46 protein-coding genes and 4 pseudogenes (1 of these 50 running past the window's edge) are annotated in these 57671 nt (G+C 67.7%); 30 read left to right on the forward strand and 20 right to left on the reverse strand.

The features are described 5' to 3' along the window. Positions 1-730 (reverse strand): HAMP domain-containing protein (locus NGB36_RS26560; protein WP_255923120.1); only part of this gene is annotated, 730 nt, incomplete at its 3' end. A gap of 224 nt (positions 731-954) precedes the next feature. On the opposite strand from NGB36_RS26560, the gene NGB36_RS26565 reads away from it, so the two are divergent. Next, the gene (locus NGB36_RS26565; protein WP_255923064.1) at positions 955-2334 is read left to right on the forward strand and encodes a PP2C family protein-serine/threonine phosphatase; all 1380 of its coding nucleotides are present in this window, start codon (positions 955-957) and stop codon (positions 2332-2334) included. Between the two features lie 219 nt (positions 2335-2553). On the opposite strand, the pseudogene NGB36_RS26570 reads toward NGB36_RS26565, so the two are convergent. Next, positions 2554-2754: pseudogene (locus NGB36_RS26570) on the reverse strand (glycerol kinase); the annotation flags it as partial. 301 nt (positions 2755-3055) lie between these two features. Here NGB36_RS26570 and NGB36_RS26575 point away from each other — a divergent pair. Next, entirely contained in the window at positions 3056-3262 is a 207-nt protein-coding gene (locus NGB36_RS26575) for a hypothetical protein (protein WP_255923065.1), read from the forward strand. A gap of 550 nt (positions 3263-3812) precedes the next feature. Beyond that, entirely contained in the window at positions 3813-5291 is a 1479-nt protein-coding gene (locus NGB36_RS26580) for an AAA family ATPase (protein ID WP_255923066.1), read from the forward strand. A 664-nt stretch (positions 5292-5955) separates the two neighbouring features. On the opposite strand, the gene NGB36_RS26585 is transcribed toward NGB36_RS26580, so the two are convergent. Beyond that, entirely contained in the window at positions 5956-6795 is an 840-nt protein-coding gene (locus tag NGB36_RS26585) for a sulfurtransferase (RefSeq protein WP_255923068.1), read from the reverse strand. A 399-nt stretch (positions 6796-7194) separates the two neighbouring features. Beyond that, entirely contained in the window at positions 7195-7590 is a 396-nt protein-coding gene (locus NGB36_RS26590) for a hypothetical protein (RefSeq protein ID WP_255923069.1), read from the reverse strand. Positions 7591-7686: 96 nt separating this feature from the next. Between NGB36_RS26590 and NGB36_RS26595 the strand changes: the two genes are divergently transcribed. The 4 genes from NGB36_RS26595 (at position 7687) to NGB36_RS26610 (ending at position 11233) form a co-directional block, all read left to right on the forward strand. Then, complete coding sequence (locus tag NGB36_RS26595; RefSeq protein WP_255923070.1) at positions 7687-7872, forward strand: hypothetical protein; 186 nt, start codon at positions 7687-7689, stop codon at positions 7870-7872. Between the two features lie 614 nt (positions 7873-8486). Beyond that, positions 8487-9143: a YeeE/YedE family protein gene (locus NGB36_RS26600; RefSeq protein WP_255923071.1), complete on the forward strand. Its 657-nt coding sequence runs from the start codon at positions 8487-8489 to the stop codon at positions 9141-9143. Continuing rightward, entirely contained in the window at positions 9143-9559 is a 417-nt protein-coding gene (locus tag NGB36_RS26605; protein ID WP_255923072.1) for a YeeE/YedE thiosulfate transporter family protein, read from the forward strand. Before NGB36_RS26600 ends, NGB36_RS26605 begins: the two co-directional genes overlap by 1 nt. Before the next feature lie 882 nt (positions 9560-10441). Continuing rightward, a complete protein-coding gene (locus NGB36_RS26610) occupies positions 10442-11233 on the forward strand; it encodes an SCO2400 family protein (RefSeq protein WP_255923073.1) in 792 nt (263 codons plus the stop codon). Positions 11234-11519: 286 nt separating this feature from the next. Here NGB36_RS26610 and NGB36_RS26615 read toward each other — a convergent pair whose 3' ends face one another. The 3 genes from NGB36_RS26615 to NGB36_RS26625 all read right to left on the reverse strand — a co-directional run bounded on the left by NGB36_RS26615 (position 11520) and on the right by NGB36_RS26625 (position 13490). Next, positions 11520-12089, reverse strand: coding sequence for a tyrosine-type recombinase/integrase (locus NGB36_RS26615; RefSeq protein WP_255923074.1), 570 nt, complete (start codon positions 12087-12089; stop codon positions 11520-11522). 335 nt (positions 12090-12424) lie between these two features. Then, the gene (locus NGB36_RS26620; protein WP_255923075.1) at positions 12425-12631 is read right to left on the reverse strand and encodes a hypothetical protein; all 207 of its coding nucleotides are present in this window, start codon (positions 12629-12631) and stop codon (positions 12425-12427) included. A gap of 253 nt (positions 12632-12884) precedes the next feature. Then, entirely contained in the window at positions 12885-13490 is a 606-nt protein-coding gene (locus tag NGB36_RS26625) for a TetR/AcrR family transcriptional regulator (RefSeq protein ID WP_255923076.1), read from the reverse strand. A gap of 156 nt (positions 13491-13646) precedes the next feature. Between NGB36_RS26625 and NGB36_RS26630 the strand changes: the two genes are divergently transcribed. The 6 genes and pseudogenes from NGB36_RS26630 to NGB36_RS26660 form a co-directional block, all read left to right on the forward strand. After that, positions 13647-14876 carry a cytochrome P450 gene (locus tag NGB36_RS26630; protein WP_255923077.1) on the forward strand — a complete coding sequence of 410 codons (1230 nt, stop codon included), beginning with the start codon at positions 13647-13649 and terminating at the stop codon, positions 14874-14876. Positions 14877-14878: 2 nt separating this feature from the next. Then, positions 14879-15103 (forward strand): ferredoxin, encoded by a 225-nt coding sequence (locus NGB36_RS26635; protein WP_255922420.1) that lies wholly within the window; start codon positions 14879-14881, stop codon positions 15101-15103. A 403-nt stretch (positions 15104-15506) separates the two neighbouring features. Next, positions 15507-15737: a hypothetical protein gene (locus NGB36_RS26640; RefSeq protein ID WP_255923126.1), complete on the forward strand. Its 231-nt coding sequence runs from the start codon at positions 15507-15509 to the stop codon at positions 15735-15737. A gap of 848 nt (positions 15738-16585) precedes the next feature. After that, positions 16586-18415, forward strand: a complete 1830-nt coding sequence (locus NGB36_RS26650; RefSeq protein WP_255923078.1) for a putative Ig domain-containing protein — start codon at positions 16586-16588, stop codon at positions 18413-18415. A 93-nt stretch (positions 18416-18508) separates the two neighbouring features. Further along, on the forward strand, positions 18509-19021 hold the full coding sequence (locus NGB36_RS26655; RefSeq protein WP_255923079.1) for a hypothetical protein: 513 nt from the start codon (positions 18509-18511) through the stop codon (positions 19019-19021). A 183-nt stretch (positions 19022-19204) separates the two neighbouring features. Further along, a pseudogene (locus tag NGB36_RS26660) lies at positions 19205-19312 on the forward strand (integrase); the annotation flags it as partial. 170 nt (positions 19313-19482) lie between these two features. Here the strand turns inward: NGB36_RS26660 and NGB36_RS26665 are convergent. Next, positions 19483-20463 carry an AraC family transcriptional regulator gene (locus NGB36_RS26665; RefSeq protein ID WP_255923080.1) on the reverse strand — a complete coding sequence of 327 codons (981 nt, stop codon included), beginning with the start codon at positions 20461-20463 and terminating at the stop codon, positions 19483-19485. Between the two features lie 351 nt (positions 20464-20814). Between NGB36_RS26665 and NGB36_RS26670 the strand changes: the two genes are divergently transcribed. Further along, positions 20815-22038, forward strand: coding sequence for a styrene monooxygenase/indole monooxygenase family protein (locus NGB36_RS26670; protein WP_255923081.1), 1224 nt, complete (start codon positions 20815-20817; stop codon positions 22036-22038). 19 nt (positions 22039-22057) lie between these two features. After that, entirely contained in the window at positions 22058-22633 is a 576-nt protein-coding gene (locus NGB36_RS26675; RefSeq protein ID WP_255923082.1) for a flavin reductase family protein, read from the forward strand. Between the two features lie 632 nt (positions 22634-23265). Here the strand turns inward: NGB36_RS26675 and NGB36_RS26680 are convergent. From NGB36_RS26680 to NGB36_RS26690, 3 genes are all read right to left on the reverse strand, one after another. Then, a complete protein-coding gene (locus tag NGB36_RS26680) occupies positions 23266-24207 on the reverse strand; it encodes a sigma-70 family RNA polymerase sigma factor (RefSeq protein WP_255923083.1) in 942 nt (313 codons plus the stop codon). 578 nt (positions 24208-24785) lie between these two features. Then, positions 24786-25046, reverse strand: a complete 261-nt coding sequence (locus NGB36_RS26685; protein ID WP_255923084.1) for a hypothetical protein — start codon at positions 25044-25046, stop codon at positions 24786-24788. Positions 25047-25732: 686 nt separating this feature from the next. Beyond that, positions 25733-26851, reverse strand: a complete 1119-nt coding sequence (locus NGB36_RS26690; protein ID WP_255923085.1) for a hypothetical protein — start codon at positions 26849-26851, stop codon at positions 25733-25735. 1032 nt (positions 26852-27883) lie between these two features. On the opposite strand from NGB36_RS26690, the gene NGB36_RS26695 reads away from it, so the two are divergent. From NGB36_RS26695 to NGB36_RS26745, 11 genes are all read left to right on the forward strand, one after another. Next, positions 27884-28843, forward strand: coding sequence for an ABC transporter ATP-binding protein (locus NGB36_RS26695; protein ID WP_255923086.1), 960 nt, complete (start codon positions 27884-27886; stop codon positions 28841-28843). Then, a complete protein-coding gene (locus NGB36_RS26700; protein WP_255923087.1) occupies positions 28840-29610 on the forward strand; it encodes an MlaE family ABC transporter permease in 771 nt (256 codons plus the stop codon). Before NGB36_RS26695 ends, NGB36_RS26700 begins: the two co-directional genes overlap by 4 nt. A 2-nt stretch (positions 29611-29612) precedes the next feature. Beyond that, positions 29613-30440 carry an MlaE family ABC transporter permease gene (locus tag NGB36_RS26705; protein ID WP_255923088.1) on the forward strand — a complete coding sequence of 276 codons (828 nt, stop codon included), beginning with the start codon at positions 29613-29615 and terminating at the stop codon, positions 30438-30440. Positions 30441-30533: 93 nt separating this feature from the next. Continuing rightward, the gene (locus NGB36_RS26710; RefSeq protein ID WP_255923089.1) at positions 30534-31796 is read left to right on the forward strand and encodes an MCE family protein; all 1263 of its coding nucleotides are present in this window, start codon (positions 30534-30536) and stop codon (positions 31794-31796) included. Next, the gene (locus NGB36_RS26715) at positions 31793-32821 is read left to right on the forward strand and encodes an MCE family protein (protein ID WP_255923090.1); all 1029 of its coding nucleotides are present in this window, start codon (positions 31793-31795) and stop codon (positions 32819-32821) included. Before NGB36_RS26710 ends, NGB36_RS26715 begins: the two co-directional genes overlap by 4 nt. Then, a complete protein-coding gene (locus NGB36_RS26720; RefSeq protein ID WP_255923121.1) occupies positions 32818-33801 on the forward strand; it encodes an MCE family protein in 984 nt (327 codons plus the stop codon). Before NGB36_RS26715 ends, NGB36_RS26720 begins: the two co-directional genes overlap by 4 nt. Before the next feature lie 44 nt (positions 33802-33845). Continuing rightward, entirely contained in the window at positions 33846-34964 is a 1119-nt protein-coding gene (locus NGB36_RS26725) for an MCE family protein (protein ID WP_372509537.1), read from the forward strand. After that, positions 34961-36292: an MCE family protein gene (locus tag NGB36_RS26730; RefSeq protein WP_255923091.1), complete on the forward strand. Its 1332-nt coding sequence runs from the start codon at positions 34961-34963 to the stop codon at positions 36290-36292. Before NGB36_RS26725 ends, NGB36_RS26730 begins: the two co-directional genes overlap by 4 nt. Continuing rightward, a complete protein-coding gene (locus tag NGB36_RS26735; RefSeq protein ID WP_255923092.1) occupies positions 36289-37569 on the forward strand; it encodes an MCE family protein in 1281 nt (426 codons plus the stop codon). The genes NGB36_RS26730 and NGB36_RS26735 overlap by 4 nt, the downstream gene beginning before the upstream one ends. After that, complete coding sequence (locus NGB36_RS26740) at positions 37542-38117, forward strand: Rv1363c family protein (RefSeq protein ID WP_308288931.1); 576 nt, start codon at positions 37542-37544, stop codon at positions 38115-38117. The genes NGB36_RS26735 and NGB36_RS26740 overlap by 28 nt, the downstream gene beginning before the upstream one ends. Positions 38118-38168: 51 nt before the next feature. After that, positions 38169-38993 (forward strand): Rv1363c family protein, encoded by an 825-nt coding sequence (locus tag NGB36_RS26745; protein WP_255923094.1) that lies wholly within the window; start codon positions 38169-38171, stop codon positions 38991-38993. Between the two features lie 767 nt (positions 38994-39760). Here the strand turns inward: NGB36_RS26745 and NGB36_RS26750 are convergent. The 3 genes and pseudogenes from NGB36_RS26750 to NGB36_RS26760 form a co-directional block, all read right to left on the reverse strand. Then, positions 39761-40924, reverse strand: a complete 1164-nt coding sequence (locus NGB36_RS26750) for a glutathione-independent formaldehyde dehydrogenase (protein ID WP_255923095.1) — start codon at positions 40922-40924, stop codon at positions 39761-39763. A 279-nt stretch (positions 40925-41203) separates the two neighbouring features. Next, positions 41204-41455, reverse strand: a pseudogene (locus tag NGB36_RS26755) (IS110 family transposase); the annotation flags it as partial. 64 nt (positions 41456-41519) lie between these two features. Next, positions 41520-42301 (reverse strand): annotated as a pseudogene (locus NGB36_RS26760) (transposase); the annotation flags it as partial. Between the two features lie 352 nt (positions 42302-42653). Between NGB36_RS26760 and NGB36_RS26770 the strand changes: the two are divergent. Beyond that, positions 42654-43082 carry an SH3 domain-containing protein gene (locus NGB36_RS26770; RefSeq protein ID WP_255923096.1) on the forward strand — a complete coding sequence of 143 codons (429 nt, stop codon included), beginning with the start codon at positions 42654-42656 and terminating at the stop codon, positions 43080-43082. A gap of 586 nt (positions 43083-43668) precedes the next feature. Continuing rightward, positions 43669-44529: a GDSL-type esterase/lipase family protein gene (locus NGB36_RS26775; protein ID WP_255923097.1), complete on the forward strand. Its 861-nt coding sequence runs from the start codon at positions 43669-43671 to the stop codon at positions 44527-44529. A 54-nt stretch (positions 44530-44583) separates the two neighbouring features. On the opposite strand, the gene NGB36_RS26780 is transcribed toward NGB36_RS26775, so the two are convergent. The 3 genes from NGB36_RS26780 to NGB36_RS26795 form a co-directional block, all read right to left on the reverse strand. After that, a complete protein-coding gene (locus NGB36_RS26780; protein WP_255923098.1) occupies positions 44584-45333 on the reverse strand; it encodes a dienelactone hydrolase family protein in 750 nt (249 codons plus the stop codon). A gap of 715 nt (positions 45334-46048) precedes the next feature. Continuing rightward, positions 46049-47650 carry an MFS transporter gene (locus tag NGB36_RS26790; RefSeq protein ID WP_255923099.1) on the reverse strand — a complete coding sequence of 534 codons (1602 nt, stop codon included), beginning with the start codon at positions 47648-47650 and terminating at the stop codon, positions 46049-46051. A gap of 22 nt (positions 47651-47672) precedes the next feature. Next, complete coding sequence (locus NGB36_RS26795) at positions 47673-49091, reverse strand: sugar porter family MFS transporter (RefSeq protein ID WP_255923100.1); 1419 nt, start codon at positions 49089-49091, stop codon at positions 47673-47675. A 737-nt stretch (positions 49092-49828) separates the two neighbouring features. Here NGB36_RS26795 and NGB36_RS26800 point away from each other — a divergent pair. Further along, the gene (locus tag NGB36_RS26800; protein ID WP_255923101.1) at positions 49829-52285 is read left to right on the forward strand and encodes an FUSC family protein; all 2457 of its coding nucleotides are present in this window, start codon (positions 49829-49831) and stop codon (positions 52283-52285) included. Between the two features lie 103 nt (positions 52286-52388). On the opposite strand, the gene trxB is transcribed toward NGB36_RS26800, so the two are convergent. The 3 genes from trxB to NGB36_RS26815 all read right to left on the reverse strand — a co-directional run bounded on the left by trxB (position 52389) and on the right by NGB36_RS26815 (position 57338). Beyond that, positions 52389-53369, reverse strand: coding sequence for a thioredoxin-disulfide reductase (gene trxB / locus NGB36_RS26805; protein ID WP_255923102.1), 981 nt, complete (start codon positions 53367-53369; stop codon positions 52389-52391). A gap of 411 nt (positions 53370-53780) precedes the next feature. Beyond that, entirely contained in the window at positions 53781-55484 is a 1704-nt protein-coding gene (locus NGB36_RS26810; RefSeq protein WP_255923103.1) for a glycoside hydrolase family 13 protein, read from the reverse strand. Positions 55485-55535: 51 nt separating this feature from the next. After that, entirely contained in the window at positions 55536-57338 is a 1803-nt protein-coding gene (locus tag NGB36_RS26815; RefSeq protein ID WP_255923104.1) for a glycoside hydrolase family 13 protein, read from the reverse strand. A gap of 139 nt (positions 57339-57477) precedes the next feature. On the opposite strand from NGB36_RS26815, the gene NGB36_RS26820 reads away from it, so the two are divergent. Continuing rightward, positions 57478-57671 carry the 5' portion of a LacI family DNA-binding transcriptional regulator gene (locus tag NGB36_RS26820; protein WP_255923105.1) on the forward strand. 823 nt of this gene lie beyond the right edge of the window, so 194 of the gene's 1017 nt are visible here — the first part of the coding sequence; its start codon is at positions 57478-57480; its stop codon lies beyond the right edge, outside the window.

The raw sequence follows: 57671 nt of genomic DNA on the forward strand, positions 1-57671 counted from the left end.
CTTCGGTGCCGACTTCGCGGGCGACGCGCGTGACTTCGTCGGCGAACGCCGACAGTTGCTCCACCATCGTGTTCACGGTGAGCTTCAGCTCCAGCAGCTCACCGGTCGCCTCCACCGTCACCTGCTGGGTCAGATCACCGCGCGCCACCGCCGTAGTGACCACCGCGATATCGCGCACCTGCGCCGTCAATCGAGCCGCCATCGTGTTGACGGCCTCAGTGACGGAACGCCAATCACCTGACAAACCCTGCAGCTTGGCCCGTCCACCGAGGCGTCCCTCGGTGCCCACCTCTCGGGCGATCCGGGTCAACTCGCCGGTGAACAGGGCGAGTTCATCCACCATCCGGTTCACCCCGCGGCCCAGTCGCCTCAGATCGCCACGGAGCTGCCGACTGCCGTCGCGCATGTCGACCCGCTGCGTCAGATCGCCCGCCGCGACCGCGTCCAGGACACGGGTCGCGTTGGCAACCGGCACGACCAGCGCGTCGAGCAGCGTATTGGCCGCATCGACAGTGGTCGTCCACGCCCCCTGCCCCGGACTCGACGTGATCCGTTCGTCCAGCCGGCCCTGCCGTACGACATCGGCGCGCACCCGCTGGAACTCGGCGGCGAGGTGCGCATTGCGCGCGACGATCTGCTGGAAGACCCCGGCCAGCTCGGCGGTGACACCTTCCGGTACGTCCTCCATGCGTACGGTGAAATCTCCGTCACGCAGTGAATTCATGGCCATGAGCAGCGGCCGCAGATCGTTGGCGCGTACCCATCCGTCCACTGCCGGGCTCGGTGCGTCCGGGCGATCGGGAAAATCTCCCGGTTGGGCCACAGGGGAAACGGATTCGCGTTCCGCAGGGTCGATTGCCATGAGTAGCCCAATTCCAATAATAAGTTGATATGATGCTCTGTATAGGTAGGTTAACCCTGGGCGGCTGACCGCCGGAAGCCAAGGAGTGGCCCATGGCGCCGCTGCCTTCTCGTTCTCACCGCGGCGACAATCCCGACTGGGTCGACCGCTCGGGGGCGTCTTTTCTTGCCGAGGCGAGCGAGCTCCTCGCCGGCCAGCTCGACGAAAACCTGGTCGCCGCCCTCGCCGGTCAGCTCTTGGTTCCCACACTCGGCGACTGGTGCGCCGTATGGCTCAGCACCGAAGCCGGCGCACTGCGGCTGGCCAGCGTGTGGCACGCGGACGAGCGGCGCATCGGCGTGCTCACCGCGGTGCTGGAGCGCGATGCGCCGCCTGCCGGACTCGGCACCGCCGGTATCCCGTGGCCGTGGCCCGAGAGCGCCGACTCCACGGGCACCGGCGGCTCAGCGATCGCCTTCCCCCTTGTCACCGGCGAACGGTGTCACGGGGTGCTGCTGCTCGGCCACGCCGGGTCGCAGCAGATGACCGAGGGCGCGGTGCGCCTCGCGCAGGACGTGGCCAGGCGTGTCGCCCAGGCGGTGGTCACGGCCCGCAAGTACACCCGGCAGACCACCATCACCCAGGCGCTCCAGCGCCGGCAGCTCCCCAGATTTGTCGCCGCCGTCCCCGGCGTCGACACCGCCATCGTCTACGAACCGCACGGTCCGGGGCTGACCGTCGGCGGTGACTTCTACGACCTGTTCCGGGTAGCGGACCACCGCTGGTGCTTCCTGCTGGGCGACGTATGCGGCAGCGATCCGGAGGCCATGGCGATGACGGGACTCGCCCGCCATCTGGTGCGTCTGCTCGCACGCGAGGGCCACGGCGTCGAGTCGGTGCTCGGCCTGCTGAACTTCGCCATCGCAGAGGAGAACGCGGAGGCGGTCGCCGCCTACGGCGACGCGGCGCGGCCACGCTTTCTCAGCCTTGTCTATGGGGAGTTGGAGACCGACGACGCCACCGGCTGCGTCGAGTGCACGCTGGCCAGCGCCGGCCACCCACTGCCGCTGCGACTGAGCGGTGACGGATCGGCCGCCCCCGTAGCCGACCCTCAAATGCTGCTCGGAATTGACAAGGACACAGAATTTCACTCCAACACCACCCGACTCGCACCGGGCGAAATCCTGCTCTGCGTAACCGATGGCGTAACCGAACGCCGCAGCGGCTCGAGGCAATTGGACGATGACGACGGGCTCTGCCAACTTCTGCGGGAATGCTCAGGACTTGGAGCCAAGGCCGTGGCGGAGCGCGTTCGCTGTGCGGTCCACGACTTCGATCCGGAACCGCTCGATGACGATCTCGCCGTGCTGGTGATCGAAGCGACCCCGATTTTCGGACAAGTCCCTGGACCGAGGGGCGGTACAGCACCCGAGGGGAAAGAACAGGAGGGACAGCAGGAGGACAAAGAGGAGAGGAAGGACGAGGCACCATAGCCGCGGCGGTTCGCCGGATGACGCTGGACGAAGGGAGCGCAGCAAAGCAGTGCTCTGCGGAGCACGCTGTCGACTACATGGATGTGTTGAGACGACGGCTCGGTGCGCTCCGGACGGGCCCGGACTTCGACGGAAATTGCTACCTGGCGTCGCCGCATTCACTGCGCCTTCGTCGCCGAGCGCTACCGCGTGGCGAAAGCCGCCGGCGGGCCATTGTGCTTAAGAACACTTCTGGCCTTCGACCCATCCGAATGTTCGCCGCACAGCGCGTTGCCAGTTGTCGTACTCCTCCTCTCGTCGCTGCGGGTCCGTCCTTGGCGGCCATTGGGTGGCCCGGTGCCAGTTGCGACGGAGGCCTTCCAGGTCCGGTCAGTATCCGGTGGCCAGCCCAGCCGCGTAGGCGGCTCCGAGAGAGACGGTCGTGTTGTCGGCGCGACCGAAGGTAAAGAAAGTGATGCCGGCCCTCTGGCTGCTCCGCCGGCCAGAGGGTCCATCGACCCCGGCAGCCGCAGGCGGCCACGCCCGTGTTGATCCTGCGGGCTCGCAGCTCAACGCATCGAGGGCCGCCCCCCAACTGGAGACCCTTATAGCAGAGCTGACACCAGCACTTGCGGAAGCACGCGAGAGGTTCCGGCACCAACAGCGCGGCGGCGAGCGCCTCCGAGCCCCCGGAGCGGGAGCCAAACCCAAGCTCTCCACGTCGGACCGGATCCTGGCCACAGTGCTCTACCTGTTGGCCGAGGAGTTCTTGGGTGCCGAGTTTGAAACGATCACGAAAGCGGTCGGCGAAGTCCGACCCCTGCTGGAGCAGCACGGCCACCACATCACCGCCTCAACAGCCCGCTTCCACACCCCCGCAGACGTGATCGCCTTCCTCGTACCGGTAACGCCCAACCCCCACCAAACGAAGATCAAATCAGCGTGTTGATTCTCCACGAGCCCTTAATCGGCACCCGCAGACTTCCACAACGGGCACCGGCCCCACCGAGCCCTGAATCAAGCCGCCCCGCTCCGACCACTACCCGGACCGATCACCGAAGCAGAGGAGACCGGGAACCTGCAGGTCTGTTGCCGCGAGCGACTCGGCGGGACGCTATACGAGTACGAATGTGCCGCTTGACCAGGCCGGATGATTTATCGGCACCCGCAAGGCCCGTCAGCTCCAGCGACCTGCGCGCCACGAGATAGATCCATGACCACCGCATGGACTCGATCATCCTCGGGTCGAGACCGCTCCCGCAGAGGAACGGTCCAGCTCAGCAACAGAACCGCGGACCCGTACCCGTACGCTCCATCGTCCTGGCCGCGGGTGCCGAAAAATCATCCGGTCTGGCGTGATCAGTGATCTTCTGCGGCAGTCGGATCCAGTGGGGGAGTGCCCGCAGCGCCGCTTCGCGCACTGACCGGATCGCCCTAATGATGAGTGTATGTATAATAGGTTTGCTAATCATTGTCGGTGTACTTGGTGGAGGTGTGTGGTGGGCAAGCCGACGGGGATGTTCGACCGGGACTTTGAGTGGGGGGAGCTGGTGCGGTTCGCCTCCTATGCGGGGGCGGAGGCGACGCTTGGGGTGGTCTCGGGTCGGCGACGTCAGGGCAAGACGTTCCTGCTGGACGGGCTGTGCCGAGCGGAGGGAGGTTTCTTCTTCGCGGCGAGCGAGGCGACCGAGGCAGAGTCGCTGCGCCAGTTCGGGGCGGCACTGGCGCGGTTCGAGGGGCGCCGGACGCCCTATCGATTCGCGCACTGGGAGGAGGCGGTCTCCGAACTGATGGGCTTGACGGCACCTGGCGGTGCGCCACTGGTAGTGGTGCTGGACGAGTTCCCCTTCCTAGCGAAGACTTCGCCGGAGCTGCCCTCGCTGCTGCAGCGAGCCCTGGGGCCGCAGGCTCGGCACGAGAGCGGGCCGGTGCGCCTGCTACTGTGCGGATCGGCCCTGTCGTTCATGGGGAACCTGCTCGCCGGCACTGCCCCATTGCGCGGCCGCGCCAGCCTGGAACTGGTGGTGCCGACCCTGGACTTTCGCCTGGCCGCCCGCTTCTGGGATCTGACTGACGATCCGCAGCTGGCGCTGCTGGTCAACTCCGTGGTTGGCGGCACCCCCGCCTACCGGCGTGAGTTCGTCCTCGGCGACACTCCAGCCAGCCTGGACGACTTCGGCCCGTGGGTCCTTCGCAACGTCCTCAACCCGGGGCGCCCGCTGTTCCGTGAGGGCCGCTTCCTTCTGGCTGAGGAGCCCGACTTGCGGGACACCGCCCTCTACCACGGGGTGCTCGCGGCCATCGCTCAGGGCAACCACACTCGCGGCGGCATCGCCGGCTTTCTGGAGCGAAAGTCCACGGACCTCAGCCACGCGCTGACAGTGCTGGAGGACACCGGCATGATTGTTCGCGAGCCGGATGCCTTCCACGGCAAACGCTCTGCCTACCGTATCGCCGAGCCGATCTTGACCTTCTATCACGCGCTGATGCGCCCGGAGTGGAGTGACCTGGAGCGTCCCGGCCAGGCACTCGCCGTTTGGGAACGCTCGCAGGCTACTTTCCGCAGCAAGATCATCGGGCCCCACTTCGAACAGGTCTGCCGCACCTGGACCCGTTGGTACGCCAGCCCCGACACCCTCGGTGGGCAACGCACCCGCGTGGAATCCGGCACCGTCCCGGACCCGGCCGCCAAGACCAGCCATGAAGTCGACCTAGCCACCTTCGGCCGTGACGAGGACGGCCGCGAGGTCCTGCTCGCCATCGGCGAAGCCAAGTGGAACGAGACGATGGGCCTAGGCCACCTGCAACGCCTCGACCGCATCCGCACCCTGCTGCGCGCCCGGGGCGGTGTGCACGCCGAGCGGACCCGGCTGCTGTGCTTCAGCGGTGCCGGCTTCACCGATGACCTGCGCGACCTCGCCCATCGTGATCCCACAGTCCAGCTCGTCGACCTGGACCGCCTCTACACCGGAGACTGAGCGCCGCCTTCCGTGGCGTGTAGGAGGGTGCTCGACGGCGGTCGAAGGCCGGTGATTCGCGGACACTCGCCTGCCAGCGCTGGTCGAAAACTCGGCCACCCGGCTTGACCTGCGTCTTCTGCCTCGACATGATCCGTGCCCGTGCTTGTCTCCCTGGCCTACCGACTATTCGTCACCGTGCTGTCCTGGCTGGCTTTGTTGGCCCGGTCCTCGGCGTCCAAGGACGCGGAGATACTCGCGCTGCGGCGCGAGATCGCCGAGCCGTCCTCTCCGGCCTTACCAACGAGTACCAGCGCACCGCATAAAATCCCTGGTCACGCCCGAAGGCCGAGTTTTCGACCAGCACAGGCGTCCGGAGCGCGGCGTGCTGTTGCCATCCTGTCGGAGGAAGGCGCGTCACTCGGCGTTTTCCGGCGAGGTGCCTGCAACTTTCGCACCTACCGCAGATCATCCTCATTTGCACGAGCAACCCACTGGGAGAAGGTCTCCCTGTCTCTGCGTGCGCTGTCGAAACGCCGTACCAGGCGTTCAACGTAGTCGGGGAGCTCGTCGGCAGTCACCTTTGCGATGTTCCTTTGCTCTCCGCTCGGCGAGCGCAGTAAGCGGTCGGACGAGTGTGTGTTCCGGCCCGGCGGGCGCCACGCGATCGGAACCGCGCGTGCGGTCAGGCGGCGATGGGCAGGGTGATCGGTACGCCCACCATTGAGCCGTACTCTGCCCAGGAGCCGTCGTAGTTCTTCACGCTCTCGTGACCGAGGAGCTCGTGCAGGACGAACCAGGTATGCGCGCTGCGCTCGCCGATGCGGCAGTACACGATGGTCTCCCGCTCAGTGTCGACGCCGGCACCGGCGTAGAGTGCGGCGAGTTCCTCGTCAGACTTGAAGGTTCCATCGTCGTTGGCGGCCTTGGACCATGGGACGTTGACCGCGGTGGTGACGTGGCCACGTTGCATGGCCGCTTCCTGCGGCAGGTGCGCCGGGGCGAGGAGGGCTCCGGAGAACTCTTCCGGGGAGCGTACGTCGACCAGGTTCCGGGTCCCGATCGCGGCCAGGACATCATCACGCAGGGCGCGGATGGCCTTGTCGGGCTCGGAGGCGACGTACCGGGTAGTGGGCCGGACGACCTTCGCCGTGACCAGCGCGCGGCCGTCCAGTTCCCACTTCTTGCGGCCGCCGTCGAGCAGCTTCACGTCCTGGTGACCGTAGAGCTTGAAGTACCAGTAGGCGAACGCGGCGAACCAATTGTTGTTGCCGCCGTAGAGAACGACTGTGTCGTCGTTGGCGATGCCCTTCTCGGACAGCAGTGCCTCGAAGCCGGCCTGGTCGACAAAGTCGCGGCGAACGGGGTCTTGCAGATCATTGCGCCAGTCGATCCGCACCGCGCCGGCAATGTGGTTCTTGTCGTAGGCCGCGCTGTCCTCGTCGACCTCGACCACGACGACCTTGGGATCATCCAGGTGTGCCTGGACCCAGTCAGCGTCGACGAGCACCTCTGAACGGCTCATGATGAATATCCCTCCGAAAGCCCGCGCCGGGCGCGGATCTGTGGAATTGCTGATTGCCTGCTGATACATGCCGGTCGTGCCGTAGGCGCGGGCGAGTCGAACAGCATTGGGGCGACGGCTGCGCCGCCCTGTTTCGAGACGGACTGGTACGCGGTTGACAGGACTTCGAACAGTGCGTGGCCGAAATCGACGGCGAGGCGCCTTGGAGACAGAATCCCCGGCGTCAAAGTTCGTGCACCGATTGAAGCCAACATGTGCCTTCTAGGCAAGTTTCTTGCCTAGAAGGCAAAGAGGGTCAACGCTGTCGACGGCTGCCTGCCGGACAGACATCGAGCCGCGACGCTCGCAGCACAGCGTAAAGAGTGGTTCCCCGAGATCCAAGAAGGGCTGCTTTGGCACCTAAAGGATGTCCCGGTGCTTGGCAAGGACCAACTGCGCAACGACTACGGCGAACCGGGGCTCATCGGCTCCGTGTTGGTCGCGCGGATCGCGGTCCAGCTCGCCCGGGGCAAGAGCACGGCGAATATCAGTGAGATGCTCGCCTCCAGTCCAATCTTCGCCGCGCCTGGCCCTGACGTTGACCAGCTCACCGAGCTCATCGCCAAGGTCCAGTTCGGGTTCGAGCAGGACGGGCAACCGGATCGCCGCGGCCGGCGACGGGTCCGCCGAGGGCGCGCAGACCGTCCACAGCGTACGGCCGGTCCGCGTCGACGAGCGCACGGTCTGCGTGCCGCGCTGGGTCTGCTCACGCCCGCTGATGGCCGTGTCCCAGGCCGCCAAGTACGCCGCGAACAATGGCGACTCCCGCACCGTGTAGCACGCCCTCGATCGCATCTTCGAGCTCGGCCTGGTGATCGGGGCCGACCCGACAGCAACACCGCGGACATTGCCGTGGGCATTCTGGACGAAGCCGCCCAGTTTATCGAGCACGTCGCCGACCGGATCGAGAACAGCGGCTGGAGTCTGTGCCCGTGCGGCGAGGACCACGGGCAGGCCCGCCTCGATGCCGAAGTCCCCAGCGTCCTGCGTAGTGATGCCGAATTCGCCCCGAAGATGCGGGCCACGGCCGACGGGTAGCAGGCCGACCCGGCTTCCGCTCTCACTTCTCCTGTGGCCCGGGGCTCACCTGTCCTGGCGGGACGTCTGAAATGATTGCGTCGCGCATTGGTGCGTTGACAGGTAGTAACATACGCTTGCTTACCTCCTCCGAGCTTTGAGAGGGTCAACCGGGCGAAGGACAAGAACCGAGACCGGCGACCCTGCCCCGGATGGGATGTGCCCCGGTCAGAAGGGAGCAGCATGGGTTGCTCGCACGCCGTAACATGTCCCCTTTTCCCCTTCCTCAGGTCGAGTCTTCAGGGTTGGCGGGACTACTACTGCGACAGCGAGGATCGGTGGCGCGAGTGTGCGCGCTACAAGGTGTCACATACCGGCGGGCGCGTGCCGATCAGCCTGCTGCCCAACGGACACCACGCGCGATACCTCAAATACGAAGCCGAGTCGGAACGATCCGGTGTGACCAACCCAACACAGGCACCTGGGCAGGCCCCGCCGGCTCCGGCCGGGCATCACCAGCCGTCGCCCAGTCAGATTCCCCAGCGGCCAGACCCACACACCCTACGCACGCGGCAAGCGCGCAGCTCGGAGGGCGGTTGGCGGGCTCGGCTCGTCGATTGGATGAAAGGTCCCAAATGAGTACCTACTGGCCCTGGTGGGCGGGCGCTATCGGGCTCGCTCTGGTCACCATCGCCTACACCCTCGCCACCGATCGATCTTTCGGGGTGTCGTCGGCGTGGGATCGTGTGGTGCACTGGCGCAGCGAACGCCGTCTCGAGCGGTTGGAGGAGGAGTTCACCGACGAGTATGCGCTCGCCGAGGCACTCGCCGCAGCCACCGCCGAGCACTTCGGAACCAGCCCCGGGGGGCCAACCTCACCGCAGATTCCGCATGGAGAGACCCAGCCGCTGGAGCCGGACGTCGAGCCGACGGCGGGTGTCAGCCCCTCGGCCGCGAGCCTGCGCCCGGTCCCGGTAGTCACCCAGGCCGCCCTGCTGGTGTCGATCTTCCTCGGTGGATGGATCGCTGCGGTCACTTCCGGGCGATTCCAGCTCCGTTTCGATATGGGCCCGGGCTTTCGGAATGTGGTCACCGCCAATCCGCTCGCTATGATCGCCCTGTTGTTCGCGGGAGGCGTACTGGTCGGCTTCGGCACTCGACTGGCCGGCGGATGCAGCTCTGGCCATGGGCTCAGCGGTTGCGGTCGGCTAAGCCCGGTAAGCATCGTCGCGACCACCGTGTTCTTCGGCACTGCCGTCGCGGTGTCGTTCCTGTTGTGGAAGGTGATCTGATGCGTACCCGTGGCGCAGTTCTGCTGGCCAACATCATCACCGGATTGGCCCTCGGCTACACCGTCGCCAACATCGGCTTCGGCGACTACGCCGAACTGAACCGCATGTTCACCTTCCAGGACCTGCGCATGCTGCTCGCCTTCGCCGGCGCCGTCGTGATCATCGTGTGCGTGTTCGCTCTGCTGCGGGTCCGTCGCACACCAGGGCGCATCCACGCCGGTGTGATCCCCGGCGCGGCGTTGTTCGGTACCGGCTGGGCGATCTCGGGTGGATGCCCGGCAATCCCCATCGTCCAGGTCGCAAGCGGGTACTTGCCCGCCGTGGTCACCATCGCGGGCGTCGTTGTCGGTATGCGGCTGTGCCGTTGGGCCAACGCCCGGTACTTCCAACTCGACAGGGGCTCGTGCGGGCTGTAACCACGAGCGCCCGTCGAACTGCCCTTAACTTAAGGGCGATTTGACGACCTTCCGGGCGGGTGTGCCGGTCGGCGGTTGCTGTTGATCACCATCTCGGCGTGGCGTCGGGCACAAGGTAGCTGCTGGTTGGACATGGGTGTCCAGTTTCATGGTCGCCGTGACAGCAGCAGCACTCGGCCTGTCCACGGCGCTTGGCAGCACGGGCACCCGTGCGCCGCAACCGAGCACCGCCCCGCCGACACTCGCACCGGACAAGACGGTTGTCGTCACCGCTACCACCGCACCTGCCGAAACCACGGCGCAGCCCGCCACGGACCACAACCCGAAACCCGCAGCCAAGAAGGCCCAACCAGCATCAGCACCTCCGCCAGCCAAGCCAGCCAAGCCAGCCAAGAAGGCTACCCCGGCACCTCCACCAGCCAAGAAGTTAGCCGCAGGACCTCCTGCTCCGTGACCCCGCCGAAGAACGATGGCCGCGTTTGAGGCTTTTAGGGAAAATGGTTCGGTCGAACCGTTTGAGAGCCGGAGGCCCCTTCCCGCCACAACAGTGCAGGTCCTCGACCAATGGTTACCACGTCCAGGGCCTGCTGCTGGTAGTGCAAGAGCACCGTGCCTACAAGGACGCATCGCCCTCATGCGGGCCTCCCGATCGGGTTCCTCCGCGATGTCGGAGAAGACCGGCTCGCCGAACTCAAGATCCTGTGGGCCTGATTGCCGGCAAGCAGCGGAGGAAGGTGCTGGGGTCTGGGAAGGGCCGGCGCTCCGGATCTTGGTGCGCTTCGACCTGGTGACAGCGGCTGTGACGTTCGTCATGTACCGGCTAACTCTTGACGAGTAGCGTGGCGGACTGCCCAATCTCGCGTGAGAATCTGGACTTCGCTGATGGATTACTGCTCCTCGTGCCGTCGATACCTCAATGGGGCGCTGATGTGCCCCGGGTGCGGCGCATACGCCCCGGATATCGCCCCGCCCACGCAGCAGCTCCCCAGCTCGGCGGCGATGGTGGCGCTTCCTGAGGTCTACCGCACGACGGAGATTTCGCAGGCGGCGGAGCCGTACCCGGCAGGCGGTCCGGCCCCCGCTCCCGTCGCGCCAGCGGCGGGAGGGCGTGCGGCGCGGCGTAAGCGTCTGGCGCGCCTGAAGAAGTACCGGCGTCGGGCCGCTGCCGCGACCGCGGTCGCGCTCGTCGGCGGCGGTGCGACCATTGCCACGCTGCCGGGGAGTTCGTCCGCCGGTCACGTCAACGCGGTCGCCGAGCCGCAGACGGTGAACCCGGTCGCAGCCCCGACGCAGGTCACCAGCCCGACACCTACGTCAACGGCAGAGCAGGCCCCGCCGCGGCCTGCTGCGGCCCCGGCAGCGCAGGCAGGACCGCAGACGCATGTGCCCGCGCAGGCACCGACCCCGACCGGGACAGCGACGCAGCTGACCGCCGCCACTGCGTACCCGATGCCCGCAAGCACGCCCCATACCACCGCGGCCTACCAGTCCGACGTCACCCACACCAACTCGGCGCCGCAGGCGTCCACACCCAGCTCCGCCACCAGGCCTGCGTCCACGCCGACGACGACGGCGCCGGCCGCACCTTCCGGAACAGCCGCATCCACCGCGCGCCCCACACCGAGCACGGCATCGCCGGTACAGGTCTGCCTGCTCGGGGTCTGCGTCGGCTAACCGTCGCCTTCCCGCGGGAGAAACCGCACCCCCGACGCAGACTCTGTCCACACACTCGCAGCGAGACGGGCAAGCTGCCGAGGCTGAGAAAAGGGGGATCGAGGTGACCACCGCCGAACCGATCTACCCCCGGCTCGTGCAAGAATGCGGCGACACCCCACGCGAAGTACGCCAGAGCGCGAAGAAGGCCGGGCGCGAGGCCAGCGACAAGACGCGTGACGCCCTGGCGGAACTCGGCTTCACCGGCGAGATCGCACGCGCGGCCTCCTCTTCGTGTCGTCGGCAGTCAGTCGATCACCGAATCGATAGCCCCGGCAATGGATGCGGCGAGGTCGTATCCGGGGCTGTCATCGAGCAGGCTCCTTGCGGCGGTTGTACCGCTGCGTGGTCCGGGAGTCCTATGGTCGGCCCACTGCTGGATCTTGTCGATCCGCGCGATGGGCCGCCCCAGCGCGTGGGTGATCGCCCCGTGTTTCATCACGTGCGGATGGATCGAGTCGACCTGGGGCAGCCCAGCGCGTTTCGCCACCGAGCGGATCAGTCGCCACACCGCTGGCGTGTCCAACTGTCGGCCGGAGGCGGTGCAGAACAAGAACCCCTCGGTGCGGCCGTTGAGGCAGACGATCAGCGCGTAGTACACGTACGGCGGGACCGGCTTGGGCTTGCGGGCGCCGCCCTTGAGACGGACGTCGAGGTCACGGTGGCCCTTTTCGTAGCCGAGGTCATCAACCCCTGCGGCGAGCAATGAGTCAACGCACAGGCAGAGCGCGTACAGCACGAGCAGCAGCGCGTACGCCCGCGGCCAGTAGGCGGCTGGCTGGTGGTGGTCCCGGGCGGTGCGCAGCAGCAGTGCCATCTGCTCCTCGGTAAGCCCTCGGTCGCCGAGTAGTCCGGATCGATCACCGGGCGCAGGACCGCACCGAACGGGTTCTTCACCGCCTCGTCGCTGACCTTGTCGACGTAGTCGAAGAACGACGACGCCGACGACAGGATGTTCGCCCTCGACGCGTCCGAGTACGGTCCGCTGGTCTGCGCCATCTCGCCACGCGCACCTCCCTTGACCCGCACCCAGGTGGGCGCGGTGGTCAGGTACTCGGCGAAAGTATCGGCGATCATGAACGTCACTCGCAGCGGGCGCACCCCGTGCTCCCGGGCGTACTCCTAGACCTTCAAGCCCCGCACGTATGCCTTCTACGTGTTGGCCGAGCGCTGGTGCGCGACCCAGCCAGCCGCCACGGTCGGCAGCGGGTCATCCTCGCCGTAGAGCGCGGCCAGGTGGTCGAACAGCTTCTTCGCGTGTGGCGGCCACTGCTTGCGCGGATCGCGGTGCACGCATGGGGCGTGGCACGGTTCCTGTCGAGCGCCGGCGAGCAGCAGCGGCCGGTTACCTGGCTGCATTGACGGTGACGGCATGCTCGCCCCGGGCGCCTCCCGATCTGGTGGTCCTCGCCGGTCGTCCGGATCTCGGCTGGGTGACGTCACGGGCGCTCGGTCTGCTGCCCGACGGATCGACCGCGGGCTTCGGCCAGGAGCCCCGCGAGGGTGTCGTCAAGCGGGGGACGGTGCTGGGGCACTGGGCGGCGCACGACTCTTGGGCGCCGGTCCATCCGACGATGCTTTCGTCCGCGGGTAACCCACCCGCTGGGATCTCCTACTGTGCCTGACGGCACGTCTTGCCGTCAGACGTGGCGATCCCCTCAAGGAGTGTGCGGGCGGCAGGTAGGACGAGGGCGCAGATGGAGTCGGGGTCGGCGTCGGCGAGCGGTGCCTTGCGGACGACGACCCGCATCAGACCGACCCCGAGTAGCCATGCCAGGACCAGGTCGGCCCGCAGCGGCGCATCGGGCGCATCGCTGAGTGACTCCAGCACCCGGGCGTACTCGTTGCCGAGGAGACGGCCCGCGGCATCGATCTCATCGCTGCTGCCGGTCGAGCGCAGAAACGCCTCCAGTGCCTGGTGGCCACTGCTGTCGGCGCCGGCGGGCAGCATGCCGCGTAGCGCCATCTCCAGCAGCCGTTCGGGTTGCGTAGTCAGCAGCTGCCGATGGCCGCTGCGTTCGACCACCTCGCCGAAGAGTGCTCGTTTTGAGCCGAAGTAGCGGAAGAGCAGTGCCTGGTTGACCCCTGCGCGGGCGGCGATGGCGCGTACGGTGGTGCGGTCGTAGCCGCGTTCGGTGAACAGCGCCGCTGCCGCGTCGAGCAGCGCTTGCCTGGTGGCCTCGGCGTCCCGCCGCCGCCCCTGGCGGTCCTCGCCCATCTCGCGCCCTTCTGCCCGCCGGAAAACCCGAAGGATAACCGTGCGCGAGCCGCCGCGCCTGCGCGCCGGCGTCCCGCACTCCGCGCCTGGGGCCTGCGACCCGGTTGGCGGAACTTCCCGTTGACCGTCCCGCGGGCTGCGTCTACCGTTGTAAGCATGCGCTTACAAGCAGAAGCAGGGGAGCCCTCGGCGGCGCCCCGACCGGCCTGCGAACCCATGCCCTATCCGTTCAACGAAGCGGCTGGTCTAGCCCTCTCCGATGCCTACGAGCAGGCCCGCGACCAGCACGGCCTGCTGCGGGTGCGACTGGCCTATGGCGAGCCCGCCTGGCTGGTCACCCGGTATGCGGACGCGCGTCTCGTCCTCGGTGACCGTAGGTTCAGCCGGGCCGCAGGTGCGGAGCACGACGAGCCGCGCCAGTCCGAAGCGCGGCGCACCAACGGCATCCTGAGCATGGACCCGCCCGACCACACCCGGCTGCGCACCCTGGTGGCGAAGGGCTTCACTGTTCACCAGGTGGAGAAGCTGCGCCCCGGAATCCGGGATCTGGCCTGCGCACTGATCGACGAGCTGATGGCCGCCGGGCCCCCCGCTGACCTGGTGGACCGGTTCGCGCTTCCGCTTCCCGTCGCCGTGATCTGCCGTCTGCTCGGTGTGCCAGAGCGGGACCGGCCGCGCTTTCGGGTGTGGAGCGATGCGGCGCTGTCGACGAGTTCGCTGACGGCCGAGGAGTTCGAGGCAAGCCGTGAGGCGCTGCGTGCATATATGCGGCAGTTGATCGACGAGCACCGGCGCAGCCCGCAGGATGACCTGATGACCGGGCTGATCGATGCGCGGGATTGCGACGACGGCCGCCTCACCGAACTCGAGTTGGTCGACCTTTGTGTGGGCATTCTCGTCGCTGGCCACGAGACGACGGCGACCCAGATCCCTAACTTTGTGCTCACCCTCCTTGCCCACCCCGACCAGCTTGTCCGGCTGCGTGATGACCCGTCCTTGATCCCGGGCGCCGTTGAGGAGTTGCTGCGCTTCGTACCGCTGGGCAGCGGGGCGGGCTTCCCGCGGTACGCCACGGAGGACATCGAGGTCGGCGGCACCGTGGTGCGCGCTGGGGAGCCGGTCCTGGTAGCGGTGGGTGCGGCGAACCGGGATGCGCTGCGTTTCGAGGCCCCGGAGCGGTTGGACATCGAGCGCCAGGGCAATCAGCACCTCGGCTTCGGTCATGGTGTCCATCACTGCCTGGGCGCGCCGCTGGCACGCGTGGAACTCCAGGAAGCTCTGCGGGCGTTGCGGCTGCGGCTGCCCGGACTGCACCTGGCCGGAGATGTCGTGTGGAAGACACAGATGCTGGTGCGCGGTCCGCGCTCGCTTCCGGTGGGGTGGTGACGATGGCCTGGCAGGTGGAGGTCGACGGCAGGCGGTGCATGGCCTCCGGGATGTGCGCCGGGATGGCCCCTGAGCTGTTCGTCCTCGCCGGTGAGCATGCCCGGCCGGTGCATGGCGAGATCGATCCGGGTAAGGTGGGCGGGACGGTCTTGGACGCGGCCGACTCCTGCCCGGCCGGAGCGATCACGGTCAGGGACGCAGAGAAGGTGATCGGCCCTCGCCCCTGAGTGCTCCGAGACCCTGAGCTCCCTAAGCGTGCCCCCAACCGTCAACCTTGGCTTGAAACACCCAGGCCGACGACACCGCGGTGGCGGACAACACTCAGGGCACCCCTCATCCGGGCCACCGGCAAGGCCGGCGGTTCGCCATGCACGAACGACACGTTCACGCGAGAGCCGGAGTGGGAACCACCCCTGATCCTGGGTGCTGGCTCGGCGCCTCGAGTTCTGCGGTGTACGTGTACCAACAACGGCCCGCCGATGGCGGGCGGCATCGTGCAGGGTCGCCACGGCCAAAAAGGTGCAGGCCGCCCTTTCTCGACGGCCTGGCCGTCACTCGGGTGGCACCACGACCATGCGGCATACCGCCTGACCTCGCCGGTCTGGGTCATCCACCGTCCGATACTCAACGATGCCCCGCTCAACCATCCCTGCACGCGACACGATCCAGGTGCGCACCGCGGCCACGCCCTCGGCCGGCCCCCGGATCTCCACCACCACTTCCCTCGGATCCCCCGTCACCGGCAGAGCCTCCGTAGCGGCTGCCACCCCGACCGCCCTGCCGTGGATTCGCACCCGGCGCCGCCAGATGCCCACACCGCCGCTTCGGGTCGGCATCGCGGTGGATGTGTCCGGTCGATGAGCGCAGCCGCCGCACAGCGGATCGTGGGACGCCTGGCCTGACGGCTACGGAACCACGGACACCGACACCCTCTCCCAGGCCATCACCATCCCGAGCGGTTGCTCCGGCTACAAGTTGAGCTTCTGGCTGCACATCGACACGGCCGAAACCAGCACCACCTCGGTCTACGACACCCTGAGTGTGCAGATCCTGAACAGCTCCGGCGCGGAGCTCGGCACGCTGGCCACCTACTCGAACCTTGACCACATCACCGGGTATGCCCATCACACCTTCGATCTGTCGGACTATGCCCGGTCAGAACGTGACGATGAGATTCACGGGCAGCGAGGACTACGAGTTGCAGACCTCGTTCGTCATCGACGACACGGCCATCAACGTCAGCTGAGAGTTCCGGCCACAGCTGTGATCGAACAGCTCCCCATCTCGACTGCGAGGTGCGGAGCTTCGCCGCGAGATGGACGAAAGCGCAGCGGGCGGGCGTCCGCTGCTCGATCACTGCTCGGAATGCGCACGGGAAGGAGTGCCGCTTCTCTTGTGGCGTGGCGAGCACGCCGCTATCTTCTGGACACCGGACACCACTCTCGGTGGTGGCAACTATGTCATGCCCCTGACAGCCCGCAGCCCAAGCGCCCTTCCCATGCCGGTGGCTGGCCCGGCTGAGCAGGCGACAGCACGTGCGTGAGTTCTCCCCCACCCAGCGCGGCACGCCCCTCGGCTCCCCATGAAGGCAGGCCGAGAGCTGCCCGCCAATCGCCCAGGAGGGCCGCCCGTTGCACACCCCATCTCTCACCACACCCCGGCGAAGATTCAGAAGGGCCGCCGCAGCGGCCGTCTCCGTCACCACACTCATGGCGGGGGCTCTCGGCGCCGCCTCCCAGGCAGCAGCCGCACCGGCCGTTACGCACGGCAGCGCGGTCACCAACCCCTACAGCCCCGCGTATCATCACGCGTACCGGCACGGCGTGCTGCCGACCATCCAGCAGAACGCCAAGATGAAGGCCTGGGCGTCCGACCAGGCGTCCCCGAATGTCGCGACCGGGCCGGAGACGCTGTCCTACGGCGGCGGCACCAACGGCGTCGGTGTCAACGACGGCCACGCCCAGGTCTACCTGGTCTTCTACGGAAGCCAGTGGGGCACGCAGAGCACCAACAGCAACGGCGACGCCACCTTCTCGGGCGACCCGGACGGCGCCGCATCCGTCGCCCAGGAGATGTTCAAGGGCATCGGCACCGGCAACGAACTGTGGTCCGCCGACCTGACCCAGTGGTGCGACGGCCCGAACGTGTCGGCCGGTGCGACCAGCTGCCCGTCGAACGCCAGCTTCGTTCCCTATCAGAGCGGCGGTGTCCTGTCCGGTGTCTGGTACGACAACTCCGCCCCGTCGCCGAGCGCCGCGAGTGGCAACCAGCTCGGCCAGGAGGCGGTCAACGCGGCCGCGCACTTCGGCAACACCACGGCGGCGTCGAACCGGCACACGTACTACGTGATCCTCTCACCCACCGGCACCAACCCGGACAACTACCAGGGCCAGTACTGCGCCTGGCACGACTACACCGGAGACAGCTCCCTGACCGGTGGTGCGGTGAACTCACCCTATGGGGACCTCGCGTTCAGCAACCAGCCGTACAACATGGACTCGGGCGCCGGCTGCGGTGTCGGTTTCCTCAACTCACCTGGCACCCTTGACGGCTGGACCATGACGCTGGGCCACGAGTGGCATGAGATGATGTCGGACCAGTTCCCGGCCGGCGGTTGGACCAACAACACCGGAAGTTCCTACCAGGGCCAGGAGAACTCCGACGAGTGCGCCTGGATCTCGCCGGGTACCGCGGGCGGAGCTGCGAACGTGACCATGGGCACCGGCACGTTCGCGGAGCAGGCCAGCTGGTCGAACGACACCAACGCGTGCGCCATCTCGCACCCGATCGTGGGTGGCGGCAGCACGGGTAACACGGTCAGTGTGAACAACCCTGGCAACCAGAGCACCGCGGTCGGCACTGCCGTTTCCCTGCAGATGTCGGGCTCCGACTCGGCCTCGGGCCAGACCCTCACCTACACCGCGACCGGGCTGCCGGCCGGGCTGAGCATCTCCTCCAGCGGTCTGATCAGCGGCACGCCGACAACGGCCGGCACCTCCTCCGTCAGCGTCACCGCCAAGGACAGCACAGGAGCATCCGGCAGTACCTCGTTCAGTTGGACCGTCACCAGCACCAGCGGCTGCGCCAGCGCAGGGCAGAAGCTCGGCAACCCCGGCTTCGAGACAGGCACGGCGTCCCCGTGGACAGCCACCAGCGGTGTGATCAACAATTCCAGCAGCGAGCCGCCCCATTCCGGCAACTGGGATGCGTGGCTCGACGGCTACGGCACCACGCACACGGACACGCTCTCCCAGTCGGTCACCATCCCGGCCGGGTGCAGCGCGAGCTTCTCCTTCTACCTGCACATCGACACCGCTGAGACCACCAAGACCACGGCCTACGACAAGCTGACCGTCCAGGTCGGCAGCACCACCCTGACCACCTACTCCAACCTCAACGCGGCGAGCGGCTATGTGCTCAAGTCCTTCAACCTGTCCAGCTACGCCGGGCAGACGGTGACCTTGAAGTTCACCGGCACCGAGGACTCCAGCCTGCAGACCTCGTTCGTCATCGACGACACCTCTCTGAACCTCTCCTGACGTCATCTCACTTGCAGAGCTGTGGGGGCGGCCCGGACGGGTCGGCCCCCACAGCCGCACGAGAGGGGAGTACTCCGGCTTACAGGAGAAGCCATGCTTCCTCGATCAGTCCGTAGGCATACCCCGCCCGCCTTCGACCTCCTGCTCACCATTTCCCTGGTCACCGGCAGCATCAGTGCCTGCTCAGCGGCCGCCGGCCTCCACTCGCCGAGCCCCCGGTCACCGGCGACGACAGGGAGCACAGCGACAGCCACGGAATCGGCGCCGGGTACGGCGACGCCCGGCCTGATCGCCCTCGACGAGCACGCCGATGCAACCACCGTGCAGGTTCGCATCGGCGAGGCCGTTGTTGTCCGGCTGCACAGCGCCTACTGGTCAACCCCCGCCAGCTCCGACCCGCGGGTACTCTCGCCCGACGCCAAGGGCGGTAGCAGCCACAACGGGACCTGCCCGCCCGGGGGCGGCTGCGGCGTATCCTCAGCACACTTCACGGCGCGGCGGCCTGGCATCGCGCATGTCACCGCCTCCCGGAGCTCCTGCGGCGAGGCGATGCGGTGCTCACCGGGCCAAGGCAGCTACGACGTCACATTGAGCGTCAGCGGATGAAGCCGACCCTGCGGGACTCTGTCGCCCGATTCGGGGTCAGTCACCGCGACCTGCGCCTTCCTGCGATCTTGTCCGCGTCGGTCGGCGGGTTTCTGCAGGTGCGCCGAATCGGGCGACAGAGTCCTGCGGGTGCCGATAAATCATCCGTCCAGGTCGCGGCCTTGATCGCCACTCTCCGGCCCTCGCCCGAACCGGCCGGGCCGACCGCCCACCGTCCGCAGCATCCAAGACCTTGTCCTGCGCCTGGCCCGGGAGAACCCCAACTGGGGCTACCGGCAAATCCACCGCGAACCTGGCCGCCCTGACGATCACCGTTTGTTCCCTCCGCCCTACGAGCCGCTGGATCAACCCGCCCAACAACATGAGGCAGCCTGACCTCGGTGGATGATGGTTTCGGCAGGGGCACCGTTGAGAGCCCAAGTCGGGCGCGTGCGGCCTGATCTGGGGTGCGGGCGTGAAAGTCAGCGGCGAAGTGTCTGCGACGGGGACTCGCCGAAGCGCTCTCGGTAGGCGATGGAGAACCGGCCGGCGTGGAAGAAGCCCCAGCGGCACGCGATATCGGTGATGGTTGTGCTGCCCGGGTCGGAGGCGGACAGGTCGGCCCGCACCCGCGCCAGGCGCACATCGCGCAGATAACGCAGCGGTGTCGTATCGACATGGCGCCGGAAGCCCTCCTGGAGCGCGCGCACGCTCACCCCCACCGCCTCGGCGATGTCCTCCACGGTGAGTGGTTCGGCGGCGTGTGCCTCGATGAGTTCCATGGCCTGTCGGACAGCGAGCGGGGCAATCCGAGGCTGCTCTCCGAGAAGCGCTGCGGTGTAGTTGCTCGGGTGCGCCAGCAGCAGCTGCGTCATTAGCAACCCTTCGAACTGCCGGACGGCCGGCGGTTGGCTCAGCATCCCGCCGCCGTTGTCCGCCTCCTGCCGGAGCAGGTTGACGATCCCCAGCCAGGAACGGGAGGCGGGCAGGGTCAGATCCATGCCGAGCGAGAAGGTGATCGGCCTGCTGGGCTGACGAGCCAGCAGCTGGCCCAGATGGGCTTCGAGGGCGAAGCGGTCGATCCATACGATGAGCTGCGGGTTTCCCGCTGCCCAGTGCATGGACAGATGCTCGGTCGGCGCTGGTACGGAGGCAAGCTCGGGTGTGGATACGATGCGCTCGCGCCCGCAGGCGATATCGGCGGCACCGGCCAGCGGTATCTGGACGAGGAAGAAGCTTTCCAGTTCCCCGGGGTTGATGCGAACCTCGGCCCCATAGTCGAGGTAGTACAGGCCGGTCCGCTCCAGGGCCGCCGCATGTAGTCGGGCATCGAGCTGCGCCCCGCGTTCCACCAGATGCAGTTCGTGCGGACAGAAGGCATCCCCGACCTCGGTGCGGGCCTCATCGAGATCGTGCGTATGGAAACGCTCGTGACCTGCGAGCGGCAGCGCTCGAGCGGGCACATCCACCTCCAGCAGCGGTCTGCGCGATCCGGACAGGGAACCGCGTCACGCGGATAGCGAGGCTGTGCCGCCGGACCTATGTTCTCCTCACGTTCCGTTGATCCAAGGAGACAACATGCAGGGTTCGACAGGCAAGTTGTCCCACGTGATTGACCCCACCGACACCCGCAGTCGGGGCGGCGAAACGCAGGCGGCGCCCTCGCCGTGGCCCTTGGCCGCTACGACTACGCGGCCTTGGTGACCAGCGCCGACTGAGCCGTCGACGGCTGCGGTTATGCTGCCGACCCGGCGCGAACCGTACACGCGATCCCTCAATTGTCCCTGTACTCAACGACCGGAGGCCGTCCAACCATGCGCAAGATCACCATCATCGGAGCAGGCCAGGCCGGCCTGCAGATCGGTATCGGCCTGCTCGGCGCGGGATATGACGTGACGGTGGTGTCCGATCGCACGGGGCAGCAGATTCACGACGGCAAGGTCATGTCCAGCCAGTGCATGTTCGGCACGGCTCTGGCCCACGAACGGACGCTGAACCTCAACTTCTGGGAGGTGACGTGCCCGGTGGTCGAAGGCATCGGCTTCACCGTGCCGGACGGCAGTGGCGGCAAGGCGATCGACTGGGCCTCGCGCCTGGACGCCGTGGGGCGCTCGGTCGACCAGCGGGTCAAGATGCCGGTCTGGATGGAGGAGTTCCAGCGGCGTGGTGGCACGATCGTGCTGCACAAGGCAACGGTCGGCGACCTGGAGGTGTACGCCCGCGAATCGGACCTGGTGATCGTCGCGGCGGGCAAGGGCGAGATCGCGGGACTCTTCGAGCGCGACGCACGACGATCGGTCTACGACAGCCCCCAGCGCGCCCTGGCCCTCACCTACGTCACGGGGATGACCCCGCGGCCGGAGCATTCCGCCGTCGACTTCAACCTCGTCCCGGGTGTGGGTGAGTACTTCACTTTCCCCGCCCTCACCACCACCGGCCCCTGCGACATCATGGTCTTCGAAGGCGTCCCGGGCGGCCCGATGGACTGCTGGGACGACGACATCACACCCGAGCAACACCTGGAGCGCTCCCTGCGGATCCTCGCGGACCACCTGCCCTGGGAAGCCGAGCGCTGCAAGGACATCCAGCTCACCGACGCAGGAGGAGTTCTCGCCGGCCGCTTCGCACCCACCGTGCGCAAGGCCGTCGCAGCGCTGCCCTCAGGCGCGCTCGTGCTCGGCGCCGCCGACGTGGTCGTACTCAACGACCCGATCACCGGCCAGGGTTCCAACAATGCGAGCAAGTGCGCAGCCTCGTACGTCGCCAGCATCCTGGAGCACGGGGACCGACCCTTCGACCAGGCCTTCATGCAGGAGACGTTCGAGCGGTACTGGGACTACGCACAGTACGTCTCGGCCTGGACCAACGCCCTATTGGCGCCCCCGCCGCCGCACGTTCTTCAGCTCCTGGGTGCGGCCGGCGGCCATTCGCGCATCGCACACCGATTCACCAACGGCTTCGACGACCCGCGCGACTTCTTCCACTGGTTCATGGACCCTGCGAGCGCTGAGGCGTACCTCGCCGCGGTGACCACCTGAGCGCGAAAGGCCCCCCGCCATGAGACTCCTTGTCCGGACCGGGGCGCGCCATTTCGGTGTCCGACTCGCCGAACGCTTCACCGCAGGAAGCCGCCGCAAGCGGCATACCCCCTTCGAGCGGCGGGACTTTCGGCGCGCGCTCGGCCAGTACGCTACCGGCGTCACGGTGGTCACGGCGCGCACCACCGATGGCCGCCCGGTCGGGATGACCGCGAACTCCTTCGCCTCGGTCTCCCTCAACCCACCCATCGTCCTGTGGTGCCTGAGCAAGAACGCCCCCAGCCTGCCGCACTTCACCGCCGCCTCGCACTTCGCGATCAACGTCCTCGCCGCCGACCAGCACCACCTCTCCCGACAGTTCGCCACCCCGGCCACAGACAAGTTCGCCCGCGCGCCGGTCACCGTAGGCACCGCCGGAACGCCCCTGCTGGACGGCGCCGTCGCCCGGTTCCAGTGCCGCACAGTGCAGCACATCGACGCCGGCGACCACGTGATCGTGCTCGGTGAGGTGGAGCAGTACGAGGCGCCCGGAGGCGAACCACTGGTCTTCCACTCCGGCTCCTACCACATGACCACACGACACCCCGACCTGTGACGGCGGTAGGACGGCGCGCGGCCCCCTTGGCGACCCCAAGCGGGCAATCGAGCGGCTGACGCCTTCAGCGATACGTACGAGCCCGACCTCGGCGCCTGCAGGCCTTCGCGGACCGCAATCAACCGCAGCGAGCGGCCCGCGCTGGTCTTTCCCGTGCGCAAACACGGCATCAACCCTGTGGGCCGCCGAGGCCGCCCGGACCTCCCCGTCGCGGCGGGGCCAGAGTCAAGGACGTGACCTTGCCGGATGATTTATCGGCACCCGCAATGCTGCCACCCGATGAACCGCCACCGCTGCACCTGCGACGGCGGAGGCGAACCGGGCGTACGGGCCGGAAGGAGTAGATGAGGACCGCACACCCGGCGGCGACGGCCGCCCCCGCGCGCCGGCCGCGCACGGCGGCAGCTGCGACCGCGCCGGTGCGCCGGGCACGCGCGGAAACGGCGCCGACAGGAGTGCCCTCGGCATTCATCACGTCGGGAACCACCGGCTGACCACCCCTTCCCGCAGAGCACGTCCGTCATGTGCTCTACGGGGACGGAGGTCTCGTCCGTCGCCGGGATCTCAAGAATTTTTCGGCGACGCCAAGGCACGTCAGCGACCCCCGGGTGGAGTCACCGGACCAGGCGGCCTCAGCCGCGCGGTACTGGCACGCCGCGGACCACCGACGACACGGCGCCATGCCCGGAAGGGGCAGGCGGATGCGGGACCGCCGGGAACGAGGGCGCCGACGGCACAAACGGGACCGTAGAGACCCGCGGCGCCGTCGGGACCCGTGGCACCGCGTCAAGGGGCTGCGAGGGGAGCGTCGGCAGCGGCAGTCGCACCACCTCCGGCGCGGCGGGCATCGGTTGCCGGACTCTCGCAGGTGTCGTCGTCCCCGCCGCCGTGGCACCGACGTGACCGGGGGCAGCAGGGCGGCCCCCGCCGTGGTGCGGTGCGGCGGTGCTGTACGAGGACGAGGACTGTGGCGCCGGCAGTTGTGCCGCCTCGTGATGGGAGTGCGAGGCGACCAGCACGAGGACGACGACCGTCGCCGCGGAGGCCGTGGCCGCCGCCGGTGCGCCCCCGCCGGCCCCGACCTTTCCGCGCCCCCACAGCCACGCGGCCGCGGCCATGGTCCCGGCGAGCGACCTGCGCAGCGCCCGCCGCGCCCTGGCCAACAGCGATTCGACCGCCTCGTAACTGAGCCCCATCTCCCGCGCGATCTGGCCGACGTCCCGCCCCTCCGACTGCAGCCGCAACGCCTTGGCCTGACGGGCAGGCAGCTCCATGCTGCGTTCCGCGAGCCACTTCGCCTCGGCCCGGTCACAGACGACCTCATCGACGGGCACCGGACCCGAGGGAGCGAGCACCGACCGACTATGCACCGCGTCGTCACGCCGTACCTGGCGGTGCCGGTCGACGCACAGCCGCATGGTGACCGTGGTGAGCCATGCACCCAGCCGCTCGTCGTCCACGTTGGGGTGCTCGGCCGCGCGCAGCATCGCCTCGTGCACGGCGTCTTCGGCGTCCTCAAAGCTGGCCGAACGCCGCCTCGCCACCTTCAGCAGGTCCTCGCGGTGGCTCCACACGCGCTGCCACCGTTCGCTCCCCCGATCGTCAACCGGATTCGCACGCGCAGAACGCATCTCGACCATCGCCCTCCCTGCCGACTCACATACCCCCGTATCGCCCGTTCCTGGCGCACCGCCCCGTCTGACCGACGGACGAGACGACGTACCTCCGAGCTGATACGAGAGCACTGACGGGAAGGACATTACCGCCGAGTAGGCATGCTGGGGAGGGGGACGGAACGACCCAAGTCGCGCCCTGCGGCGACGCGGGCGCCACCGCTGGGCTGCAACTCACCCGGCCGCAGAACGCCGCCCACTCCGCAGACACACAAGACCGCAGGACACCTGGGGCGTCCGACGGTTCCCCTGGGCACCAGAACAGGATTCGAACCTACATCCACCGGGTCCCGAGCCGCGCGCTCCACCGCAGTCCTCCCCGGTGCCCATGAGTTGTACAACGAGGGAAGGGCTCGAACCTTGCGAATGCCGATAATTCATCCGAGCTGCTCAGCGGGCTGATGACTGGTCGGCGATGCGCTCAATCACACCGGGAATTGAGCACGTTCAACATGCCGCAGCTCGAGACTTGAACGCGTTCAATTCCAATCTCGCCGGAGCGATCGCTGCTGCCGTCTATCGGTGCGCTGACCTGGTTGGACGAGGTTATCGGCAGGCGCAAGGCCGGTGAGCATTGCGCGGTCGGTGCCGGTGAACGTGGGCTTGCCGACCTGGCGTTGCGCGGCCAGCAGTTGGTGGCGAAGCGACAGGATCTCGATGTCTTTGTTCCGGTCGCTCATCGGGAGCAGGCTCAGGAGGGCGAAGGTGTTGGTCGCGGCGAGGTAGGCGGGGCGCAGCAATATGACCGATCATGATGCCGTCAACTCCTGTCCACGTGAAGACAAAGAGGCGGTCGGCGGTCGTATCAGAGATCGCAGATCAAGGCGGTGACCTGGGCGGTGATCTATCGGCACCCCCAGAGCCGTTCCTCCAGCCCGGCGTGGGTGGTGGCACGCATCAGCGGATCGTTCAGCCCCGAGACGATCGCCTCGAACCGGATCCGAGATCGGTCAAACGCACCTTCTGGCGTGGGAACCTCGTAGGCTTGCACCGAGGGCTCCTGTCTTCCACGTTCTGGCCTCGACACCCCGAACGTATCGGGAAGGAGCCCTTCTCGTCGCAGAGCTCAAGCAGCGCAAGGTACATCTGCGCTGATGACCGGGCCTCCCGCAGTCACTCCAGCCGAACCGCACCCCCATCGAAATGGGCAACAGGGGCGGACAACGTCTACTCCGCCGTCGCACTCAACCGGATCAGACTCCACACCTGGTGGCAGAGCCGACCTCTCGACCGCACCCGCACAGCCACCTCGCTCCTCTCGAACTCGCCCTCACCGCATAGACCAATGGGCAACAGATCGCGCGGCGCGGGACATCCTCAACGTCGAGCAGGTGCCGCACCGCGGTCCTGCGGCCTCGAGAGCGGCCCGTCCGGTTCCCAAACGGGGTGCCGGACAGGCCGCGGTCGCACCGAGCCGCGGCGGCGGTCACATCACCGGGTGGGAGACCTCACAGCCGCCGGAGCCGTTGTTGTAGTCGTTGGCCCAGGTCGACTGTACCGGGAATGTGCCGGTAGTCAGCGTGATGTTCTGCGCCGCTCCCTGACCGCTGGAGATCCAGGCGCATTTGTCGCCGTTCTCCTGGCCAGTGAGGTCGGTCCAGCCGCCGGCCGGGTTCTGGTCGGTGAGGGTCTCGGCGTATTCGTGCCCCTCAACGATGGTCACGCCGTCCAGGGTGCCGGGGTTGTTCACGAAGCCCTGGCCGCAGCTGCTGCCGGCGTCAGTGACGTAGGGCAGGTTGGTGAACGCCAACTGCCCGTATGGCGAGCTGACCGCGCCGCCGGACATGGACGAGTCGCCGGTGTAGTCGTGCCAGGCGCAGAACTGGCCGGTGGGGGTGTTGAAGCCGTCCGGGTGGGTTCCAGTGGGCGAGACGACGACGTACTGGTTGTTGCGGTTGGCCGCGGCGGTGGTGTTGCCGAAGTGGCCGGAGGCCTTCACCGCTTCCGCGCCGATCTGGTTTCCTGTGGCGCTGCTCGGCGCGGCCGAGGAGGTGTCCACCCACACTCCGGCGAGTGCGCCGCCGGTCGGGTAGCCCACGTGTGGCGCGGTGCTCGGACAGGTCTGTGTCCCGGTAGATACACCCTGGCAGTACTGGGTCATGACGCCGGACCAGGTCTCGTTCCCGGTGCCCAGTCCCTTGAGGAAGGCCTGCAGACGCGGCGCCATGCCGACGGCGTCACCCGACAAGGTGGTGTAGCCGCTGGAGTTGGTGCCCGAGCTGCCCCATTGTGATCCCCAGAAGACCAGGTAGACCTTGGGGGCGCCGGTGGTGACGCCGATGCTCGGGCTGCCCGCACCCCCGCCGTATTGCAGGTTGTTGAGGGAACCGGGCAGCAGGGCCAGGGACTTTTGCACGGCAGCGCGCAGGGGGACGGCGCCGTGCCGGTAGGCGTGGCTTTGAGCCGCGGCGGCCTGCGAGGAGGTGGCACCGGAGAGCGCCTGTGCCGGGCCGGCGACGACGACACCGGCGCCGCCCAGGGCGGCAGCGGCCAGCGCAGCCGTAGCCGCGCTCCGTGTCCTGCAGGTGAAGCGGAACATACCCATCGGAGTCCTCTCTAATACTGTTCAAGGACGCGGTGGTCAACCACGATCTTTGGTCCGGCAGCAAATCCGGGAGGAACCGGTACCGCCGGACATTCACGGCACGCTGTTCCCAGCCGTATCCCCGTAGAGCTGGGAGCAGCGAGAGTTGCTGCGGAAAGCTGATGCGGGAGCGAAGAGGGCTCCGTACACATCCGTGTGGCAGGTTGTCTCGTTGCAGGCGTCGCTGGATACGAAGAAGATCGAGTCAGGTGCGGTGTGACGTTTTCGCTTCTCTTACGGCCTGTCACCCCGGGCGGTGGTGCTGCTTACCGGCAAGTAGGAAAGCAGAGCGCTGGAACGCCCGTCAACAGCCGATGCGGAAGTTCCTTTTACGCGGGGACGGCCTCGGCGGTGGCGGCACGATTCCGCAGAGGCGAGAGATTGGCGCTGGTGAGCCGGGAGGCACGCGGTTCTGTGCAGGCCTCCCCATCCTGCGTACCTGGCGGTAATGTCGGCTGGTGCCTCGTCGGCATACTGCCTCGCCAGGTGCCTTGTGCAAGCCGTGTGGATCGTGCGCGGTGCTGGGGGCGTCATCGGCGGGTCTTCCTGACGCGCCGACAGCCGAGCGCTCGGGAGAGCGCCGATCGATTGCCGCTGCGGAGGGCAGTCATGGCGGCGCATTCGGTCCGTTCCGGTGGATCGGACGGCGGCTCGCATGAGCGATGGAAGCGCACGTGGGGTCACCGCGAGGCACTGCTCAAGGTGGCACTCAGGCGTCCACGAACGTGGAGGAGGCCGAGGACGAGGTGTATGAGGCCATGCTCCGCGCCTGTGCGCCCGCCCCTGCGCTGACCTGCCCTTGGCCGGGCCGCTCTGGGCTCCCGGCCGGTTCACGGCCAGGTCGGTTGAGCAGTTGCGGCCCTCTCCCGCTGCCGGCGGAAAAAAAATCGCTCTTTCCGCGACGGACCCGCCGTCCGCCCGCGTAGAGCAGACGACGGCCCTGCTCCTCCATACGGGGCGTGGCGCAATAGGGCGCGGGAGGGAGGGCGCCGGATGGGTGTTGAGATCTGTGTGGAGGGACTGTCCAAGTCCTTCGGCCACCAGGTCATCTGGCAGGACGTGTCGCTGACACTGCCCGCCGGGGAGATCTCGGTCATGCTCGGCCCTTCGGGAACGGGCAAGTCGGTATTCCTCAAGACGCTTGTCGGCCTGCTCAAACCGGACAGGGGCTCGGTCCTGATCGCGGGGCGGGACATCACCCGGCTGCGCGAACACGACCTGTACGAGGTGCGCAAGCTGTTCGGCGTGCTTTTCCAGGACGGCGCGCTGTTCGGCTCCATGAGCCTCTACGACAACATCGCCTTCCCGCTGCGCGAGCACACCCGCAAGCCGGAGAGCGAGATCAAGCGGATCGTGCTCGAGAAGATGGAGATGGTCGGGCTCCTCGGCGCGGAGGAGAAGCTGCCCGGCGAGATATCGGGGGGGATGCGCAAACGGGCCGGGCTGGCACGGGCGCTGGTACTCGATCCGGAGATCATTCTGTTCGACGAGCCCGACTCAGGTCTTGACCCGGTGCGCGTGGCCTACCTCAACCAGCTGATCGTGGACCTCAACGCGCAGATCGACGCGACGTTCTTGATCGTCACTCATGATATCGCCTCGGCCCGCCAGGTTCCGGACAACATCGGGCTGCTGTTCCGGCGCGAACTGGTGATGTTCGGGCCGCGCGAGCAGTTGCTCGCCAGCGACGAACCGGTCGTCCGGCAGTTCCTCAACGGCCGTATGCAGGGGCCGATCGGGATGGCGGAGGAGAAGGATGCGGCCCAGATCGAGCAGGAACTCGCCGAGCTCGACGCCGGCAATCATCGCGGTCCGATGGGTGGCGAGGGCGCGTCCGATGCGGGAGTGACACCGCGCCTGCTGCCCAGTGACGGCGTCGCCCGCCCGCCCCGATGGCAGGCGATCGCCCAGCGCGAAACTAGGTCGCATCCTCACCAGGTGGCAGACGCATGAGCCTGTCCCCTACCGCGGCGCTGCGGCACTCCGGCAACCTGTTCGCCCTCGCACTTGATGTGCTGCGCACCCTGCCGCGGCGGCCCTTCCAAGCCCGGGAATTCATCCAGCAAGCCTGGTTCGTAGCGGGCGTCACTATCCTGCCGACCGCGCTGGTCTCCATCCCGTTCGGGGCCGTCATCGCGTTGCAGATCGGCAGCCTGACACGGCAGCTCGGCGCGCAGTCGTTCGCCGGCGCCGCGTCCGTGCTCGCGGTGCTGCGGGAGGCCTCGCCGATCGTCACCGCGCTGCTGATCTCCGGGGCCGGCGGCTCCGCCATCTGCGCGGACCTGGGGGCGCGCAAGATCCGCGAGGAGATCGACGCCATGGAGGTACTGGGCATTGACCCGGTGCACCGACTGGTCGTGCCCCGGGTACTGGCCTCGATGGTAGTGGCCGTCCTGCTCAATGGACTGGTCTCGGTGGTCGGCATTGCGGGCGGCTACTTCTTCAACGTCATCCTGCAAGACGGCACACCCGGTGCCTATCTGGCATCCTTCACCACTCTCGCCCAACTGCCCGACCTGTACGCAGGCGAGTTGAAAGCGCTGGTCTTCGGAGCCATCGCCGCGATCGTCGCCTCCCACAAGGGGCTGAACGCCAAGGGCGGACCCAAGGGGGTCGGCGACGCGGTCAACCAGTCGGTGGTCATCACCTTCATGTTGCTGTTCGTGACCAACTTCGTGATGACCGCCGTGTACTTCCAGATCGTTCCGCAGAAGGGATGACGATGGCGCCCCCTGACCGGCTGCTCGCACGCCCGCTGCGCTCCCTGGAGGAACTCGGCGCCCAGATGTCTTTCTACGGGCGCTCAGTTGCCTGGACCGGCCGTACGCTGCGCCGGTACAAAAAAGAGGTGCTGCGCCTGCTGGCCGAGGTCAGCTTCGGCCGCGGTGCCCTGGCCGTCGTCGGCGGCACCGTCGGCGTTATCGCCTTCCTCTCCTTCTTCACCGGCACGGAGGTGGGCCTGCAGGGATACGCCGCGCTCAACCAGTTGGGCACCACCAACTTCGTGGCGTTCCTGTCCGCCTACTTCAACACCCGTGAAATCGCGCCGCTGGTGTCCGGGCTCGCCCTGTCCGCCACCGTCGGTGCCGGTTTCACCGCGCAGCTGGGTTCGATGCGCATCAGCGAGGAGGTCGACGCTCTCGAGGTGATGGGCGTTCCCTCGCTGCCGTTCCTGGTCACCGCCAGGATGATCGCCGGGTTCGTGGCGGTGATTCCGCTGTACGTGATCGGACTGCTCTCCTCCTACCTCGCCTCCCGCACCATCACCACCTACTACTACGGGCAGTCGGCCGGCACCTACGACCACTACTTCCAGCAGTACCTGCCGCCGGTCGACGTGCTGTGGTCGTTCGGCAAGGTGATCGTCTTCGCCATCGTGATCATCCTGATCCACTGCTACTACGGATACCACGCCAAGGGCGGCCCAGCCGGAGTCGGGATCGCGGTGGGCCGCGCGGTCCGAGCCTCCATCGTCACCGTCAACATCCTTGACTTCTTCCTCAGCTTGGCTATCTGGGGAGCCACCACCACCGTAAGGATCACGGGGTAGCCGATGACGACGACACCGAAGAGCCCGGCACAGCGGCCGGGCGACGTCCCACCCCCGCCCGGCGGCCGACGTGAGTGGTGGCCGAGGCGTCCCTTGTCGCGGAGCACCGTGCTGCGGTGGTACGGCGTCATCTTCCTAGTCGTCATCGCGACGCTACTGTCACTGGCCGTGGCGGTCTACCAGCAGGTCTTCACGTCCGTGGTGCCGATCACCCTGCAGGCATACAGCATCGGAAGCCAACTGGAGCCGCAGGCCGACGTCAAGATGGACGGCCTGATCGTCGGCGAGGTACGCCAGGTGCATGCCGACGGTCAGAAGGCGACCCTCGACATCGCGCTCAAACCGGAGGACACCGGACTCATCCCCGCCGACGTCGACGCACGCCTCCTGCCCAAGACACTGTTCGGCGAGGAGTACGTCGATCTGGTTCCGCCCGCACACCCGTCACCACGACACATCCGGGCAGGGGACGTCATCACCCAGGACCGTACGAAGGCCGGCATCGAGCTGCAGCAGTTGATGAACGATCTGCTCCCCCTGCTGCGCGCGGTGCAGCCGGGCGAGCTCAACGCCACCTTGTCCGCGTTCGCCGACGCCCTCGAGGGCCGTGGCGACGCCATCGGCGCCAACCTCTCCCGAGTCGAGAGCTATCTGCGTCTACTCAACCCGCACCTGCCGGCGCTGATGACAGACATCTCCCGCCTCGCCGACACCGCCGAGGTGTACAGCAACGCCGCCCCCGACCTGCTGAGGATCCTGGACAATACCATCACCATGAGCCGCACCGTGGTGGCCAAGCAGGACGCGCTGCGCTCGTTTCTGACCGGGACCACCACCTTTGCCGGCACCGCGCAGGGCGTCCTGAGCGACAACGCCGACAGGATCATCACCCTCGCCCACGTCTCACGGCCGATCCTGGCCCTGCTCGCACGCTACGCGCCCGAATATCCCTGCCTGCTGAGCGGGCTGACGGCCTCCGAGCCACTGGCCGAACAGGTATTCACCGGTGGGCAGATGCACATCACCTTGGAGTTCACCTTGCCACGCCCCGGCTACCACCCCGGCGAGGAACCACGATACGCCGAACACCGCGGCCCGAACTGCGAAGGGCTCCCCCATCCGCCCGTACCCGCACCGGCCCTCCACTTCAACGACGGCACGTCGGCACAGAGCGGCCAGGGCAGTCTCCCACCGGGCACCAGCCCGCTCAGCACTGTGTCCGGCACGCCGGCCGAGCAGCACCTGATCAGTTCACTCGTGGCACCGGTCATGGGCGAACCAGTCGACCAGGTTCCCGCCGTCGCAACCTTGCTGTTCGGTCCCATGGCCCGCGGAACGGCGGTGAGCGTCTCATGAACGCACGGGCATCCACCGCACCCCTGATCAAGTTCACCGTCTTCGCCGTGGTGACGATCCTCGCCACCGCGCTGCTCGCCGCCACCATCGTCAACATCGACTTCACGCCCACGGCCACCTACAGCGCCGTCTTCAGCGACGTCACCGGCCTGGAGACCGGCGACGACGTACGGGTCGCGGGGGTCAGGGTCGGCGAGGTTCAGGACATCCGCATCAAGGACCGGACACTGGCCGAGGTCACCTTCACCGTCACCCGCGACCGGCCGCTACTGACCAGCACCGGAGCCGTCATCCGCTACCGCAACCTGGTCGGACAGCGGTACATCGCGCTGACGGAGGGGCCAGGAGACGGCTCACAGCTGGCGCCCGGCAGCACCATCCCGCTCTCCCGCACACAGCCCGCCCTGGACCTGAACGCACTCCTGGACGGGTTCAAGCCTCTGTTCGCCGCGTTGAGCCCGAACGACGTCAACCAGTTGGCATTCGAACTCATCAGCACCCTCCAGGGCGAAGGCGGCACAGTCGACAGCCTGCTCGCCCACACCGCCTCACTCACCTCCACACTCGCCGACCGCGACCAGCTCATCGGCTCCGTGATCGACAACCTCAACACCATGCTGACCACCCTGGACAAGCGCAGCGTCCACTTCTCCGCCCTCCTCGACCAACTGCAGCAACTTATCTCCGGGTTGTCCGCCGACCGCACCGCCATCGGCGACTCACTCACCGCCATCAGCAACCTGGCCGGCGCAACCTCAGACCTGCTCGCCCAAGGCCGCCCCGCGCTGCGCTCCGACATCGCCGGTCTGTCCACCCTCGCCGGAACCCTGCAGAGGAACGACCCCACCGTGGAAGGCGTGCTGCAGCGGCTACCGCACAAGCTCAACACGCTGACCGGCACCGCGACCTACGGCTCCTGGTTCAACTACTACCTGTGCGACTTCGACGGCCGCATCGTCCTGCCCAAGACCGCCCAGATCCTGATACCCCGCATGAACATCGGCCAGGGGAGGTGCGGCAGTTGATCCCGTTCCGCGAACGCAACCCCGTGATGATCGGAGCCATCGGCCTCACCGTGCTCGCCCTACTGACCTTCGGAGCCTTCAACATCCAAGACCTCCCGCTGATCGGCGGCGGCGACACCTACAGCGCGGCGTTCTCCGAAGCAGGCGGCCTCAAGCCGGGAGACGAGGTACGCATCGCCGGAGTCAAGGTCGGTCAGGTCGACGACGTCGGCCTGGAAGGCGACCACGTACGCGTGGGATTCCGGATCACCAGCGACGCGCAGTTCGGCACCTCCACGGGCGCCGCCATACGGGTAAAGACGATCCTCGGAGCGAAGTACCTCGCCCTGGAACCCGCCGGCTCCGGCCAGCTCAGAGCCGGCAGCGAGATCCCACTGAACCGCACCGTCTCCGCCTACGACGTTGTCCAGGCCTTCAGCGACCTCACCACGACCAACGAGCAGATCGACACCCGGCAGCTGGCCACCGCGCTGGACACCGTCTCCTCCGCGTTCCAGGACGCACCGGACGAGGTCAAAGCCTCCATCAAGGGACTGTCCGAACTCTCAGTGACCATCGCCAGCCGTGACGCGGCCCTACGGGACCTGCTGCAGCACGCCAACGGCGTCACCCGCGTGCTCGCCACCCGCTCGCACCAGCTGACCACCCTGGTCAACGACGGCGACCTGCTTTTCCAGGCGCTGTACGACCGCAGCCAGGTCATCGGCGACCTGCTGCGCAACGCCGCCGACCTCGGCATCCAGCTCTCCGGTCTCGTCACCGACAACCGGGCCCAGATCGGCCCGGCGCTCAGCCGGCTCAACGCCGTGGTCGACATGCTCAAGCGGAACCAGACCAGTCTCGACCGCAGCATCGCTTTGCTGGCTCCCTTCCTCCGGCTCTTCACCAACACCCTCGGCAACGGCCCCTGGTTCGACAGCTACATCCAAAACCTCACCGCCGCTCCAGCCGTCCCGACACCCTCAGGAGGGCCGCGGTGATCCCGCTCCGCGTAACCATCCCGCCGCGCAAGAGCCTCCGCCTGGTGTCTGTCATCCTGGTCCTGCTGCTCGTCGCCGGCCTGACCGCCGTCCTGTGGCCGCGTTCCCAACCGGTCCAGGTCACCGCCTACTTCCCGCGCACCGTCGGGCTCTACCCGGGATCCGACGTACGCGTCCTCGGTGTCCGCATCGGCGAGGTGAAGAAGATCACCCCGCAGGGCGACCGCGTCCGCGTCGACCTGGAGTACGACGCCGGCCGCAAGGTCCCCGTCGACGCGAAGGCGGCCGTCATCAACTCCTCCGTGGTCAGCGACCGCTACCTCCAACTGCTCCCGGTCTACCGCGGCGGCCCCGTAATGAGGAGCGGTGCCGTCATCCCCGAAAACCGGACAGCGGTCCCCGTCGAGCTGGACCGGATCTTCGACAGCCTGAACACCGTCTCCCAGGCCCTTGGACCACACGGCGCCAACACGAACGGTTCACTCTCCCGGCTGCTGTCGGTCAGCGCCCAAAACCTCAGCGGGCAAGGCGCCGACCTTCACCAGATGGTCCAAAACCTCTCGCTGGCCGTCACGACATTGTCCGACGGCCGCAGCGACCTGTTCGGGACCGTGAGCAACCTGCAGGTCTTCACCGCCGCCCTGGCATCCGACGACGGGCAAGTCCGCGCGTTCAACGACGACCTGGCCAAAGTGGCACAGATGCTGGCCGGCGACCGCACCGAACTCGCGGCCGCCCTGAACCAGCTGTCCTCCGCACTCACCGATGTAGCCGGCTTCGTTCGCGCCAACCAGAACTCGCTCACCACCAACGTCAAGGGCCTCAGCCAGGTCACCGGCGTCTTGGTCAAAGAACGCAGCGCCCTGCAGGAAATCCTCGACGTGGCACCCACCGGGCTGTCAAATCTCATGGACGCCTACGACCCGGCGTCCGGCACGCTCGACACCCGCAACAACGCCGAGCAGGCGCAGGATCCCGCAAGCCTGGTCTGCTCCCTGCTCAAGACGACCGGTCAGGGCGGCGACTGCAGCCAGATCCAGCAACTCATCGGCTCACTGCCCCCGCTGCCCCAAGCCGACCCGACCACCGGCCTTCCACTACCCGCAGCGGGCACGGCACCGACGGACCGGACGCTCGGCGGAATCCTCGGAGGCCGCGCATGATCCCCCGCGCCCACCGCGAGCCGCCGCGGCGGCGGCTCGCACGTATCACCGCCGCCGCCTGGCTCTCCGCGGTCTCGCTGCTGCTCACCGGCTGCGAGTTCCACGGGCTCGCCGACGTCCCCCTGCCGGGCGGCGCGGCCACGGACCACGCCTACCACGTCACGGTGGATTTCCAGGATGTCCTGGACCTGGTGCCGCAGTCCGCGGTCAAGGTCAACGATGTGACCGTGGGCGCCGTCGAGAAGGTCGAGCTGAACGGCTGGCAGGCCCGCGTACGCCTGCGCATCTCCGACTCGGTCAGACTCCCGGCCAACGCGGTCGCCCAGCTCCAACAGACGAGCATGCTGGGCGAGAAGTACATCTCCCTGTCAGCCCCGACTGACGTCCCCGCGGTCGGGCGGCTCACCGACGGCGCGCGGATCCCGTTGTCCCGCAGCGGCCGCGACGTGGAGGTCGAAGAGGTGCTCTCCGCCCTCTCCGCCCTGCTCAACGGCGGCGGCGTGGCCCAGCTGCACACCATCACCTTGGAGCTCAACCACGCGCTCCAAGGCCGCGAGCAGCGGGTCAGGAGCCTGATGAGCGAGCTGGACACCTTCATCGGCGGGCTCGACCAGCAGCGCTCCGAGATCGTCCGAGCCATGCAGGGCATCGACAAGCTGACCAGGACCCTCAACCAACAAAGCGGCGTGATCGGCGAAGCCATAGACAACATGCCGCCCGCGCTGAAGATCCTGGCCGATCAGCGCCGCAACCTGACTGCCATGCTGACGGCGCTGTCCAACCTCGGCACCGTGGGCACCCACGTGATCAACGCTTCGCGCGACGACACCGTCGCCGACCTGCAGCAACTCCAGCCGATCCTCGACGAGCTCAATACGGCCGGCAACGATCTGCCCAACGCACTGGAGTTGCTGACCACCTATCCGTTCCCCCGCAACGCCGTCGACGCCGTCAAGGGCGACTACACCAACCTGCACATCACCGCAGACCTCAACCTCAACAACCTCTACCACAACGTCGGTGGTCCCACCCCGACGCCCGGACCTAGCTCGCCCGTGCCAGGGCTACCGACACCGACCATACCGACCCTCCCGCCGCTGCCCACCCTGCCACCCGTCCCGAAACTACCGGTCCCGACGCCGACCACCTCCTGTATGCCGGGCGCCACCTGCGTGCCCCAACCGGCACCGTCAGCATCGAGCGGCGGAACGCTGTGCCCGCCGGTGTGCACCGGAACCGGCATCGCCTACTACACCGGCGGATCCGGTACCCCGATCGGTGTCGACATGCCGCTCGCCGAGCTCATGACCAGGGGGATGCAACCGTGATCACCGCCGGGGTCAAGACCCAACTGATCGCCTTCGCCGCCATCACCGCCGTCGGGATTTCCTACGTCGGCGCACGGTACGCCGGGCTGGCCGATGCCATCTCGCCCAGCGGATACACCGTACGGGCCGACTTCGCCGACTCCGGAGGTATCTTCTCCGGCGCCGAGGTCACCTACCGCGGCGTGCCGGTGGGCCGGGTCACAGCACTGCAGTTGGCCTCGGCCGGCGGCGTGTCGGCGCAGTTGCACATCGACGGCGGCCCGCCCATCCCCTCCGACACCCTCGCCGTGGTGGCCGACCGCTCCGCGGTCGGCGAGCAGTACGTCGACTTGCAACCCCGCACCAACGACGGCCCCTACCTGCACAACGGCAGCACGATCGCCCGCCGCGACACCCGTACCCCGCTGCCCACCACCACGCTCATCCTCAGCCTCGACCGGCTGGTCGGCTCGGTCGGCAAGCAGGACCTACGGACCACGGTCGACGAGCTGGGAAAAGCCTTCGCCGGCACCGGCCCGGACCTCACCCGGCTGGTCGACTCGGGCAACGCGCTCGTCGAGTCGGCGAACGCCGCGCTGCCCCAGACCATCTCGATGATCGACAACTCCCGTACGGTCCTGAAGACCCAGACAGACGAGGGCTCGGCGATCACGTCGTTCTCCCGGAACCTGGCAGCCCTCACTGATCAGCTCAAGAACAGCGACAAGGACATTCGAGGAGTGCTGGACGGCGGCAGTTCCGCTGCAGGCGCGACGGACGCGCTGTTGCGCGCCAACAGCGGCGCACTCCCGGTCCTACTGGACAACCTCATCAGCGGCGGCCAGGTCACCCTGGCCCGGCTGCCCGGTGTGGAGCAGGCTCTCGTCACCTTCCCCGCAGTGGTCGCAGGGAGCTTCACCGTGCTCCCGGGGGACGGAACCACACGCTTCGGAATGGTCCTCAACGCCAGCAATCCGCCCCCGTGCCGTCAGGGCTACGACACCCAGTGGCGCGACCCCAGCGACACCTCGGAGCGCCCCGCCAACACCGCCGCCCGGTGCACCCTCCCGCGCGGTAGCCAGTCCTCGGTCCGCGGAGCCCAAAATGCCCCCCGGCCGGCGGATTCCTCCGGCTCCGGCCAAGCCGAGCAATCGTCGTTCCTGACCCCTTATGACCCCCAGACCGGCTCCGCCAGCGGCCCGGACGGGCAGCCCTTCGAGATCGGCTCGACAGGCGGAGAGCAGAGCACGTTCGGAAAGGACTCATGGCAATGGCTGCTCGTCGGACCGATGGTGTGACCGGCCGGCTTCTGGCTCGTGCACGTGGGACGCTGCACGAGCTGCGCACCGTGGGGGCAAGCCGTACACGCCGCAGCAAGTGGCTCCTCCCGACCCTCGCCCTCGCGGCGCTGCTGTCGGCAGTCTTGCCAGTTTACCTGGGTGTACGCGTATACCAGCAGCGCCAGGTGGAGCAGCGCAACCAGGACATCCTGACAGCGGCCAGGCAGTTGGCACTGAACTTCACCTCACTCGACTACCGGCACTACGACCAGGACGCCAGAAACGTGCTGAACATGGCCACGGGCGACTTCAAACAGCAGTTCGCCGATCAGACCTCGAACCTCACGAAGCTGGTCGCCACCAACAAGTCCGTCTCCGAAGGCCAGATCCTCGACGCGGGCATCGCCGAAGCCGACGCGCGGTCCGCCAGCGTCCTGGTCGCCGTCGACAGCAAGGTGACCAACGTCGCCGCGCCGCAGGGACAAGTACGCAACTACCGGCTCCAGGTCGACCTCGTGCTCCAAGGCGGCCGATGGCTCGCTTCCAACGTCGAGTTCGTCGACTGAACGCACAACCGCCAGCTGCACAAAGACACACAACAATGCAGGGGAGATATCGTGGTGAATCACACCGCCGGAGGGCGCGGCCGCAACGGCTCGCCGCGGCAGCGTTCCGTGGCCGCAGCCGCCCGCGCCGCAGCCAGGCGATCCGAGCGAGCTCACCGCCCCCCGACAGGTCCCGACGAGCCGGGCGCGACACGGAAGATCCTGACCACCTCGGTCTCGGTCGAGACACGGTCTCGGGCCGCATCCGCCGAGACACGTGACCGGATTCCCCCTCCGCTTCAGGCCATCAGAAAGCTGCGGGAGCAGATCGACCGGATGCCCACGTCCCGCTCCGGGACAGCGGCGGAGACGGACACGCAGCCGCAGGCGCCACCTCGTCGGCCCAGTCGTCTCGTCCTGGTCCTCGTGCTCCTGATCCTCGCCGGATCGGCCGCCACCGCAGTTCTCGGCTTGCAGCACCGCGACGCCGACAGCTCCCGCCAGGCACGGGCAGACGCACTGGCCGCAGCCCGCACAGCCGCCCCAGTAATCCTTTCGTACGATTACCGGCATCTCGCCCGCGATTTCGCCGCAGCCGACAGTCACCTCACCGGCCCCTTCCGAGACCAGTACCGCAAGACGACACAGACAGTCGTCGGCCCCACGGCGGCGAGATACCACGGCATCGTCAAGGCCACGGTCGCTCAGCCGACGGGCGGCCTTCCGGCAGCGTCGGTCGTGTCGGCCACCCCGGACAGCGCCGTCGTCCTGCTGTTCATGAACCAGGTCACCACCAGCACTCAGATTTCCGGACCCCGTCTGGACCTCGACCGGGTGCGGATGACACTGACGAGTACCCCCGGCGGATGGAAGGTGAGCGCCGTCGACGCCTTGTAGTAACTCGCCTGCCGAGAGCGGCTCGCTGCCGTAGTGGCGCGCTCACTGCCGGGCTCGGTTCGAACGCCTCGCCCCGATGCGGTGGCCCAATCGGCGCAGTTCGCCCTGGATGCGGGCGTAGCCCCAGGTCCGTTTGGACTTCGCGAACCGCTCCACCAAGGCGACGAGTTAGCCCGCGAGGGGCGGAGCCCCTGACCCCGTAGCGGACAGGTCCGCGCGTCCGCCGCTTCCGCATTGCAGCGGTTCGTACATGGTTCCCGAACTATTTTGGGTGCGGCTCTGCTGGAGGCAACGCTGGGCAGCGGCGACGTCCAGGATCTGCGGATAGAGGAGGCTCCTTCTCGCTACGTTCGGGGTGCTGAAGCCTGAACGAGAAGAAGGAACCTGGTGGAAGGCTACGCGGTCGCGTCTGCTGATGGACACTTCGTCCGCTCGCGGGAGCGGTTCGAGGCGATGGTGGCCCGAGCCCTAGGGCTTGTATCGAATGTGCTGGTCACAGCCACTCGTTGATGGCCGCTACGAGGACTGCGCACGTTGTTCACCGCGTTCATCCGGTCTGCCGCGGCAAGGTGGGCACCGGCGAGATCATGGTCCACCACCATCCCTGGAAGGACCAGGAGCACGACGAACAGCACGACCAGCGCGGCCACCACGACCGACGCCACTGTGACCGCGCGAGTCGCGCGCCAGCGGCTATGAACAGATCCCCCCATAGCCATCGGATCCTAGAGCAAGGCCGAACCCGGCGAACCTATGCGGTCACGGCACTAGACACTCCCGGGTCGGGAGCCGTTGGGGTGCATGACGACCTTGGTCCAGCCGTTGTCGCGGTTGTCAAAGTGCTGGTAGCCGTCAGGGGCGCGGTCCAGCGGCAGTTCGTGGGAGACGATCCAGGAGGGCTTGGCCTTGCCTTGTTGGATCAGGTTGCAGAGCTGACGGTTGTATGCCTTGACGTTGGCCTGTCCGTTGCCGATGGACTGGCCCTTGAACCAGAACAGTCCGTAGTCGAAGGCGACTTCGCCTTGCCTGTAGAGATTATCGGGGCTGCCGGGGTCCTGGGGGATGAAGACGCCGACCACGCCGATGGTGCCGGTGAACTTCACCGAGTGAACCAGGTTGTTCAGCGTGAGGTTGGGGTGTTCACGGCCCCCGGGGTCGTGTGCCTGGTAGCCCACGCACTCACAGCCCCGATCCGCCCCGAGGCCGTTGGTGTGCTCGTTGATCTGGTCGATCGGCGATCCTTTGAAGTCGTCGATAGGGATGGCGCCGATCTGCTCGGCCAGGGCGAGGCGGTCCGGGTGGCGGTCCACGACCATGACCTTGGCGGCGCTCTTGAGGTTCGCCGACAGGGCGGCCATCAGCCCGACCGGGCCGGCGCCGTAGATCGCCACGGTGTCACCGGGCTGCACCTTCGCAAGTTCGGTGCAGTGCCAGCCGGTGGGGAAGATGTCGGAGAGCATCACGTAGTCGGTCTGCTTCTCCCATGCCTCCTCCGGCAGTACGAGGCAGTTGTGGTCGCCGTAGGGCACGCGCAGCAGTTCGGCCTGCCCGCCGTCGTAGGGGCCCATGTCCGCGAAGCCGTACGCGGCGCCAGCCATCTTGGGATTGTCCGGGGTCGTTAGGCAGTATGCGGTCAGGCCCTTCTCGCAGTTGCGACAGAAGCCGCAGCTGATGTTGAACGGCAAACAGACCAGATCACCAACCCGCACCCGGTCCACAGCGTCACCGATCGCGACGACCTCGCCCATGTTCTCGTGACCGAAGATCCGGCCTTTCTCGAAGTCGGTGCGGCCTTCGTACATGTGCAGATCGGAGCCGCAGATGTTGGTGCTGGTGATCTTCACCAGGACATCGGTCGGGCGCTCGATCCTCGCGTCCGGCACTTCCTTCACGCTCACCGAGCGTGGCCCTTCGTACACTGTAGCCTTCATGGCGTACTCCCTTCGCTCCCCCGCACACGTGGGCGCGCTACCGCTCCTGCGTTCGCGCAGCCGCAAGTTGGCAACCGGGAGTGGACGGGTCGTGACTCGCAGTCCGCGCAAAGATGTGCGGCTATCTTGCTGCCGATGGCGGCTGCGGCGTTGTGGTGCCTACCGTTCGCAGAGGCAAGACATCTTCTTACCGTCCACTCTCCCACCGGGGATCTCCCTGTCAAAGTGACCATGGAGACCACATCGCCCCATGCCGGAGACAGTCCCTGTGCTGCAGGTCCGGTTGACCAGACGGCCGGGGATGTAGAGGACCTCCTGGCCGTGGTTGACCAACAGGGCCAGCAGCAGTGCGGGCTCGCTGCCGGTCATGTCGATGGCCCAGGCGACCCGGCGGCCGTCGGCCAGGGCCAGGACGTCGCCGATCAGCTTCATCAGCTCGAGCTCGTCGTTGGCGACCCGCCGCGACAGCAGGGTCTTCCCGTCGGCGTCCAGTGCGAGGCCGTGGTGGTGGCCCTTTCCGCTGTCGATCACAGGAGCAAGACCAGACGCCTGTTCACCCACCTGTGCATGGGGCTCAGTGCGCTCGCCATCGCCGCTACTGACCTTGTAGCTGTGTTGTCGTCGGGGTGAGTCCGGTTGCGGCGAGGCATCCGTCGATGAGATCGCAGCGGTATTGAACCTGGCGGAGTCCGTGTCGCAGGGAGCGCATGAGTTGGACGGGGTCGGCGAAGGCGGTATTGGCTTGGCTGTGGCGACGGAGTAGAGACCAGATGCCTTCGGCGGGATTCAGCTGAGGCGCGTAGGGCGGCAGATGATAGGCGGTGATCCAGTCGTGCGCGTCGATGAAGCCACGCATCCGGGCGTCCCGGTGCACGTTCAAATTGTCCCAGATGAGAACGATGGGGCTGTTGAGTTGTTGGTGCGCCGCGATCAGAAGGTCGCGGTAGTCGCTCCACGCGAAGCTGCGACGGCCGGATGTCTTGTGATCCCGGTGGATCATCGGCCGGTGGATCAGGCGCGAGCGTTCCCCTGGCTTATAGCAGGCCAGGGCAGCGATAGAGATGCGACGCTGGGAGCGTCCGCAGACCGGGATCACAGGAGTATTCCCTCGCCGGGCCCAGGTCCGTGCGGTCGGCGGCGTCATCGAGAAGCCGGCCTCGTCCTCGAAGACGAGGAAGGCCCCGAGCGCCGCCGCGGTGCTTCCAGCGATGGCCAAGTCTCCTTCACTCAACCCGCCACGGCCGCGTCGTTGCGCTCGAGCGGGCGCCGGGCGGGAACCTGGTGATTCCAGCCGTTGCGCCGCAGCATCTGGGCGGTTCCGGACAGCGTCATGCTCTTGTGGAACCGTCTGCCGATCAGTGTCTTGATTCGGGACAATCATTCACTGCTTGGCTTTGCCGCCCTCCCTCCTTGCGGTCATCCGTGACGACCTACGGCAGCTGACTTGGGCTCAGTGGAGTGGCGCTGAGGCGTCGGCAACACGGTCAGCGCGCCAGTGACCTCATCGTTCTCGCAGGTGCCGACACCACTTCTGACGCACATCAACGGGCCGGTTTCTCAAGTGAGTTGATTCCTGTGTCTGCACTGTGAATCGGTCAAGCTTCGTGAGTGGCTGACCACCTGATGGAGTGGCGTCGTGCCGCTCGCCGCATGGGCAGACTCTCCATAGCAATACAGGCAAACCGTCCCATCACATTGTATGTGCCTGTATTGGTGAAAGGAGACGAACGTGTTCAGTCGTCACTCCATCTCCAAGTCCATCGCCGCGATTCTGGTCGGCGGCAGCGCTCTGGTCGGCACGGTGGCCGCTGCCGGCTCTGCTCAGGCCGCCCCGGCCTACTCCCCGGAAGCACCGGGCAGCTACCTGTCCCTCAGCCCGTCGGACTACGGCAACTGGGGCTACGGCGACGGCTACTCGCCGGACGCCCCCTCCGGGCAGGTTGTCTCTCCGGTGCCGCTGAACGTCCGGTCCGGCCCGGGCACCGGCTACTGGACCAACGGGACCATCCCCAATGGCACCGTGATCTCGGTCAACTGCAAGACCGACGGCACTGACGTCGGCGGCAACTACCGCTGGTACCAGCTGGCCGACGGGCAGGGCTGGGTCTCGGCCCACTACGTCAACAACTTCGACTACGTCCCCTGGTGCAGTAACTGAGGCATCAGAAGAAACGTACCTGTTCTCGCCCGGGGTGCCGCTTCCCCGGGCGAGCGCACATCGCATGACTCATGATGGGACCACCGCCCGTGTCCGCACTCTCTGCCGTACTCCCTTGCCCTGTCCACCTTTGTTCCGGACAGGTGCCGGTCTCGCCGAACCTCGGCCGGCCTGGCTGGTGCCGGCCGCAGCCCAGGCAGATCTTCGAGGTGAGCCCTCCATGTGGCGGCGTCGCGTCGTCGTACGGCTCGGGGAACTGTCCTTCGCCTTCTACCTGATCCATTTGCTCGTTCTGCACACCGGAGCACGGCTGTTGATCGCGCCCCACGCCTGCCGCTGCTGCCCGGCCTCGGCGCCGTGTTCCTCGCCTTCGCGATCTCCCTCGCCCTGGCCTGGGCCTTGCACGAAGCGATCGAACGCCCGGCCCGGCGACTGCTGTTGCGCCCTGGCGCAGGCGTCCGGCCGCGCCTGCCGCCGATCCGTCGTCCGTGGACCTCACCAGGCCGCCCGGCTGGACGCCGCTCCGGGCAAGTCTTGACGACTCCGACCGGCAATTCCGTCGAAACTCCTGCAGAGGACTGATGACATGACCAACCAGCAGCGACCGAACAGGTTCCTCACCCTTGTACTCGCCCTCGCCCCCCTCGTTCTGCTCGCGCTCATCGTCCTTGTTACGTTCCTCGCCATGCGCACGTTCGCTGAAGAACCCACCCGATTCGGCGTACCGATCGTGCCATCGAGCCGGGCACCGATCGCTTTCCCCACCGTTCCGGATCCGAAGAGGTGTCCTGCCATCAAGCCGGCGTCGGCGGCCCCGGCCGACGGCGACGTGGTGGTGCTCGGCGCCTCCATCGCGCTCGGCATGCGGACCTCGAAGGGCACGGAGACGGCCTGGCCGCACCTCCTCGCGACCAGGCTGCGCCAGGCCCACATCCCCATCGACGTGGTCAACGACAGCATCGGCGGCGAGCGGCTGCTCACCGACAACGCGGGCCACAAGTGCACCAGCGCGCTGCTTCGTCAGGTGCCGGGCCTCGCACTCCCGGGCGTGCGTACCCTGATTCTCACTGACGTGATCAACGATATCCAGCAGCCCCCTCACGTGAACAGCCCGCAAGAGATCATCGCAGGGCTGAAGCGGTTCGTGACACGCGCGCATGCCAACGGCGTCCGCGTCATCGGCACGACCATCACCCCGTACCGAGGGCTTTCCACCTACCAGACTGCGGGCGATCGGTGCCGCCATGAGGTCAACAAGGCCATGCGGCACGACCATCTGTTCGACGGCTTGGTCGACTTCTCCGCGGCGCTTCGCGACCCCTCCGGCACCTCAAGGATCCTGTCCGCGTATGACTCCGGTGACCACCTTCACCCCGACGACGCGGGGCAGGATGCCATGGCCCGGGCCATCCCGCTCCAGTTGCTCACCTCTGCACCGTCCGTGTGAACGTCCGTACGCCCGCCTTCACACGCGATGGGGTGAAGGCGGGCGTACGGACGCTCAGACGGCGAGGGTGCGGGCGAAGAATTCCCGGATGCGCCGACGACCGTCGAGGGCCACCTGTGGACGGAAGCTTGGCCGGTCGACGGCGAAGAAGCCGTGCCCGGCCCCGTCGTAGGTGTGGAACTCGTATGGTTTTCCGTGCCGTGTGAGTTCGGTTTCGAGCTCGGCTGTCTCGGCCGGTGACGGGAAGGAGTCCTCTGCGCCGAACAAGCCCAGCAACGGGCAAGAGAGTTCCTTCACCAGGCCGATGACCGGCTCGACCAGGAGAGGAAAGCCGTCCGGGGGCCTGCCGACGACAAAGGGCCCATAACAGTCTACGGCCGCATCAAGCGGCAGACGGCACGCGGTCAGGAACGCCTGCCGCCCTCCCGAGCAGTAACCGACTACCCCTACCTTGCCGTTGGACGAAGGGATCGACCGCAGAACGGCCACCGCCCCCTCGACGTCACCGACCACTTGCTCATCAGGCGCGATCAGCACGGCACATGACGGCGCGAGCGCTGCGGAGCCGTCGGATGCGAGGCCGGGCACGTGGCGATGATGGAGATCGAGGCAGATCGCGGCGTAGCCGTTGACGGCGAACCAGCGGGTGATCTGCTTCGTCGCGTTGTCGTAGCCGGACATGGAGTGCAGCACCACGACTCCGCCGTGCGTGCCGGGCGTCAGCGGCCAGGCCAGGTAGGCCTCGAGCTCGTCACCCTCATGACCGGTTATCCGGACCGTCTCGGCCATCATCGCGTCGTACATCTGATCTCTCTTCTTCCCAGGGACTGTTCAGGACTTCCGGAGGGTCGAGCGGTGTGTCCGTCGATCGGGCTGCTGGTGGGGCGGGTTCTGGCGGACAGATGGGACCGTCGGGTGCGGGAGCGTGGTGACCTCCTGCTGCGTCTGCGCCAGTTGACGGGTGGTGTCACCGGGCAGCCGCGGCGGGCGCCGAGGTGGCGGTCGAACGAACGGTTCTCCTGGATCAGCAGCACCACGTGCTCGACGTCGGCCAGTGAACCCGGACGCGGTCCGGCCATGGCGGCTTCTGGATGCCCGCGGGCAGCAGTGAGACCGCGGCGCCGCCAGCCGGGCCCGAGGGCTTGCGCCGGCTCATCTCGGACATGGCTGGTTCCCCCTCTTGCGCGGCGTGGAGGCGGGGGTGTCAGCGGATGCGCATGGCGTTGGCGCGAGACTGCGCGGCCGCACCGCGGCCGCACCGCGGGCGATCGCGCGTCTGTGCTCGGGCCGTTCGTGCGTAGCCCCATGGCCCGAGCCATGGGAAAACAGTGCGTCCACGGATGGAATGACGTTCCGCCATGCCCCCACTCACCCTATTCGTGGTGATATATACCATTTTTCCGCTCCATCGGTATTGCTATAGAGATGCTCTCCATAAGCGCATATAGATGACACCGTCTGATGGGGTGAACGATCACGGGGGCGCTTGACGGTGCCATAGCGGAAGCACAGCTCTCTCTCAGAGGCGCCAAGGCCGGCACACAACGCGCCGATGTACGCCTGGCGCGGCCACGGTGATGTCCGGCCGTTGCGTCGGCGCTGTGTCTGCGCCTGGTGGCCTGTTGGCAATTGGGGGCCGGTGAAACCTCTGGAAGGGAGGCGGGATGGACTGAGCGGTTGTAAGGTGATCGCGGGCCGGTCTCGTCGTAGCCAAGAGACCGGCCCGTTGGTTTGCGTGGCGTGACTCTAAGGTGCTGTGCCGCGAATCCGGTTGCGGCTGTTCAGAGTTCGAGGTTCGCCGCAGCCTTCGGGGAGTCGGCTTCTTGTGGGCCGAACCAGGCGGCGGCCACGGTGAGAAGTGATCGGCCAGCAGGAGGGACACGGCGGCGCGCGCGCCGCCCAAGAGGCCGCTGTGCGGGGCGAGATGGAGGGCGAGGGTGACCAGGGCGACGCCGAGTGCGGTGCCCAGGCCACGGGTCATGTTGACCAGGCCGCCTCCCGTTCCGGAGGAGCCGGCGGGGATGGACCCCATGACGAGAGCGTTGTTGGCGGGCGTGAAGGTGCCCAGCCCCAGCCCGAGGAGTGCGAGCACGGGTGCGAGCGCCGCGGGTGTCACCGGGACGAAGAGCAGTCCGCCGAGCGCGCCGGCGCAGATGACCGTACCCAGTACGCAGCGCCCCCGGTCGGTGAGGGAGGAGGGCAGGACCTTGTCGGCTGCGGTCGCGGCGATCGCGAATCCGGCCGGCAGCGCGGTGAGTACGGTGCCGGCGGTCAGTTCGCAGGAGCCGGCGTCGGTGAGGATGACGGGGACGAGCACGAGGGGCCCGAACAGGACGAGGTAGCCGCTGAGCGCCCTGACCAGTCCTGACGAGACCGCGCGCACCCGGAGGAGGGCGAGGTCGAGCAGGGGAGAGGTGCAGCGGCGCTGCCGGGCGGTGAACGACGAGCCGGTGACCGCCGACAGAGCGAAGAGCAGGCCGACGCCCCATCCGGGGACGGGGAGCCCGGAGGCGGCCGAGATGGCCAACAGCCCGCAGACGGTGGCGGATGCGAGCAGCAGCAGTCCGGCCCAGTCGAATCCCTCTGTGTGGTTGCGGGTCCGGGTGCGGGGGAGCAAATAGTGGCCTGCGGCGAGGGCGATGATGCCGACGGGGACGTTGACGCCGAAGACCCAGCGCCAGCCGAGGGTGGAGACCAGGGCGCCGCCGACGGTGGGTCCGAGGGCGAGGCCGAGTGCCTGTGCAGCGGCTTGCACGCCGAGGGCGGCGCGCATGCGGTCGCGTGGTGCGCTGGTGGCGACGAGGGCGACGCTGTTGGCCTGCATCATCGCGGCGCCGGCGGCCTGGATGACGCGGAAGGCGATGAGTGCGCCGAGTCCGGGTGCGAGTCCGCAGGCGGCGGAGGAGGCGGTGAAGACCACGAAGCCGTAGAGGTAGAACAGCTTGCGGCCGTGTGCGTCGGCCAGGCGGCCGACGGGGACGAGGAAGACGACGAGGGTGAGGAGGTAGGCGAGGGATACCCATTCGATGGCGGCGAGCGAGGCGTGGAACTCGGTGCGGAGGCTGGCGTAGGTCAGGGTGACGATGGAGGCGCGAGCTGTCCCATGAAGGCGCCGAAGCACACCGTGGCCACTGCGAGCCGCGTCAGACGCGAGCGAAGTCGCGCGGGCGGAACTTGCCGCTCTGCAGGTGCCTCTCGATGTCTTCGAGGCTGTGTCCGGTGAGCTCGGGCATCCGCCGCCACACGAACAGCCACGCTGCGACGTTGAACATCCCGTAGATCCAGAACACCTGGCCTACACCGAAGATGCTGATCATCGTCAGCAGTGTCAGCGTGATCAGCAGGTTCGTGCTCCACAGGGTGGCCGACTGCACGCTTGTGGCAGCCGCACGCACCGCCAGGGGGTAGATCTCGGAACCGGTCAGCCAGCCCATCAGCTGGAGCCCGCCGGCGTTGAAGAACATGAAGGTCAGCAGGCAGGCGACGATGGATGGCACGTAGGCGCGGCTGGAGTGGCCGGTGACGAAGAAGGCGCCGAGCGCGAACAGGCTGAGCGCCGCGCCGGGCACCATCACCAGAGTCAGCCGGCGGCGCCCGACCTTGTCGACGATGACCAGGCCGACCACCATCATGACGAGGTAGACCGTGCCCAGCGCCACGCTGACCCAAAGCGCGGTCGTCTTGGAGAAGCCGTTGTCGGTGAGGATGGTCGGGGCGTAGTAGATGATCATTTCGATGCCGGACAGCTGGGTGAACACGGCAATGCCACAGCCAACTGCCAAGGCCGGCCGTACCCATGGCTGCCGCAGCCCGCTCCAACCGCGGTTGCGTCTGCTGGTCCGCTGCTGGCGCCCCTCCAGAGCGACGATCTCCTCGAGCTCGGAGGAGATGTCGTAGCCGTCGGGCCGCAACCTGTCGAGCACCTTCTCCGCCTCGTCCACGCGGCGGCGGCCGAACTTGAGGACCAACCACCGCGGGCTCTCGGGCAGGCGCAGCTGCAGGAGAAGCATCACCACTGCCGGTGCGGCGGCCACGCCGATCGCCTCCCGCCATGACACCGTCTGGCTCGCGCCCACGAGCGTCGCGATGACGATGCCAACACCGATGGCGAGCTGGAAGCAGAGCACCAGACGTCCGCGGATCGACTTGGGGGCCAGCTCGGCGACGTACATGGGTACGGTCTGAGTGGCGCCGCCGACGGCGAAGCCGAGCAGCACCCGGGCCAGGGCCAGACCGACCGCAGTGGGGGCGAGTGAGCTGGCCAGGCTACCGAGGACGAACACCACGCAGATCATCAGGATCGTGCGGTGTCGGCCGATGCGCTCGGACAGCAGGCTACAGGCGAGGGAGCCGATCACGGCACCCAGGAGGATCGCGGCCGCGATCACCTCCTTCATGTCGTTTCCGATGTGGAACTCCTTGGAGATCTGCAGCAGCCCGCCGGAGATGATGCCTGTGTCGTAGCCGTACAGCAGTCCGCTGATCGCGGATACCACTGCCGCCATCAGCATGCGCCCGTTCAGGGCCCTCACCGGTGGCGCCTTGTCTTCGGCTCGGGTCATGATTCCTCCAGGACGGTGAATGGTCCTGGCCCGCGTGGCTCACTCGGTGGCAGAAAGGGTGGCACCACACCCGTCCGTGGTGTCAGCGGCGGACTCGGTGTCATCGCCATGCTCTACTCAACGACGCCCGTCGGCCACGTGACACCGACCGAACCGGCGTGACTGTCCGGGGCACGCCGCCGACTCCTCGGCAGAGCCTGGGATGCGGCGCGGGTCCCAAGGGCGCACGCTTGGAGATGGGGCCTGCTGCGGGTGCTCTTGGACCTGCTGTGACGTTTCAGACGTGATGTCTCAGCGCCTTCTTCATGCCCTGTTCGGCGGGCGCCCCTACATTGTCCGTCCCACCAGCAACGGCTGCATGATCCGTCGGAACAGGCCGAGGGAGCCTCAGGTCAAGCGAGGGCGGGCGTGCCGTGCCGTGCCGCGGGAGTCGATCGACTGGACGACCCCGCTGCGCACGCGGTCCTCCGTCGGGTAGGTCATCGGGTAGGTGAGCAGCGGACCGCGACGGCGCTGCGATCCTGGGCCATATGCCGCCCCGCGGAGGCACGGACCACGGCGCCCGTACAGTGGCCTGAGGGAGGAGTGGCCCGACTGGGCTGAGCGGCTCCTTCTGTCGTGGCAGCCACGGTTTCGCCGCCGGGGTCGACCGCGTCGCAGCCGTCGGTGTGGTCGCTCGGCGCGAAACGCCGGTGATCATCCGCCGGGACGCCGAGTCGGGCCGAGGACGTCGGTCCATGACATTGGTGCTGGAACGTCGCGTATCGGGAGGCAGGGCCACGGACCAGGGCACCCGAAAGGGGGCGGTGCTGACCGACGTCGGGACGGTCGGTGGGGTCCGGGAGGCGTGGGCGTCGGCTTGGGACCGGATCATCGCATCCGACCCAGCGTTCAGTCGGCTCCTTGGCGCGCTGCGCATCGTTCTCGCCGTCGTGCTCTCGATCGGCGTGATGGCGGCGCTGCATACCACCGTTCCGCTCATCGTCACCGGTGCGACAGCGGCAGAGGTCTTCTCCTTCGCTGTCTCCGATCCCCGTCCGAGGGATCAGGCGGTCACGCTCGCCCTCGGGCTGCCGACCGGCCTGGCCACGCTGGCCCTGGGGTCACTGGTGGCGCATCAGCGCTTGCTGAGCGACCTGGCGTGTGTCGCGGTGATCTTTGCCGCCGTCTACGTCCGCCGGTTCGGCAGGCGACCCACCGGTCTGGGCGTCATCGCCTTCCAGATGTTCTTCATCACGCTGTTCGTAGGGCCGAGGCCGCATTGGCTGTCCCAGGTGTGCGTGCCGCTGGTGATCGCGTGGGCTTGCAGCGCGGTGGTGCGGTTCGGGATCGTCCGGGCCTCGCCGCAGCCCACCCTGCTGCGGCTGCGCGAGGCGTTCCGCGCCCGCCTCCTTCAGCTCATCGACGCGCTCATCGATGTGGTCGAAGTGGCTGAGCGGCAACCCGGGACGCTCCCCGCCGAGGGGGCGATCCGCCGACTCCAGCGGCGCACCGCCCGCCTCCACCAGGCCGCCCTGATGATTCAGGCGCATCTGGACGAGAGCATCCGCGACGCGCGGAGCTTCGCTCATGTGCAACGGCGCGTCGCCGAGGCGGAGGTCGGCGCCGAACGGCTCGCGGTCGTGCTCCTCAGGGCGCTCGGCTTTTTGGGAGCCAATCCGGTCGCTGGCGACATGACCGAACGCCTCAGCGGCGCGCCCCCCGTCGACGCGATCCCGCTCCGAACGGCCGACCGGAAGGTCGTCCGCCGCGTCATCGCGGATCTCAAGGCCCTGAGACTGATAGCCGGCCACCCCGGCATTCCCGTGGGCGTCGGGCTGAGGATCGTGCGGGACCGGCTGCTGGGGTACCGCGACGACGAGCGCCTGCCCCACGCACCTGCTCCCGTGCAGGACGTGTTCCGGGCGATCGGTGATCTCAGTCTCGCTCTGCTGGGGTTGCGTATGGCGCTCGCAGAGCCGGAGGAAGGCCCGGACGACAGTCCCGAGATCGTGCGATCCCGCGAGGAGCTACAGGCGGAAGAGGAAGTCCTCGAGGCCGAGGACGCGGTACGGGCGGCGCGCGAAGAGACGGACGAGCCGACCGGCCTGCGACGCACGACCACCCGTCTGGCTGTGCAGGTCGCGCTCGCCTCGGCACTGGCGATCCTGGGCGGTGAGTTGCTGTCCCCGCGGCGCTGGTACTGGGCCGTCTTCACCTGCTGGGTGGCGTTCGTCAACGTCTCCTCCAGCGGCGAGATCCTCGTCAAAGGCTACCGGCGCCTGGTCGGCACACTGCTTGGTGTACTGGCCGGGATCGGCCTGGCCTACCTGGTCGGCATCCACCACTGGCTCGCGTTCGCGCTGGTCACCCTCTGCCTGTTCGGCACCTTCTACACCGCGGCGGTCTCCTATGCGCTGGTCTCCTTCTTCGTCACTGCGATGATCGGGCTGCTGTACACACTCCTGGGCACCTTCACGCCCGACCTGCTGTTCACACGACTGGTGGAGTCCGCCCTGGGCGTCGCCTGCGCGATGCTCGCGGGCCTGCTTGTCCTGCCGGTACCCACACAACGGCGCGCCGAGGAGCAGATCCGCGATGTGCTGGAGCGCCTTCGTGAGGTGACCGGCCGGGGTGTCGCCGAACTCCAGGGCGGTCGGCCCGTCGACCTGGTGAACCGTTCCCGCGCCCTGGACAGCGCCCTGAACGATCTGCGGACCACCACCCAGCCGCTGCGCCATCCGATCAACCCCCTGCGCCGCCGTAGGCGGATCACCCGCTACATCTTGGGACTGCTGGAGACGGCCGCCTACCACGCCCGAAGTCTTGCGGCCATCGCGCAGCAGACGTTGGGGACCCCAGCGATCAGGCAGGATCCGCGGCTGGTGGAGATGGCCGGACGCGTCGACCGAAACCTTGACGCCCTCATCACCTGCATGGAGACCGACGGCGGCTGCAGGGAGCCGCTGGACGTCGGCGGAAGCCAGGAGCCGCCCACCGCCGTTGAGCGCGAGACCGGTGCAGAGCCTGACGGAAGGCCGCGGAAGGGCGAGCGGCCGGACGCGGTCACGTCGGTGGCGCTGCGACACCTGCAGCGGGTGGACGAGGACGTCCTCGGGTTGGCCCGGCCGCTGGGGGTGGGTCTGAAGCAGGAGCGGCCGGAACACGAACCGGACGCGCGATCCGAGGCGAGCGCAGGCACTCACCGCCGGTGAGAGAGCGCATCGGGGGCCGGCTGCCGGTGGTGTCGCACCGTCCGTCGGACGCGCCTACGTCTCGAAGCCGGTCGGCGGCACCGAGGGGACCCTCTTCGGGCTGTCAGTGCACCAGCTCGGCGACGGCGGCCGCCTCCATGCGGGCCTCCTCCTCGAGTGCCTCCAGGTAGCGCTCGGCATCGAGTGCCGCGGCGCAGCCGGACCCTGCGGCGGTGACGGCCTGCATGTACTCGTGGTCGACCACGTCGCCGCAGGCGAAGACGCCGTCCACGTTGGTCCGCGTGGACCGGCCTTCGACAGCGATGTAGCCGGCATGGTTGAGGGAGACCTGACCCTTGACCAGATCGATCCGCGGGTCGTGCCCGATCGCTATGAAGACACCCGTGACCGACAGCTCGGTCTCCTCGCCGCTGGTAACGTCGCGGAGCCGCACCCCGGTTACTTTGCTCTGCCCGAGGATGTCAACCACCTCGCGGTTCCACAGGAAGCGGATCTTCTCGTTGCGCCGCGCCCGTTCCTGCATGATCTTCGATGCCCTGAGGGCGTCGCGGCGGTGCACGACGGTGACCGAGTGGGCGAACCTGGTGAGGAACATGGCCTCCTCCAAGGCGGCGTCGCCGCCGCCCACGACCGCGATGTCGCGGTCCCGGAAGAAGAAGCCGTCACAGGTGGCGCACCAGCTCACGCCTCGGCCGGACAGCCGCTTCTCATTCTCCAGCCCCAACTCGCGGTAGCTGGAACCCATGGCCAAAATGACCGCTCTGGCGCGGTGGGCCCCTCCGCTACCGTCGCGGACCTCTTTCGTCTCGCCCGCCAGACGGGTGTCCACCACGTCCTCGGTGACCAGCTCGGCGCCGAAGCGCTCAGCCTGGGCTCTGATCCTTTCCATCAGCTCCGGGCCGCTCACCCCGTCGGGGAAGCCAGGGTAGTTCTCCACGTCGGTGGTGTTCATCAGCGCGTCTCCGGCGGAGACGGCCCCCTCGAACACCAAAGGCCGCAAGCCGGCGCGGGCCGCGTACACCGGGCATGTGTAGCCGGCGGGGCCGGATCCGATGATGATCACAGTGCGGACTGCGTCTCCCACGTCGACCACCTCTGCTGGCCAAGGCCCGCCTCCACCCGATCGAGTCAGAAACCGACGACACCGCCCCGCCCACCGAACTCACCGCATAGCCTCAAAACGAGATCACCGAGTGGCCGTCGATACACCACTCCAGCGGACGTGACCTCCACCACCGGACGGGGCACCGGAACGTGCCTGAATCGACTCCGTTCCCGCTACACTCCCCACACTCACGCCGTTGACCAGGACAAATGCGGAAGTCCGGCTGGAGTATTAATACTTCAACCGCACCTGGTTGGTCAGATGCGACAGGTCGAGCCGCCAGTCTCGGGACAGCACCGCGCCCCAGCGGACCAGCGGACCCTCGTCATCATGGCGCATTTCCTCGCTTCCGGCCCATTGACGGAGCGTATTGGTTCACGTCGTTCGAGGTCACGAGCGATGGTGGGGTTCCGACCGGGACCGCTGGTCTCTGTCTGTCTGCGCGGACAGCCAGACTGTGGTGTCTGGCGGCAGTTGGGGCGCGGCGATGTGCGTGGATGCGAGCAGGATCTCCTGGTCGGGCGGGAGCGGGACGCCGGTACGGGAGAGGTTGGTGATGCAGACGACGTCGCCGCGGCGGAAGGCGAGCACGCCGTTCGGGGCGGGCAGCCACGTCAGCGGCGTGCCGTCAGCGAAATCGCCCAGCTGCTTGCGGTGCCGCAGGACGGCCCGGTAGTGGGCGAGCATGGAGCCGGGGTCGTCGAGTTGGGCCGCCACGGTGCGGTCCTTCCACTGCCGGGGCTGGGGGAGCCACGGGCGAGCGTGGGCATCGTCGGGAGAGAAACCGAAGGGCGGCGCGGCACCGGACCAGGGCAGGGGGACGCGGCAGCCGTCGCGGACCGGGTCCGGGTGGTCGGACCAGTGGCGGGAAGGATCCTGCCAGGTGTCTGGCGGCAGGTTTTCGACCTCCGGGAGGCCGAGTTCCTCGCCCTGGTACACGTAAGCTCCGCCGGGGAGGGCCATGACGAGTTGGACGGCGGCGCGGGCCCGGCGCTCGCCGAGGGTGAGGTCCACGGGGCTTCCGTAGTGGCGCTTGGCGTCCTGGAGGGAGGTGTCCTGGCGGCCGTAGCGCGTGACGTGGCGGACCACGTCGTGGTTGGAGAGCACCCAGGTGGCCGGGGCGCCGACGCCGTCGAGGACACGCAGGGCCTGCTCGATCTCGGAACGGAATGCTTCGGCATCCCAGGGGCAGCCGAGCAGGCCGAAGTTGAAGGCGGTGTGCAGGCGGTCGGGCGTGAGGTAACGGGCGGTGCGGGTGGCGTCGGAGACCCAGGCCTCGGCGACGAAGAGGCGTTCGCCGTCGTAGGAGTCGAGCATCCGCCGCCAGTCCTGGTAGATCGCGAGGGTCTCGTCGCGGTCGAAGTAGGGGTGCGCCTCGGTGCGGGCGGAGCCCAGCAATTCGCTGTCGGTGGCGTCCAGGTCGGGGTAGGCGGGATCCTTGGTCAGGCCGTGGGCCACGTCGATGCGAAACCCGTCGACGCCGAGGTCGAGCCAGAACCTGAGGACGTCCTCGAACTCGGCGCGGACCTCGGGGTGGTCCCAGTTCAGGTCCGGTTGCTCGGGGGCGAACAGGTGCAGGTACCAGTCGCCGGGAGTGCCGTCGGGGTCGGTGGTGCGGGTCCAGGCAGGGCCGCCGAAGATGCTGGGCCAGTTGTTGGGCGGCTCGCTGCCACGCGGTCCTTGACCGGGGCGGACGTGGTAGCGCCGGCGCGCGGGGGATCCGGGCCCGCCGGACAGAGCCTCTTGGAACCAGCGGTGCTGGTCGGACGTGTGGTTCGGAACGAGGTCGAGGATGAGGCGTATGCCGTGCTGGTGGGCCTCGTTGATCAGGCCCTTGGCTTCGTCGAGTGTGCCGAAGCAAGGGTCGATCGCACGGTAGTCGCTGATGTCGTAGCCCGCGTCCACCTGTGGTGAGGTGTACCAGGGGTTGAGCCAGAGGGCGTCGACTCCGAGTTCGGCGAGGTACGGGAGACGGGAGCGCAGGCCGGCGATGTCACCGATTCCGTCGCCGTTCCCGTCGGCGAAGCTGCGGAGGTAGACCTGGTAGATGACCGCGTCCCGCCACCAGGGGCGGGAGGAATGCGGGGACGTCATGGTTGTCCGCTCCGGGATGGGGGTGGGGGTGGGGGTGGGATGAGGTCGGCGTCAGGGGCGGGCCGTGCGCCAGATGTGGAACGCCGGCCCATCGGCGGGCATGGCCGCTCCAGGTGCCAGATCCGGTCCGCCGAGCAGGTTCTCGGCTGCGAGGGGCGCGGCGAGCGGTGTGTGGGCGGCTCGGCTGACCTGGACGAGCAGCGTCTCGTCGGGCAGTGCCCGCTCGTACAGCACGACGTCGTCAGCGCAGTGCAGCCAGCGCAGCCCGCCCGAACGCAGGGCCGGGTGCCGACGACGGAGCGCGATCAGTGCGCGGAACAGCTCAAGGGTGGCGCGGTCCCAGGCCGCTTCGTCCCAAGGGAAGGGGCGGCGCCCGTCCTCGCTGTGCACGCCTTCGACGCCGACCTCGTCACCGGCGAAGACCATGGGCAGCCCCGGCAGGGTCATCAGCAGTGCGACTCCGAGGTGATGATGGTCGCGACCGGCCATGGAGCGGAAGCGCGGAGTGTCGTGCGAGTCGAGGAGGGTCAGGTTGTGGGTGACCGAGCGCCAGGGGATGAGTGCGGCGAAGTCCCGCATGACTGCTGCCATGTCCGCTCCGCCGTAGCGCGGCATCGGGCCAGGTACGCCCCACAGTTCGCTGACGTCCTGCCCGCCCAGCCAGTACCACAGGGGTCGGGCGAACCCGGCGTATGCCATCGTGCCGTGCCAGCCGTCCCCGTGCAGTGAGGAAGACGCGTCGAACGGGTGCTCCGCGAGCAGCAGCGACTCCGGGGCCACTGCCCGCATCGTGCCCCTGGTCCGGCGGGCCATCTCGGCGTTGAGATCGATCGCACCGTGGCGGCCGGCCGACTGTGCGACGTCGACCCGCCAGCCGTCCAGGCCGAACTCTTCGATGTAGCGCGCAACGACGGAGCCGCGGCCCTCATACAGGCGTCGGCGCAGCTCGGGCGAGGTGTGGTCGAGCTTCGGGAGCGAAGGGACGCCGAAGAAACTGGCGTACTGGCTGCGGTCCTCGCCGAAGTAGTAGAAGCCGGCTTCCGTGCTGGCCGGATCGGCCTGGCCGCGGCGGAACCAGGGGTGAGCGTCGCCGGTGTGGTTGAGCGTAATGTCGCCGAGCACGCGCATCCCTCGGCGGTGTGCCTGCGCGGTCAGGTGTCGAAGCGCCGCTCCGCCGCCGAGCAGCGGGTCCACACGGTCGAAGTCGCAGGCGTCGTAACGGTGGTTCGATCTGGCCGGGAAGAACGGCGTGAGGTACAGCGCGTCCACACCGAGGCTGTGGAGGTAGTCCAGTCTCTCGGCCACGCCCCACAGAGTGCCGCCGTAGATCTGCCGTGTCCCGGCAGGGGTGCCGTAGGGGATGGGATCGTCCCAGGCAGCGGGGACGGCCCAGTCGGGAAGCGGGCCGGTCGGATGGTGTGCGGAGCGGGCGAAGCGGTCGGGAAATATCTGGTAGATTACCGCGCCCTCGGCCCATGACGGTGGTGCAGGGTGTGTGACGATGCGGAAGTCGACCGTGTCGGGGATCTCGCGGCGGCTGAGCCCACCGGCGTTGAGCCACACGTTCCCCGTCGGTGTCTCCAGCAGGAACCGGTAAGAGAGTTCGGTGGTGGTGACCTCCACACTCGCTCGCCACCACGTCTCCTCGCCGTCCACTCGGTCGATCTGTGCCTCGGCGAACGACGGTTCGCCGTCAACGATCGACCGCACGTGGACGCGCTGGGCACCGGCTGCACGCGCGGTGCGGACGAAGATCTCCATCTTGTCCCCGAGCTGGGGGGCGGGGTCGCTCACATAGAGCGGCGAACCGTCATGGTGTGCCAGACAGTCGGCGATTGCTGTGGTTGTGGTCATGTGCCTCTCGAATCCGGGACGTGTCACGCGCCAGACGCTATGCCTGCATGACCAGATCCAGTAAGGAGTTGCTGATTCTTGATGCGCTGTTTCACATTTCTGCTTCATAGTTACGGAAGCGCCGGGCTACAGTGTGGCCATGACATCCCGACTCGATGACATAGCCCGGCAGGCGGGCGTCAGCAAGGCGACCGTCTCCCGGGTGCTCAACGAGCGTCCGGGGGTGAGCGCGCACATGCGCAAGGCCGTGCTCACCGCGCTCGATGTGCTGGGCTACGAGCGTCCCGCACGGCTGCGTCCGCGCAGTGCAGGCCTGGTGGGCCTGGTTCTCCC

The sequence above is a fragment of the Streptomyces humicola genome, from assembly GCF_024436035.1.
GTDB classification, from domain to species: Bacteria; Actinomycetota; Actinomycetes; order Streptomycetales; family Streptomycetaceae; genus Streptantibioticus_B; species Streptantibioticus_B humicola.

Bases quoted from the DNA above. Each gene is read 5' to 3' on its own strand.
- NGB36_RS26565 (WP_255923064.1), top strand. From the start codon at position 955: ATGGCGCCGCTGCCTTCTCGTTCTCACCGCGGCGACAATCCCGACTGG.
- NGB36_RS26585 (WP_255923068.1), bottom strand. From the start codon at position 6,795: ATGAGCCGTTCAGAGGTGCTCGTCGACGCTGACTGGGTCCAGGCACAC.
- NGB36_RS26600 (WP_255923071.1), top strand. From the start codon at position 8,487: ATGAGTACCTACTGGCCCTGGTGGGCGGGCGCTATCGGGCTCGCTCTG.
- NGB36_RS26605 (WP_255923072.1), top strand. From the start codon at position 9,143: ATGCGTACCCGTGGCGCAGTTCTGCTGGCCAACATCATCACCGGATTG.
- NGB36_RS26610 (WP_255923073.1), top strand. From the start codon at position 10,442: ATGGATTACTGCTCCTCGTGCCGTCGATACCTCAATGGGGCGCTGATG.
- NGB36_RS26615 (WP_255923074.1), bottom strand. From the start codon at position 12,089: ATGGCACTGCTGCTGCGCACCGCCCGGGACCACCACCAGCCAGCCGCC.
- NGB36_RS26620 (WP_255923075.1), bottom strand. From the start codon at position 12,631: ATGCAGCCAGGTAACCGGCCGCTGCTGCTCGCCGGCGCTCGACAGGAA.
- NGB36_RS26625 (WP_255923076.1), bottom strand. From the start codon at position 13,490: ATGGGCGAGGACCGCCAGGGGCGGCGGCGGGACGCCGAGGCCACCAGG.
- NGB36_RS26630 (WP_255923077.1), top strand. From the start codon at position 13,647: ATGCGCTTACAAGCAGAAGCAGGGGAGCCCTCGGCGGCGCCCCGACCG.
- NGB36_RS26635 (WP_255922420.1), top strand. From the start codon at position 14,879: ATGGCCTGGCAGGTGGAGGTCGACGGCAGGCGGTGCATGGCCTCCGGG.
- NGB36_RS26640 (WP_255923126.1), top strand. From the start codon at position 15,507: ATGCCCCGCTCAACCATCCCTGCACGCGACACGATCCAGGTGCGCACC.
- NGB36_RS26650 (WP_255923078.1), top strand. From the start codon at position 16,586: ATGGCGGGGGCTCTCGGCGCCGCCTCCCAGGCAGCAGCCGCACCGGCC.
- NGB36_RS26655 (WP_255923079.1), top strand. From the start codon at position 18,509: ATGCTTCCTCGATCAGTCCGTAGGCATACCCCGCCCGCCTTCGACCTC.
- NGB36_RS26670 (WP_255923081.1), top strand. From the start codon at position 20,815: ATGCGCAAGATCACCATCATCGGAGCAGGCCAGGCCGGCCTGCAGATC.
- NGB36_RS26675 (WP_255923082.1), top strand. From the start codon at position 22,058: ATGAGACTCCTTGTCCGGACCGGGGCGCGCCATTTCGGTGTCCGACTC.
- NGB36_RS26690 (WP_255923085.1), bottom strand. From the start codon at position 26,851: ATGGGTATGTTCCGCTTCACCTGCAGGACACGGAGCGCGGCTACGGCT.
- NGB36_RS26695 (WP_255923086.1), top strand. From the start codon at position 27,884: ATGGGTGTTGAGATCTGTGTGGAGGGACTGTCCAAGTCCTTCGGCCAC.
- NGB36_RS26700 (WP_255923087.1), top strand. From the start codon at position 28,840: ATGAGCCTGTCCCCTACCGCGGCGCTGCGGCACTCCGGCAACCTGTTC.
- NGB36_RS26705 (WP_255923088.1), top strand. From the start codon at position 29,613: ATGGCGCCCCCTGACCGGCTGCTCGCACGCCCGCTGCGCTCCCTGGAG.
- NGB36_RS26715 (WP_255923090.1), top strand. From the start codon at position 31,793: ATGAACGCACGGGCATCCACCGCACCCCTGATCAAGTTCACCGTCTTC.
- NGB36_RS26730 (WP_255923091.1), top strand. From the start codon at position 34,961: ATGATCCCCCGCGCCCACCGCGAGCCGCCGCGGCGGCGGCTCGCACGT.
- NGB36_RS26740 (WP_308288931.1), top strand. From the start codon at position 37,542: ATGGCTGCTCGTCGGACCGATGGTGTGACCGGCCGGCTTCTGGCTCGT.
- NGB36_RS26750 (WP_255923095.1), bottom strand. From the start codon at position 40,924: ATGAAGGCTACAGTGTACGAAGGGCCACGCTCGGTGAGCGTGAAGGAA.
- NGB36_RS26775 (WP_255923097.1), top strand. From the start codon at position 43,669: ATGACCAACCAGCAGCGACCGAACAGGTTCCTCACCCTTGTACTCGCC.
- NGB36_RS26780 (WP_255923098.1), bottom strand. From the start codon at position 45,333: ATGTACGACGCGATGATGGCCGAGACGGTCCGGATAACCGGTCATGAG.
- NGB36_RS26795 (WP_255923100.1), bottom strand. From the start codon at position 49,091: ATGACCCGAGCCGAAGACAAGGCGCCACCGGTGAGGGCCCTGAACGGG.
- NGB36_RS26800 (WP_255923101.1), top strand. From the start codon at position 49,829: ATGACATTGGTGCTGGAACGTCGCGTATCGGGAGGCAGGGCCACGGAC.
- NGB36_RS26810 (WP_255923103.1), bottom strand. From the start codon at position 55,484: ATGACGTCCCCGCATTCCTCCCGCCCCTGGTGGCGGGACGCGGTCATC.
- NGB36_RS26815 (WP_255923104.1), bottom strand. From the start codon at position 57,338: ATGACCACAACCACAGCAATCGCCGACTGTCTGGCACACCATGACGGT.